The sequence below is a fragment of the Bacillus sp. EB106-02-03-XG38 genome (assembly GCF_058792175.1).
Genome location: NZ_JBYTED010000002.1, coordinates 280,119 through 337,789 on the forward strand (window position 1 = coordinate 280,119; position 57,671 = coordinate 337,789).

Sequence of the window (57,671 nt, forward strand, 5' to 3'; positions counted from 1 at the left end):
ACTGGACCTCAAGGACCAGCGGGTGCTCAAGGTGCTACTGGTGCTCAAGGACCAGCGGGCGCTCAAGGTGCTACTGGTGCTCAAGGGCCAGCGGGTGCTCAAGGTGCTACTGGTGCTCAAGGACCAGCGGGCGCTCAAGGTGCTACTGGTGCTCAAGGACCGGCGGGCGCTCAAGGTGCTACTGGTGCTCAAGGACCAGCGGGTGCTCAAGGTGCTACTGGACCTCAAGGACCAGCGGGTGCTCAAGGTGCTACTGGCGCAACTGGACCAGCGGGTACGCCAATTCCTGTAACGATCGCAGCAATCGGAAACTCCAATGCTCAAACAATATCACCTGGAACGAATATCCAATTTAATCAAGTTTTTGAAATAAATAATATCGATTTCAATGACACTACAGATACTCTAACAGTTTTAGAAACAGGCGTATATGATATTAGTTTCTCAGCATCTACAACTTTCCCAGGATCTTCACCGTTTGGATTCGGTATTTCATTCAACGGCCAACCACCTACTCGTAATTTCTCAACTAACGTTATCGGTAGTGCTGTATCGTTCTCTACAATCGTTACTTTACAAGCTGGTACAACAATTTCTGTACAACCTACAGCAAACACTATTTCTATTCCAAACACGGGCGATACAACTGCAACACTATCTGTATTCCGAATTTACTAATTTTCACTTGAAAAATATATTTATAATAATATGTATCGTTTAAACGTGCATTAAATCTCTCTTTATATAGAAAGGAGCACTTATTTGGGAGGATAAGTGCTCCTTCTTTACGTTTCTTTACCTCAAATTTACTCTATCTTAATCCTCATTTTGTATGATAAATAGTGAAGTCAAAGAGATGAAAGAGGGATGAAAATGAGAGTTATGTCACTAATACGCATTTGGTTTGCTCTTATGGTATGCATTATTTTATGTGTAGGATTTTTTTTAACTCTAAAATATTCCACTATATCAAAAGCAGAGAGAAGAACTGTTCCATACAAACTTTTGTATACGAAACAAAGCAACATCCCTTATTCCAATGCCACAAATAATGAAAAAAAAGTTATAAAAGGAATGCTCATTACGAAAGCTTCTAATCCCGAAACATTACTTCAAATCGCTGAAACGATTAAAGATCAGTATACAAGTAAAGAAATTGATGAAATTATACTCACTATCCATAATGAAAATAATGGTAATTACGAAGAAGAATTACCGTATGAACCTATTAGTAAAGGAAAAATAATCGTCACATATGATTCAAAATCCTTTGGCAGTACGAACATTATACTTAACGAGTAATAACTAGTAAGAGTAGAGGAAAATCTCCACCATTTAAAGTTTCATTTTGTTTTTTATACGAAAAAGAGGCGAATTTCGTTATCCGCCTCTTCCTTTTACCAAAATGAAGGAATCCATTCTTTCACTTTATCAATCCACTCTTGTTGCTCTTTTTTTCTTTGTTGTTCTTCTTCTTGCCTTCTCTTCTCTTCTTCTTTTCTTCGTTTTTCCTCTTCTATTGTATTCAATTGTTTTTTATAATCGGCCTCAGATATGAGCGATAACTGGAATGCTTTTTGAGCTGGATTGGCATTCGCTTTTCTCATAATATCCCGGAACATTGTCGTCGTAATTTGACTCCCGCCTGGAACATAATGATCACTATCTGTTTTATCATATCCTACCCAAATCGCACCTACTAAATCTGGTGTGTATCCAACAAACCATGAATCCTTTGCACCAGTGCTTGGTCCATTTACAATTTGAGTCGTTCCTGTCTTACCAGCTGTATCAACATTATTAACTTTCGCCTTTTCGCCCGTTCCCTTTTCGACAACACCTTTTAATAAATATGTCATCTTTTGAGAAATTTTCTCGCTTGTGACTCGTGTCTCTTTCTTATACCACTTTCCAATCGTTTCACCTTCAGCATTTTGTATCTCTCTAATCGCATGAGCTTCCACTTGAACACCGTCATTTGCAAATGTACTATACGCTTGAGCCATTACAAATGGGGATGTTCCTACATGCATACCGCCTAAAGCGATTGGATACGTACGATCTTCTGGCACTAATGGAATACCAAATCGCTCTAAAGATTTCAATCCTTTATCTAATCCAATCTGTTCCAATAGCCAAACAGCCGAAACATTATACGACTTTGCAACAGCTTCATACATTGTCACATCACCGTGAAAAGTATGATCACTATTTTGTGGTTTATATTCTTTAATATTAAATGGTTCATCTTTCAATATATCGTATACTTCATACCCTTGCTCTAACGCGGGTACATATACAGCTAAAGGCTTTAACGTTGAGCCAGGTTGTCTTTTTAATTGGGTTGCATGATTAAACTGTAAAAACTGATACGGTCCTCTACCTCCAACTAAAGCTGGTACACCACCTGTTTTTGGATTCATAAGAACTACACCCGTTTGCATAAGTTGGTCTGAGCCACTATCTTTGAAATAACTATCATTATTCACAACGTCTTCTACAGCCTGTTGTTTTTTCGGATCAAGCTCTGTATAAATACGATAACCACCCGCTAAAATTTCATTTTGTGTTAATTCGTACTTGTCCATCGCTTCTCTAACAATATAGTCTACATATTGAGAGTATTTCCCCTTGTATTTATCATCCACACCACGTTTTAATACAAGACCGCTCTCTTTTTCTTTATTATACTGTTCGTCAGAAATATACCCTTGCTCTTTCATTAAACTTAATACGACATTACGTCTTTCAATTGACTTATTAAAGTTTTTATAAGGAGAATATGCAGATGGTGCTTTAATTAATCCTGCAATCGTTGCAGCTTCTGAAATTGTTAAATCTTTTACCTCTTTATCAAAATAAGATTTAGCTGCTCTTTTTATCCCCCAAGCACCTTCACCAAAATAAATTTGGTTCATATACATTTCAATAATTTCATCTTTTGTATACGTACGCTCTATTTTTTTTGTTAAAAAATATTCCTTTATTTTTCGAGAGTATGTGCGGTCTTGTGTTAGAAATACATTTTTCGCAAGTTGTTGAGTAATTGTACTTCCCCCTGCTACAACTTCTCCTGCTGTAATATTTTTAAAAACTGCACTTATAATTCCACTATAGTAAATACCGTGATGATTAAAAAATTCCTTATCTTCTACTGCAACAATTGCCTGAACCATAACATCAGGAATATCTTTCCTTTTAACGCCTTCTGTTTTAGAAGAAGCTAATTTAGTCGCAACTTCATTATTTGCATCATAAATTAAGGTCGGTTGCGGAACAGCTTGTTTTAATTCAGATATGTCTTGAATGGAAATTATTATATTTATAGCAATAAATAGAGTAGCAAGTAAACTTCCTAATACAATTAATGAATTACGAAGTTTCTTTCTCTTATTGAACCACTCCTGCATTTTTTTTAAATGAGTGTTCTTCAATTTCATTCGTTCACTTCCTTCGTTTGTTTACACTCTTCTTTTCAAAAGGAAGAATATACCTCCTTTTAAATTTATTATAATAGCGTAGTCTTTCCTGTAGTGTAAAGCTTTTCTTTCACATTCATACTTTTTGCAAGAAAAGGACATTCTACAAGTAAGATATTCAATGTTGATTATTAATATTATTAATACAACAATAAGAGTTATGTTAAGTTTTTGTAAACTTTTCGATAAAATGTTTTAAAAAACGACAGTTTTTTGTTAGAATTGACTAGCCAATATATTTTACATATATTACTTTTGTGGGGGTAACTAATAATGGTCTTTAAATCAAAAAAAGATAAATTTTCTGAAATGTTAATGAATGTTTCCGAAAATTTAAAAGAAGGCGCGCAGTTTTTCGTGGAGTATAAAATTAAAAATGCTAGCGATTTAAAAGAGTTTTCTATGCGCATGAAAGAGTATGAGTCAAAAGGTGACTCATTTATTCACGAAATCATTATGGAGCTAAACAAAGCGTTTATTACTCCTATTGAACGTGAGGACATCCTACAACTTGCAATGAGTATGGATGATGTATTAGACGGATTGGATCATAGTGCTGGTCTATTCGAAATGTATTCTATTACAGAAGCTGATGAATACATGATTAAATTTGTAGAAGCAATTAATCAATGTGCGATTGAAATTGCAAACTCTGTTGAATTAATGTCTAACAAAAAATTAGTCGACATTCGTACAAATGCGATTAAGATTAAGGATTACGAATCACAATGTGATGATATTCGCCGTCATGCGATTAAACACTTATTCTCTCGTGAAAAAGATCCGATTAAAATTATTCAATACAAAGAGATTTACGAAGAGCTTGAAGAAGTAGCGGATAGCTGCCAAAGCGTTGCAAACGTACTAGAAACAATTATTATGAAGAACGCGTAAGGAGTTTGATCATGGATACACTCTTGATACTGACCGTTTTAGTAGTCATTTGCGCTTTAGCTTTTGACTTTATCAATGGATTTCACGATACAGCAAACGCTATTGCAACGGCTGTTTCAACGAAAGCTCTAAAGCCTAGACATGCAATTGTTATGGCAGCTATTATGAACTTTTTAGGTGCAATGACATTTACAGGTGTAGCAAAAACGATTACAAAAGATATTGTTGATCCATTCGCTTTACCAAATGGTTCTCTTGTAATTTTAGCTGCTTTACTTGCGGCAATAGCATGGAATTTGATTACTTGGTACTACGGTATTCCAAGTAGTTCTTCGCATGCAATCATTGGCTCGATCGCAGGTGCAGCTATCGCTGCTGCTGGTTTTAGTTCATTAAACTTTAAAGGTTTCATAAAAATTCTTGAGGCTTTAATCATTTCACCGATTATCGCCTTTGTTATCGGTTATACCGTATACAGTATTTTTAAAGTCGTCTTTAAAAACTTCAATTTAACGAAGACGAACAAAAATTTCCGTATATTCCAGATTTTCACTGCCGCATTACAAGCTTATACACACGGTACAAATGATGCGCAAAAAGCAATGGGAATCATCACGATGGCTCTTATGGCTAATAGCTACCATACTTCTAGCGACATCCCGTTCTGGGTACAATTATCTTGTGCAATTGCAATGGGTCTTGGTACTTCTGTCGGTGGATGGAAAATTATTAAAACTGTCGGTGGACAAATTATGAAAATTCGTCCTGTAAATGGTGTAGCTGCCGATTTATCATCATCACTTGTTATTTTCGGGGCAACATTCATTCATTTACCAGTTAGTACGACGCACGTTATTTCTTCTTCTATTTTAGGGGTTGGTGCTTCTCATCGTGTAAAAGGTGTAAAATGGGGAACTGCAAAACGCATGTTAATTACTTGGGTTATCACACTTCCTATTTCAGCTTCTTTAGCTGCTTTATTTTACTCTTTATTACACTTAATCTTTTAATTAAAAGTCGTCTTCCTTATTTTTCTAGGAAGACGACTTTTTTGTGAACAAAGCTTTTTCTCATGAAAAAGCGTGTATAATAATTGGTGGATAAGTTATATAGAGGAGTTGGCAATTTTGGAATACATCATGTTACTTTTCATCGGGCTAATCGCCGGGACAGTCGGAAGTCTAGTCGGGCTTGGTGGCGGAATTATTATTGTTCCGTTACTAATCGGATTACACAGCCTATCACCACAACTTGCAGTAGGGACTTCAATGGTAACAGTCGTTTTTACAGGACTATCTTCCACCCTTACTTATATGAAGCATAAACGAGTAGATTACAAAAGTGGACTTATTTTATTTATCGGGAGTGGCCCTGGTGGCATCATTGGCTCGTGGGCAAATAAATTTTTAAACCAAGATACATTTTCTTTATATTTTGGGATTTTTCTTATTTTTGTCTCCATTCTTCTTATGTTACGAGACAAATTAACCCCCCTTTCTTTATCAAATATGACGGTAATTAAGCGTTCTTTTACAGATAACGAAGGAAACACTGTACACTATCAATTCCCACCGCTTCTCGCTATCTTTATCGCCTTTATAGTTGGGTTTATATCTGGGTTATTTGGAATTGGTGGCGGTGCCTTACTTGTTCCAGCAATGATGCTACTTTTTGCATTCCCAGCACACATTGCTGTAGCAACTTCGATGTTTATCGTATTTCTATCAGCAATTGTAAGTTCGGCAACTCACATCTCTCTTGGAAATGTCAGCTGGATTTACGCATTAATTCTTATTCCAGGTGCATGGATCGGCGGAAAAATCGGGGCGTATATTAATACAAAATTAAGTGGTAAAGCCGTAATTAATTTATTACGTATCACATTAATTATTCTCGGAACTAGATTAATTATTACTTCTTTTCTATAACGCGTTCTTTTTAGAATGCGTTTTTTCTTATACACATGAATATAAAAATCCTCCTAAGAGAACAAATAAAATGAAACAAACACATAATAGCATGTAATTAGAAATATGTACTTTCTTCACGTTGACCACTCCTATAACTGCGACTGTTATCTTTATGATAGCGAAAAAATAGTTTACTTGCAGTTACAAAGTGCTAACAATGCAAAATCATTTATTACAAATTTTATCCTTATATTTCATTTCTTTGTATATTCTATCGATTTAATAAAAAAAGATGTCATATTGACATCTTTTTTAATGAAGAAGTGACCATCCCATAAAATCCTCATGTACTTGGCACGCCCTCTTATCGTTTCGATCATATAATTCAGCATAACTATCTGTTTCTTCATCATAAGCCATCGTATAAATAATTTGGCCGTCTACTTCAACGGATAACACGACTCCACCCTTCATCTCTTCTACATGAATGATAGCATTCGCCGGAATTCTCATATCCGTCATTTTTATCGCATCTAACAATATACTAAACCCCCTACAGCGTATTCATTGCTAGTACTATTACACACTAAATAGTATACTACTGTAATAGCATATATTTCGTCAATGAAATTGCTGTTTAAAAACATATTGTCTGTATACATATACGCTAAAATAAAAGTAATAGAAATGTTTAAATGGGGGGCTAACATTGATTTTACACAAAGGAGATGTACTATTCCGTCAAGGCGAGGACGGTCCTTTATATTTTATAAAAACAGGTTTATTAAAAGTAGTAAGAATAGAAGAAGATGGAACACCTTTTCTATTCAACATTATCGTTCCAGGAGAAACGATACCTCATCATTCTTTAATTTCACCGAAGGAATATCACGGTACAGCAATCGCTTTAATGAAAACAGAAGTTGAACTTATAAGTAGTAATGAGTGGTACGATCAACTTCAAGCGAATCCTGCATCATATGCAAATATCGCCATGCAATTACAATCAAAATTAAGAATGATGCAGCAGCGTATCGATCAATTGACGACCGTCTCGCCAAAAGAACGTCTTCATCGCTTACAAGAATGGTTCACACTATATTTAGGTGACATTCCTATATATGAAATATTAACGCAAACTGAAATTGGTCAACTCATCGGTATACGCCGTGAAACGGTAAATCGGCTATTACGAGAACAAATAAAAAACGAGGTAAAATAAATACCTCGTTTTTTTGCTTATTCAAACTACATCTATTGTAAGCTTGCTGCCGGACCGAAAAATTCATAATGAATATGCTCTTGTTTCACCCCTAAATTAGTTAGTGCAGCATTTATATGTTTCATAAATGGTACGGGACCACAGAAATAAAATTCTGCTTCTGTTGTCGGAATAATCGTTTGCAACCATTCAGCGTCAATGAAACCTTCTTTATCAAAGTTTTTCATTTCCAAATCTTTTTCAGTCGGTGCCGAATAGCAAGTGTATGCTTTAACTTGTTCGTATTCATTATCTACTGTCTCAACGTGTTCTTTCATTGCATGTGTATTGCTATTTATCGCTGCATGAACAAAACATACATTACGTTTTGAATGTTGTTCAATTAACGTATTTAGCATACTCATCATTGGTGTAATACCTACTCCACCACTAATTAGTACAACTGGTAATGTTGAATCCATATTTAATACGAAATCTCCTGCAGGTGCACTTACTGGTAATATATCGCCTTCTTTTACATGATCATGTAAGTAGTTAGATACTTTACCATCCGGTGTATCTACACCTTTTTCTTTCTTTACACTAATACGATAATATTCTTTTCCAGGGGCATCTGATAAGCTATATTGACGATTATGTGTATATGTTTCACCTTCAATATTTATTTGAACCGTTACATATTGTCCTGGGATGAATGAAGAAACTTTCCCTCCATCTTCAGGTTTCAAATAAAATGATGTAATAACATCGCTTTCCTTCACTTTTTTAACAACTACAAAGTTACGGAAATCCTTCCATCCGCCCTCTTTATGTGCCGCTTCTTCATACATCTCTGCTTCAATGCTAATGAATGCATCAGCGATGACACCGTAAGCTTCTCCCCATGCGTTTAACACTTCATCAGGTGCACCTGCGACCTCTTTAATTGCACGTAGTAAACATGTACCTACAATCGGATAATGCTCTGCTTTAATACCTAAACTTCTATGCTTATGACCAATTTGTTTTACAACCGGAATAATAACTTCTAAATTATCAATATACGTTGCAGCTGCATAAACAGCATTCGCTAACGCTTGTTGTTGTCTTCCCTTTTTCTGATTTGTATGGTTGAAAATATTCAATAACTCCGGATGTTCCGAAAATAAAATTTCATAAAATCTCGTTGTAATTTCAACGCCTTTTTCTTGTAATAATGGTACTGTTGACTTTACGATTTCAATTGTTTTTTCACTTAACATTGTATCCCACTCCTCTATTTCCTTAACTGTTTTTAGTTTAACTGAATTGTATAATACAGATTGTGATTTTAATCACTATTAACACGGTGTTTTTGTGAAAAATATATGAACATTGTACGTACAAAAGAAAATAAGCCAACTAGAATTCTAGCTAGCTTATTATTTAGACTGAATAGCTTGTTCAATTACTCTTATATCTTTCCCACCTCCAAATTCTGTATACCCCCAGATGTTCGTTTCACCCCTATATTTATTTACGATAATATCTAAGTCATGATATACACGATGTGCGTAAACTACATACTCAATATTTTGAAATTCCACACCTTTTTTTGCAATTTCATAGCTTCTATTTACATCTCGTTTTATTTTTTCATTCTTTATTTCTGTATGTATTTTTTTAAAAGACGATTCTTGTTGTTGAAACCATTTTTTTAATTGGCTCCAGTCCCCTTCTGTATAATTTTCTGCTTTACCATAATTTAAGAAATTATTATAGCTTTCATGTGTCATACGAATAAAATCTAGCACTTTTGTCTCTTCTTGCACATCTTCTTCTATTTGAGCTATCGTATTTACCTTAGCAGGCTTATTCGCATAATGTAACAACACTTTCATAAGACTATAGCTCGCAATGATCATTACAATAATAATCCCGAATACACTTAATAATTTCTTCATATACAGAACTCCTTCTCTATTAAAGATATTACAATGTATGACTATACTTGTAACATTCTCTCGTAGAAATCTAATTCCTGTATAAATTCGTCTTATCATTTCGACAATTTTTTTCTATGCATTTCTCGTCGGCAAATGCTCTTGTAAAACAACATATCCTTCATAAGCTGCGTAACCGAGTATAGCCATTAATCCGATATAACAAGCAAATACTGTCCATTTCGTTTTCGTATCCACTTTGTAATAGTTTTCCTGTTGTCTCTTGTCTGCATCCCATTCCTGTAATTTTCTTTCTGACATTTCAAATGCTTCTCTTATATGAATTGTATGTGTTTCTTTTTCATCTTCATATGGGACGTAATCAAGTGGCTCAAACTTTGGTAAAAGATACTCTAACACTTCAAGCTTTTGAAGTTCTCCTGTTTTTAATTCTTTCTCTCGTTCTTTTTGCCTTAATACATTTATTTCATGTTGCATCATATATATATTTCGATGTACTGCACCAGTTTCTTTTAACTCCTCTTCAAGCCTTGCAACATATTCTTTCATTCCATCAATTCTATATCCTAATTCCTTAATTGGCCCATCTCTCTTTATTACTCTATATAATTCCATACAGCCGATAATAACAATAAACCCTCCCAAAATACTTTTAAAGTAAATAGAATAACCGAGTAATACAATAAGGCCCGCTCCCCAAACCTTTGTACTTACAACTGAAATAATTCGCCCACCATCTAATGGAGAAACTGGAATCAAGTTAAAGAAGTTAATCATACTTCCAAGTAAAATAATTAATGCCCAAAATGGCTCTTTCGTTACTATATAAAGTGGAATTGCCGGTAAAAATGACAACAACCCGAAAAGAGGTCCCATAAAGGCGATGTAAGCTTCATCTTTTGCATTTTTCGGCATCTCTTTCATCCCAATAAGAGCACCCATAAATGGAATAAATATTGCTGGCGATGTTGGTATACCTTTTCTTTTCGCAGCCCATAAATGGCCCATTTCATGAATAAATAACAAATAAATGAGCGCTACCCCAAATTTCCAACCATATATAACTGCGTATGCACCAAGTGATAGAAACATACTAAATACCGTTGAAAACTTTGCTAATTTAAAAATTGCAAATACCCACTTTAACTTAGAAAGTAAAAATAGCCCTATTGCAACAATAATTCCCCATAATCCTTTTTTATTATTTTTCATATTCCTCTCCTTTATCTCTCATGAATGAATCATATTATCAAAGCTTGTTCTTTTCTCTATTATGACATATTTTTTTCTATTGTTAGAAATAATGTTTATATAATCCATTTTTAGCCAAAAATATAAATAAAAGGAGGTGCATACAAATGAATTTACAATCACTTATAATAGGCGCTCTATCGTTTTTAGCTTCAACTCTTATTTTTTATACCGTTAGTTACGTATTATTATTAGATTTGTTGCCGAATCACGTATTTATTGCTCTTATCATCCTGTCCGCCCTTATGATTTCTTGTCTTATTACACGAAAATCAATGAATGAGCCATCTGCAAAAGCAAAGTAATAGAGAGGGGATTTTCCCCTCTCTATTATCATTTCCTAGGAAAGGTCATCTAGACTTTACGAATTGACATTCCCCCTGATCCATAAGGGCTAATTGAAGTTTCAATTTATCCCGCTTTAACGGGCAGTAAGACCCCCACCTCAAAATTCAGCGAAAGCAAAGAAGTTAGGTGGGGGGATCAACTGCCCATAAAAGTCCGATTGGTTCAACTAATAATCAGTGGGGGATGAAGACAACCCCCACTGATTAAAGTTTCACTTTATCTTTGTAAATCCATTTTTTCACCATAATCTTTCACAATTTGAATGATATTTTGAAATACACCTATTTTCTCTTTTTTACTATTTAATATTTTCAAATCATAATTTTCATAATATGTTTCTAATGCCTTTAATTGTGATTCTGAAGCACCTTTTACCTGCACAGTAGCATGTAATTCATACTGTTTATACCCTTCCTTTACCTTTTCACCTAAAATTTCTTCACTCTCTTTTGCTCCAATTAATTTTTGAACTTTTTCCGGATAAATGACTTGCAAATAATACTCTCGTTCCTTCTCTAACTTGTTGTATAGTGATTGTGAAATCGTATACCGTACCGTATAATTCACTTTTTGATCTCCTGCTTTAATATGAAACGCGGTAATCTGCAAATCTTTTTTTGTTACTTCCGTTAAAGGACCTACCTGCTTCTCATCTTCTTTTTGTTCTGAAACATTTGGAAATATAGCCAAAAGCTTTTCCGTATCTTTTTTATTCAGCATATACATAGCTTTCTTATGTTGTACCCAACCTCGTCTGTCTTCTCCTCTTAGCCATGCATAATACGTTTCTTTCTTTCCATCTCTATTAATTTGTATTTCATATTCAGGTTCACCAAAGCTCCCTGTTATTTCTTGTTTCTCCGCTTTCTCCATAATGTCTATTACTAACTTCGCTTCTGATTCCTGTAACTTTTTCTCTTTATGTTTTTTTGGTATAACAGTTACCCCTATTGTTTCTTCCACTTCATTCACCGTCTCTTCTACTTTTTCTGTTTCTTTTTTTGGCTCAGTTTGACTACAAGATGCTAGTAACATAGCAAGTACTAACAATACATATTTCCTTTTCAATTTAATCCTCCCTTTACAATAAGAAATCCTTATAATCTTCATACAAAAAACAAAAACGTGACACACTATAAAATACGCTATACTAAGCATTGAAAGGAGGTCTTTTTCATGTCTATTAATTTTCACGATGCAAACAATAAATACACATACGCACAGCGAAACGCCCATATTTCTTGGGGAGAAATGATAAAAAGTATTACAAATATACAAAACAAGCAAATAATTGATATCGGCTGTGGTGGCGGAATTTATACGAAAGAACTTGCTCTTATGGGAGCAAAAAGTGTTGTTGGGCTGGATTTTTCAAAAGAAATATTACAAGCTGCAAAAGAAAATTGTAGCGCTTTTTCAAACATTTCATTCATTCACGGCGATGCACATAGCACCCCTTATCCTAATGATACATTCGACATTGTTATTTCGCGCGCAGTTATTCATCATTTACACGACATTCCTACATTTCTACGTGAAGCTTCTCGTATATTAAAGAAAAACGGTGTACTTATTGTACAAGACCGGACCATTGAAGATTGCATAATTCCTGGAAGCCCTGAACACATCCGTGGATATTTTTTCTCTATCTTTCCAAAACTCATTGATATTGAATCCAAAAGACGTCCAAAAACCAACACGGTACAACAAGAATTACAAAAATATTTTCTTCACGTATTCCCCGCTCAAACACAATGGGAAGTACGAAAAATACATGATTCTGTAGAGGCATTGCTACAAGATTTATCACCTCGAACAGGTCGATCCATTCTATACGAATTAACAGATTATGAACTTTCTCAACTTCTACACCAAGTACAGACTGCCTTACAAAACGTATCTCCTATTATCGAAAGAGATCGATGGACAATTTGGAGCGCCATGAAATTGTAAGGAAGGAAGCCTCACAAAATAATGTGAGGCTTCCTTCTTTCATAATCTAATTTTGCAACACTCTTGATACCCTCCACTTCTGGCCTGTGCACTTCCACACTTCGGACATACTAAATATCTAGACTGATTTGTCAACAAACTACCTTTTTGAAAGAGTAAAACTTCTGCTTGTTTAAACGAACGCGAATAATATAACCACATAAAACCAATTATAGCAATAATGCCAAATAATACTCCCATCGCAAGCATTTCAGTCACCTCTTTTGGTTTGTTCTTTCCAGCAAGTGGATTGTTGTATTATTCTCTGTAAATTCAAATAATACCTTCTTTACTCCTATAAATATCAACTTTCTCCACAAACTTTACAATTCTCTACAAAATTTCACTCCCCTTTTACAATTCACCATTCCTTTTACTACAACAAATATCACATTCGATATTTCTGGATATAAAGATATCTTTCGAAAAAATATTGACTTTCAAAAAAAAACATGTAACAATACTGTCAGAATACTTGAATAAAAATTCATTGACGAGAACGAGTACGTTATAGGACTGTCCCCCAGAGAGTTGGCGATTTGCTGAAAGCCAACGTTCAGTGCGTAGCCGAAAATCATCTCCGAGAAGTAGAACCGAATGTTACAGTAAGTTCTTACCGGCTGTCCCCCGTTACAAGGAACACGTATCATGTTGTACGTTGTAAAGCCGTATACATATAGACTCATTTCTACATGTATAAATTAGGGTGGTATCGCGGGTAAATATAACTCGTCCCTTTCTTTAGGGACGAGTTTTTTGTGTTCTTACAAATGAATTTAAAAAAGGAGGAAAAACAATGAACACTGTATCAAAAAAACATATTTTTTTCACTGGTCTTATGCTATTTTCTTTATTTTTTGGGGCAGGTAATTTAATTTTCCCTCCCATGCTTGGACAAAATGCAGGTGAAAACTTTTGGCCGGCAATGATTGGATTTTTACTAACAGGAGTCGGTTTACCATTATTAACTGTTATTGCAATTTCTTTATCAGGAAATGGTATGCAACAACTTGCAAGTCATGTTCACCCATTATTCGGAATTTTCTTTACTGTAGTTGTATACATCGCAATCGGTCCTTCTATGGGAATTCCGCGCGTTGCTAATGTCGCTTATGAAATGGGTGTTAGTTCTTTCTTACCAGAAACACTTCGCTCTAGTAGCCTAGCACTATTTTTATACACGGTTATTTTCTTCGCTATCGTATTTTGGCTTAGTTTAAATCCATCTAAACTTGTCGATCGCATCGGAAATATTTTAACACCTATTTTATTACTCTCTATTTTCTTATTATTTGTTAAAAGTGTATTTACACCACTCGGGCAATCAGGAATAGCAATGCAAGAGTATCAAACCTCTCCAATCTTCAAAGGGTTTATGGAAGGATACTTAACGATGGATACCATCTCTGCGCTTGCATTTGGAATTATTGTAGTAAATGCCATTCGTTCTAAAGGTGTAAAGGACCGTAAATCTATTGCCATCGCAACAGCGAAAGCAGGACTTATTGCCGCTACCGGTCTCGTACTTGTATATGGTGCACTTGGCTGGCTCGGTGCGACTAGTGTCTCTCTCGGATATGCCAAAAATGGCGGGCAATTACTTACTGTCATCGTACAGCAATTATTCGGTCCATATGGTCTACTTCTATTATCTCTAATCGTTACACTCGCTTGCTTAACAACATGCGTTGGACTTGTATCTGCATGTAGTCAATACTTCTCAACATTATTGACTACATTTTCATATAAAACGTTCGCTAGCATCATTTGTGCATTAGGATTATTAGTTGCCAACTTAGGTTTAACAAAAATTATTGCTATCTCTGTTCCAATTCTACTTGTCGTATATCCAATTGCGATTGTACTCGTTCTACTATCGTTACTTCATAAATATTTCGGTGGATATCGCTCTGTTTATGTAGGTGCTTTAATTGGAGCAGCAGTGGTGAGCGTATTTGATGGATTAAAACAAGGTGGTATTTCTATTTCATTTATTACGCCATATTTTGAATTTATCCCTTTATATAATGAAGGAATTGGCTGGTTAATACCAGCATTAGCCGGAGCCCTTATCGGTCTTATAATCGCTAAGTTAAGCGGTGCGAAAAAAGTTCCTTTACTGACTGAATCTCCTGAAGTAAAAGCATCCTAAAAAAACTCCCTTTCGGGAGTTTTTTTACATTTGAAAAGCAGTATGATTAAAGCTACTTATTTTATAAGCTTTCGTATAATAGTCGATATTTGTATCCACTGTTTCTACTTTGATAACATCGTAGCAATCTTCTTGTTTCACTAAAAATAAATAGTACTCTTCTGTCGCCTCAACAATTGCAATTTTATCTGTTTCCACATTATATTGTTCACAAAGTGCTTGTAATGCGTTCACATAATCCCCTAATTTTTTAGACTTATCCATGCCAAATATAGTTTGAACTAACATATACATTCTCCCCTTTGTATGTACTGTTAACAATTTAATGATAACGTTTACATTTATTAACGTCAATAAAAAGATTTGGCGCAAACTAATAAGCAGTGGGGATAACTCCCCACCGCTTAAAGTTTCACCTTATCATTTCGTCAATTGATGTCTAAACGCATAAATAACCGCCTGTGTCCGGTCACTTACATTTAGCTTATTTAATATATTACTTACATGTGTCTTTACTGTTTTTAGGGCAATAAACAATTCATCTGCAATCTCTTGATTACTTTTTCCTTCTGCAATTAATAACAAAATTTCAGACTCTCTTTCTGTTAACTCCTCATGCAAAGGTTGTTCCTTCTTCTGACGCATACGAGACATCATTTTACCAGTAACTTTTGGCTCTAATACCGTTTCTCCATCATAAGTAGCTCGTACAGCGTCTGCTATGTCACTCGCTCTTGATGTTTTTAATAAATAACTTGTCGCTCCGGCCTCAATTACTGGGTACAATTTTTCGTCATCTAAAAAACTCGTTACAACTACAATTTTCGCTTCTGGCCATTCTTGAATAATAGCTCGTGTTGCTTCAACCCCATCCATCTCGTCCATGACAAGGTCCATCAAAATAATATCCGGTCTTAATTGCAAAGCTAACTCTGAACCTTTTCTTCCATTTTCAGCTTCTCCAACTACTTCAATATCTGGCTGTGTTGATAAATATGCTGATACACCCATTCGAACCATTTCATGATCATCCACTAGTAATACTTTTATCATGATTCTCCCCCTCTCTCAATCATAATCGGTACTTTCACTTCTATTTGCGTACCTTTAGCCGGAAAACTAAGCACTTTTAATGTCCCACCAATTTCATGAACACGCTCTTGCATGGATCTTAAACCATATGAACCAGCTTTATTAACTCCGACTTCAAATCCCACGCCATCATCAATAATTTTCAATATTGCATATTGATCAATTTTTCGAAGACGTACTTCCGTTTTCTTTGCCTTCGCATGTCGTAAAGTATTAGACAACGCCTCTTGTACAATACGGAATAAATGATCTTCTACACCTTTTTTCAATTCTATTGGCTCAATTAACCATTCAATTTTCATATGTTGCTTTCTAGACAACTCTGTTAAAAGCTCCTCTATACCCTCTGTTAGTTTCTTACCTTCTAACTGCACTGGGCGTAAATGAAGAAGCAATGCTCTCATTTCTGACTGTGCATTTACAACCATATTTTCAACGAGCTGCAACTGCTTTTTCGTCGTTTCTGGAAATTCAGCTACTTGTTCATTAATAGCCGACATCATCATCGACATTGCAAAAAGCTGCTGACTTACAGAATCATGCAGCTCCCTCGCCAATCGATGCCTTTCCTGGGAAATCGCTTCTTGTCTCATCTCTTCATTCCAATGAGCTCGTTCATTCGTTACTTTTTGAAAGAGTCCAGCTTGCTCCTCTAATCGACGCGCGAGAACGATTACTTTTCGTTCCACTTCATGAAATTCATCATCTGCAGTAAACGAAACATCGCTCGGAAAATTCCCTCGCTCTACTTCAAATAAAAACGTATTTAATCCTTGTATACGCTGCTCTATATAGTAACCGATTGCATATCCTACAATTCCCCCGATAAGTAAACTTGTAGTCATAATAAACAAGCCAATTGGAACAGAAGCGATGGATTCTTTCCATAATAAATCATACACTTGTTGCTCGCTCTTCCATACATATACAATTGTACAAATGAGTGCGATACTAATAGAGGACAACATAGAATAACGAATATACATCCACGAAATATTTTTTTGTTTCTTCATTATACTTTCCTCACTTCCGTATCGCCTACGACAAGCGAAGAAATAATTTTAATACGACGAGGAGCCTCTTTATACTGCTCTGTTCTAAATGTAACATTGCGGTTAAACCCTGTCTCTTCATGCCCTGGCAAGAGCACCCGTCCAACAATAACAGAATGATTTAAAGACAGTTCAATATCATATGGCACATATAAACGAATATTACCAACGACACCCCGAATAACAATTACCGTTTCTCCTTCTGGAATCATAGCAGTTGTTAAATCTATTTCTACATCACAAGCACCATATTGAACATTAATATCCTCAAGTTCATAAATATGATCCATCATTCGTACATTACCGACAAACATATTTTTCAAATATGGTTCTGTACGATATATTTGCTTTTCTTCGTCTATAATCCCTTTTTCTTTAATTTCAACCTTCATTGCCTTTTGCTTATGTCCTTGTTGAATCAATTGATAACCAATTAAAGCTAAACAAGCGAATACGACAAGAACAAATGCTGCTGATGAGAATAAGAAGAATAAAAATACGATACCACCAACAAATAAAAATACATTTCCCCGCACATAACGATTCTTTTTACGATAATGCCTTCCAAACATAAGCATAATAAATGCAAAAATAAGACCACCCGGTTCAAAATGTCCAAGTATCATATCAAGAAAAAGACCGAATCCAAATATGATGAGGAGCATCCCCATTAACTGTGTTTTTGAAAAATGTTTCTTCATTTCAGCTCCCCCCTCCTTGTCACATATACATAGAAGAAAAGGCATTGCTTTCCAACACCTTTTCTCCTATCACTATATCATAAGCCTGTTTTATAATATACTACTATTATTTTGTTAATTCTTTCGTTAACGATACATCATTCTTTTCCTTCATATCACGCTCAAGCTTTGCAATCTTCATATCAAATGTGTCGCGTTCATGCTCCTCATTCATACGAGTTTCTAAGTCACGAATATGATCCTCAATTTCCTCAAATCGTAAGAATGGATTATTTTCATCCATTTTATGCATCGCAGTATTCATACGACGATTTGCATGTGCCATATTTTCACGTGCCATTAATTCCATACGCTTTGCGTGCATTTCTTTTAATTTATTTTTCATTTCAGAAAGACGACGCTCTAACTCATCAATTTGCTCTACAACACCTGCATACATTTCTTCTAATCGAGTGACTTGCCCTTCATAATAAGCTACTTCCTCTAATGCACGTTCGTGTAACTGTAATTCGCCTGCTTCTTGAGCGATAATAGCCTGTTTTGATCTTTTATTCACGAAATAACGTGCTTGCTCAAGCTCACGAGCGAAATTAGATTTTAATGTTTTATGACGCTGAATTAACTTTTCAATTTTTGTTATTTCACGCTCACTATCGCGTAAATATTGGTTTAACATAGCAATTGGATTTTTTCTTTCTTTCTCATCTAACACATTATGAAAATCTGCTAAAATTGCATCGCGTACACGTCCGAATAAAGATTGTTTCATTATAATCTTCCTCTCTTCTACTTTATAAATTTGATTTATTTTATATTAGTTTTTCATTAACTTGTTCCACTCATCTTCAAAGTTGCTATATGGTTTAGAACTTTCTGGAGCAGAATCAACAACTACATCTTTTTCTTTTTTCCACTCACGGTATCCGTAGTATAGAACTACTAATGCTGCAATACCGATTAATGCTGGGGAATGAGAAAGGGCGATGGACAAGCCGATTAAACCAACAATACCCCAAGCTAACTTTCCAAAAAATGATTGTGCTCGCACAAATGATTTATAGCTCCAGTACACAACTCCTGCTCCAATTGCGAATCCTATAATACCAGCAAGACTGCCAAGAGCAATTAAAGCTAAAATACCAGCCGCGATAAACGCTAGAAATTGTTTCATCTTGTGCTTGCCTCCCTTCGATTTGATACTCTTATCTTAACTATTTTTTCTTTTTTCCATAACGAGCTTAAGAACCGTTTTCTACTCAGACTTAAGACTGAGTTGCATTCAGCCTTTTGTAAAGACATAAGGTAACATCTCATCATTCACTCTTTTAGCACATATAAAAAGCCGTACAGAGGACATTCTCTGTACGGCTTTCGTTTCATTTCATAAACTTCATTTTTCATTATGCTGTTTTATGATACTCTTTCTTTCCCGCTACTTTAGAAAACCTCGGGAAACCAATTAATATAGAAATTATTCCACATACTCCAACTAAGATCGGATAAAACGCATATGGTAACAATTCAATCGGAGATAACGCCGCAAATCCTGCTGCTGTTAACATTTGCGCGCCGTACGGTATTAATCCTTGTACACAGCATGAGAAAAGATCTAATACACTCGCTGATTTACGGGGATCAATTTCATATTGATCTGCAATATTTTTCGCAAGCGGACCTGTAAAGATAATAGAAATCGTATTATTCGCTGTACACATATTCGTCATACCTACTAAACCAGCGATACCAAACTCCGCTCCTTTTTTTGAACGAATGTTACGCGTTAAAATATTCATTAAATATTGAATACCACCATTATATTGAATTAGTTCGACCATACCGCCAATTAAAATAGCAAGTAATACTAACTCCATCATACCGCCCATTCCAGTCGTTACACTTTTAAAGAAACTCTCTAACGTATAACTTCCATCTAAAAGACCAATAACGCCGGATAGTACAGTTCCACCAGTTAATACAATAAGTACATTCCAGCCAAGTAATGCTGTAATCAGTACTCCTGCATACGGTAAAATCTTTATCCAGTCAAAGCTATGTGCTTTAATTTGCGTGTCGCTTCCTAAAGTAATGATTACTAATAGTACAATTGTAATAATCGCTGCTGGTAATACAATTAAAAAGTTCGTTTTAAATTTATCTTTCATTTCTGTTCCTTGTGAGCGTACAGCTGCGATTGTTGTATCTGAAATAAAGGATAAATTATCACCAAACATCGCTCCGCCAACAACAGTAGCCATCGTAAGTGCAATGGAGATATCAGTTTGCCCACTAATACCTACAGCAATTGGTGCTAATGCAGCAATTGTTCCCATTGAGGTTCCCATCGCCAATGAAATAAATGCCCCTATAACAAAAATTCCAGCTACGATAAATCCTTGCGGTAAAATGGATAACGCTAAGTTAACTGTAGAATCAACGCCGCCCATCCCTTTTGCTGTTTCAGAAAATGCTCCTGCCAGGACAAAAATTAGAACCATAATCATAATATCTGGGTTCCCTGCACCTTTAGCAAATCGTTCTACTTTTACATGAAAGCTTTCTTTACGGTTCATTGCTAAAGCGACCCCTACAGCAATTGAAATTGCTACAAGTATCGGCAATTTATAGAAATCACCTGTAATAATTCCAGAACCAATAAATAGCGCCAAAAATATCCCAAGTGGTAATAAAGCCAAGCCATTTCCTCTCGTTTCTTTCAAAGTACCATCTCTCCCTAGTTTCAACCTTTTTCTAATGAATAACAAAAGACCTCTTCCAATGAGAAGAGGTCTTATACATCTATAAGAAACACTCTTCTCATCTTTCAAGCACATGCTTGCTGGATTTGGCACAGCACTCTGAAATCGAGTCCGCTGCCGAGGCATCGTAGGGCCAGTCCCTCCGCCTCTCTTTATAAGAAGGTTTCATATTTATTTTTTAATAATAATTTCTTCCCTAACTTTACTCGCTTACAAAACAAAAGTCAATTATTTTTTGTATAGATTTTTTTGGTAATTATGCAAAAATTTGAATACAACAATCATTTTAACTTTTTGATTTCTTCTTCCAATATTGAAATCCAATAAAATTCACTATTTTTTATTGCATCTATTATCCATTTCGTAGTATACCAAGCTAACTCATACTCTTCTTTTGTAACATCACCACTTTTATAAGCATCCTCTAACTCATCTTCATCCAATATATACATTTTACCGTTCGATAATAATACTACATCTAAATATAAATCATCAAAATACGGCAAACCACGGTCGTCTATTCCATATTCTTTCGCCACATCGATATAATATTGCACTAATTTTTTCTGATCATTTAACATTGCGGTAATCGCAAAGTTTTTCCCGTTTATGAAATATTGAATCCACGTATATTGATTCCCTGCAATACAAAGTTCTTTACCATCATATTCTTTACAACTCGGTTCTCTCACCTTTTTTATTTCCAGTATTCCTAGCATTCCCTCTTCTATTTGCTTAACCGTATAATCTTTCTCTATTAGTCGCTTCCACGAAGAACCGTCACCATATTTACGTTTCATTACGTCCGCTTCCCTTCTATATAGAAAAGCCCCCACATATTATGTGAGAGCTTGTTCAAATTATAATTAAGCTGCTTGCTTATTAGAAATTTCTTTCAAATAGGCCTGCCCTTTTTCAGCGTCATATTGACCTTCCCACTTAGACATAACTACAGCTGCTAAAGAGTTACCTACAACGTTAACTGCTGTACGAGCCATATCTAAAATACGGTCAATACCAGCGATGAAGGCTAAACCTTCAGCAGGAATACCTACTGTACCAAGTGTTGCTAATAATACAACGAATGATACGCCCGGTACACCCGCGATACCTTTTGATGTAACCATTAATACAAGTAATAATGTAATTTGTTGAGAAATAGATAAATCAATACCGTACATTTGTGCCAAGAAAAGAGCTGCAATTGCTTGATATAAAGTTGATCCATCTAAGTTAAATGAATAGCCTGTCGGAATAACGAAAGATGTAATTGCTTTCGGGCAACCGAACTTTTCCATTTTCTCCATAATTTTAGGTAAAACTGTTTCTGAACTTGCTGTTGAATACGCTAAGATCAGCTCGTCTTTTAAAATTTTAAAGAATTGGAAAATGTTAATTCCAAATATTTTCGCTGTAAGTCCTAAGACAACTACAACGAAGAAAATCATTGCCCCGTATACTACAATTAATAATTTCCCTAACGGAATTAATGAAGCTAAACCAAATGTAGATACTGTAACACCAATTAATGCGAATACACCAAATGGTGCAAATTTCATAACTTGGTTCGTTACGTAAAACATTGCATCAGCTACACCTTGGAAAAATTGAAGAACCGGTCTTCCTCTTTCACCAATTGCTGCTACACCTAAACCAAATAATACAGAGAAGAAGATAATAGCAAGCATATCTCCGTCAGCTAATGACTTCATAATGTTCGTTGGAACAATATTTACAAATGTATCTGCAAATGAATGACTTTGTACTTGCTCTGTCGTATGTGTATATTTCGAAATATCTGTCTTTGTTAACTGCTCCATATTTACGCCTTTTCCTGGTTGGAAAATATTCGCAATTAATAGACCGACAATAATTGCAATTGTTGTAATTATTTCAAAGTAAATAATTGTTTTTCCGCCTAGTCGGCCTAATTTTTTAACATCGCCAACACCAGCAACCCCAACAACAATACTTGCTACAACAATCGGTACAACGATCATTTTAATTAATCGGATAAAAATATCACCAATTGGTTGTAAATAACTCACCACTGCCGGATTGCCAAAGAAAATTGCCCCAACTGCAATACCTAGCGCAAGACCAATTAATATTTGCCATGCAAGTCCTATTCTTTTCATATTTGTTGTAACCCCCTCTTCGATGTGTCACTCTATCTCTCATTCTATCTCTATAAAACTCGAAATTAAGAGTATTACATATTATTCGACAATTCACTACATTTTGTCCCTGTTAAAAATCATAAATCAAAATTTAAAATCTGACAACAAAATAACTTTTCCTGAACACAAATAATTTTCTTGACAAAAACAAAACCCATGTCAGAAAACCTCACATGAGAACGATTCCTTATGAGTGTTTTATAGGGTTTTCATTTGATATTTTACTATATAAAACAAATATATTTTTCCTTTATTTTACAAAAAACTAGAAATATGTCCTTGTTACACGAACAAAAATATGCATCCACCATGACAATTACCGTTGAAAAATGATAAATTCCGACAAAACTTAGCAATTTTATAAATTTTTCTTTACATTATGATTACAACGATAGACACTCTCCTTCTTATGATATATAACATTCATAGGGAAAGGAGTTAGACAACCATGAAAAAGAAATTTGCAGCGTTTAGTGTTTTAGCAGCAGGAACAATTTTTGTTTCTCCGTTACTTTCACCCGTCTACGCTGAAACAAATCAAGATAAATTATCTGATATTCAATCCGAATTAGAAGGAAAACAAAATGACTTACAAAATAAATCAGCTGAGAAAGAACAAATAGAAAAAGAAATTCAGGAATTACAAAAGAAAATTGACGATTTAACTACTTCTATTAATAAAAACGAGGCTGAATTAAACGATACAAAAAAAGAAATTAGTAAAACACAACAAGTAATTACCGAAAAAAAGAAACATATCGAACAATTACAAACAAACATAGATACTCGTCAGGAAGTTATTAAGCAACGACTGCAATCTATGCAAGAAAAACCTCGCACAAATATCATTACAGAAGTAATAACAAATTCTGCAAACATTGCTGATCTTGTTGATAATATGTATTCTGTAAGTTTAATTTTAAATAACGATACTGATATCGTGAAAAAACAAACAACTGATCAAAATGCTGTTACGAAAGAAAAAGAATCTGTTGAGAAAAAAGAGCAACAACTACAAGAAGCTGAACAGAAATTAGTTCAAAAACAACAAGAGTTGCAAACGAACCAACAACAGCAACAAACCTTTATTAACGATCTACATACGAAAGTAGCAAAAGTAGATTCAGAGATTGAAGGATTAGAAGAATCTAAAGGTATTTTAGAAAATCAGCGTCAAGCTGTTCAAAAAGCAATTGAAGAAGAAAAACGAGCAGAAGAAGCTCGTAAAGCTGAAGAGGCACGTAAGGCAGAGGAAGCTCGCAAACAAGCTACCACACCAGCTCAGGCCGCTCCGGTACCGCACGATACAAATATCGGCGGATTTATTAAACCAGCAGCAGGATCAAAAACTTCTGGATTTGGCGCACGTTCTTTAGATAACCATAAAGGAATTGATATCGCCGCTTCAGGAACTGTTCCAATTATCGCTGCTGCAGATGGCGTTGTTATTCGCTCAGAATTATCATCTAGTTACGGAAACGTTGTGTACTTATCTCACCGTATAAACGGAAAAACATATACGACAGTATATGCTCATATGAGCAGCCGTTCTGTATCGAATGGACAAACTGTAAAACAAGGCACTCAACTTGGATTTATGGGAAATACTGGCCAATCATACGGACAACATTTACACTTCGAACTTCACCTTGGAGAATGGAATGTCGGTAAGACAAACGCAGTTGATCCATCTCCTTATATCGGATTATAAAAAACTCGGTGCATACCGAGCTTTTTTATTTTCACTTCACACACCATAGGCAATCCACATAGACTACAACTAAATGCCTATATTTTACGGGGTGAATCATATGAATACACAATTACAACAAAAAATAGAAGAAGCTAGAGAAACTTACATTGGCCGGTTATTTACATTTGGCGGCTCAGCGTTATTTTTAATTGGATCATTTATTGCAGTCGTCACAGCCTATAAAGCCTATAACCGCTTATTAAATACACCTACAACATAATAAAAAGACGGAGAAATCTCCGTCTTTTTATTATGCAAACATTTTAAATACACCTATCGCATTTAAAAATACAATGATTACCGTTACTGGAATAACGTAACGAAGTAAGAAGAACCAAATATTAAATAATGTTTTCCCTTTCGTTTCCGTAACTTCTAATTCTTTCATTAACATTTCTTTACTCATTTTATTTGGTACGAATAGCGAAATGGCTAGTACACCAAGCGGCAGCAATACGTTACTTACCGAGAAATCGACTAAATCAAAGAATGTTTTTCCGAATATTTTCACATCACTCATAATTCCAAACGATAGAGCTGACGGTATTCCAACTGCAAAAATAAGAATACCAATTAATAATGATGCTGACGGACGCTTTTTCTCATTATCTTTTGCAACAGATGCTACTACAATTTCAAGCATAGAAATCGCCGATGTTAATGTTGCAAAGAAGAATAAAACTAAAAACATAATAAAGAAAAATTGTCCAAATGGTATTTTCGCAAATACTGCTGGAAGGACGATAAACAGTAGTCCTGGTCCTTCAGTCGGCTTAACGCCTAATGCAAAAATCGCCGGGAAGATTGCTAATCCTGCAAGTACTGTAATAAAAACAGTTAAACTTACAATAGATGTTGCTGATTTAGCTAAATGCTCTTCTTTCTTTAAATATGAACTATACGTTACCATTACTGAGGCTCCAACTGTTAACGAGAAGAACGATTGTCCCATCGCGTATAAAATTGTATCTGCTGTCAGCTTTGAAAAATCTGGTTTTAAGAAGAACTCTACTCCAGCAAAAGCACCATCGAGTGTTAACGCACGAACAATGATCGCAATAAATAAAATAAATAATAGCGGCATCATATACTTACTTGCTTTTTCTATCCCTTTCTCTACACCTTTACTTACAACAAAAATAGTGCAAAGCATAAAGATAAATTGCGCTCCAATTGCGCTTACTGGATTTGAAATCGTTTCACCAAACAATTGTCCATAATCAACAACACCATTCCAGAAGCTTCCTGTGACACTATAATATAAGTACAGTAAAATCCATCCACCTACAACACTATAAAAAGATAGTACACTAAAACAAGTAACAACACCCATACGACCAATCCAAGGATATAACTTGCTATTTGGCACCAATACTTTATACGCTGTAACTGCCTCTTTTTGCGTACTACGTCCAATAACAAATTCAGCTAAAAGAAGTGGCATACCTATAAATAAAGTTAATAGTAAAAATACAAGGAAGAATGCGCCTCCCCCACCATTACCTGCAACATATGGAAATTTCCATATGGCACCAAGACCTACTGCGGCTCCGGCTGCTGCGAGTACAAAGCCTATTTTCGACGTCCATTGCTGTGTTTCTTTCATCATAAATTCTCCTTTTCTGAATATTTAAACTTTTGTTAATTATACACTTTCATTTCATACTCGCACACCTCCTTTAGAAAATAAAAAAGTCCCCTACACGCAAATATGCATGTAGAGGACGATATATGTAATGTAAATACCGTGGTACCACCTCAATTGGATTGATAAATCCCACTTGTTCAAGTACAGGAAAATTCCGATACTCTATCCTTTTAACGGCGGAACCCGGGTTGCCTACTACAATGTTCAACATACCTCTCGCAAGCCCATTCTGTATATTTTATCGTACCGGGCTCACACCTTACCCCAGCTCTCTGAACGTATCAAATATACATACTCTTCTTGCTCATCGATTTCATTTATTGAAGTTACTTGTGATTATAAATTATATTTTTATAGTTGTAAAGTACAATTTATTCATTATCCTATATGAACTCTTCTCTCTAATTCTCGTAAAAACAATTCCCTTTTTTGTTCATTTTGAACATATACTGACTTTAATACTTCTTGCAACAATATATTTCTCTGCTTTTTCTCTATTTGTAATTCTTTCACTTTTATTCTAACTTCGTATAAAAAATCAAGATACGCTTCATACGCCTCATCATATTTATTTGCGATATCATCACGAATTTTTTTTGCCAGTTTCGGACTCGCTCCTCCAGTAGACACAGCCACATTCAGTAATCCACGATGAATCGCCGCTGGAAAATGAACATTCCCACTTTCCGGGTTCGTAATAACATTTACTAATTGATTTTCTGCGCTATCTTCAGCAATTTGTTCATTTAATACGGCATCACCACTCGCTGCAACAACTAAAAAAGCGTCTTTAATATCACTTTTTTCATACTCCCTTTGATACCAACGAATTTGCTTTTCTTCCACTAGTTTTACTAAATTTGCATCCAATTCAGGACTTACCACAACTATATCCGCACCTTGTTTTAGTAAAGGAATAATTTTAAAACCCGCAACTTTCCCTCCACCAATGACAACAACACGTTTCTTCTCAACTCGCACTGTAAGTGGATACATATTGATCTCCCTTCAATAATTTCTTCGTTTTTTGAATTAACATATATTGAAACGCTTCATTCTTTCCTAAATACGGACTTATTTTTATATCACACAACTCATATTGGCCCACTTCTTTTTCAATATGTTTCATAAGTAAACCTGTAAATAACAAGTAAGGTAGCACAACGATGTTCTTTTCTTTTCGTTTTACAACTTCCTTTAACTTCTCCTCAAATTTCGGCTCGGCAGCCGCTAAATAACAAACCTCTACTTTTTTAATTTTCTCTTCCGTTTGAAATAAAGAAGCGATCCAGTTTATATCTTTTAATACTTCAGGGTCGCTACTCCCTCTTGCAACGAGAAGTAGCGTCACTTCATTCTTATCTTCCTGTTCAATTCCACTTCCGCCATATACCGATTTAACAAGTGTTTCTGATACACCAAATGGGTTACCATAGGTCACTTTAACACTTGGAAATTGATTATTTAACTTTTCCAATTCAAACGGGATATCTTTTTTCACATGACCTGCCGCTAATAAAAAAACTGGAATAACAATAATCTCTGTAGCACCACGCTTCACACATGTACGGAACCCTTCATCAATAGTCGGACTCGCTAACTCCAAAAAACAAACTTCTTGAATACTTGCCTCTACACGGTTCATGCATGACGTAATAAACGAAACCGCTTCTTCTTTAGCTGCTTTCAAACGACTTCCATGACATATATATAAGATGGCTTTCATTTTATAACACTCCACTTACTTGATACGTACTTTCTGTCTGTTTCTCAAACCAATGGATTTTTTCTCTAAAACGAACCACTTCTCCAATTACAATCATGCTCGGATTTTGAATTTGTTCTTTTTTGGCAACATCTACAATTGTCCCTAACGTCCCAACAACTGTGCGCTGCATAGATGTCGTTCCTCGCTCAATAATGGCAGCAGGCGTACTTGTATCTTTTCCATGCTTTATCAGTTGTTCACATATGTAGGGTAAATTACTAACCCCCATATATACAGCTAAAGTCTCTACACCTTTCGCTAAATGTTCCCACTTCACTTCTTCTTCAGCATCTTCTTTCCTATGCCCCGTTACAATAGCAAAACTTGCACTTGCATCACGATGTGTCACTGGAATACCAGCATAAGCAGGAGCAGCTATTCCAGCTGAAATACCAGGAACAATTTCAAACGGTACACCTTGCTTTGCTAACGCTTCAGCTTCTTCTCCCCCTCTACCAAATACAAATGGATCGCCGCCCTTAAGCCTCGTTACAACTTTTCCTTTTTTCGCATATTTAATAAGAAACGTGTTAATTGTCTCTTGCTTCATCGTGTGATAATTTGGTAGTTTTCCGCAATAAATTAAATCCGCTTCAGGCTTTGCATAGGAAAGTAACTCCTTATTTACGAGACGGTCGTACAAAATAACATCTGCCTTCTCAATACATTTCAAGCCTTTCACAGTAATTAAATCTGGATCACCAGGACCTGCCCCAACGATATAAACCTTCCCCATCATCTCTCCTCATTTCTACCATTAAAATGAAACTTCCATCCTTATATATGAATGGAAGTTTTCTTTATTTCGTATCATCTGTTCCCTACTCATGAATAACAAAAGCCGCCCCTTTTCGAATCTTCTTTTTTTCAAATAGGGAAATCTCCTTTACTTCTGGCAACGGTAAAAAATGCTTTTCAAGCTCCATCTCCGCGAGCTTAAATGCCTGTTCTTCACTTTGAGCAACGACAACAATCGGAACAATACTATTTATTAACACAGCTTCAAATCGATATAAATCCATATTGTCCCTCCTAAGACGCTATTACTTCTTCTAGCACGTTATCTAACGCGACTTGTAATGTATCTACACCAATACGACCGACAAAATCATAAAACGTTTCAGCTGGTAATTTATTCTCTTTGAAATAACTTATAAATGAAGCAAGTACATCAGGTAGATCCTCGCCATCTATTTTCCCTTTTAACTTTTGATTATAAGCACCACCATCTAACAACGTTCCACCTACATATATTTCAAATGCTTCAACAATTCCTTTTTCCTTCGTTTTCATTTTCACACCTTGTAATCCAATATCAGCAATTTGACGTTGACCACATGAATTCGGGCACCCGACCATATGAATACGAACCGGAACATCAAGCGCAATCTGTGTATCTAAGTATTCGGCAATTTTTCGCAATCTTTCTTTCGTTTCTACTAAAGCAAGGTTGCAATATTCAATACCAGTGCAAGAAACCGCATGACCAATAAACGATTTCGGACTTGCTGATATCGCTTCAAACAATGGCTCATTTAGTAAACCCGTTACATTCCCTGGCGGAACATTCGGAATAATGAAGTTTTGCGAGTTACATGTACGAATCTGTCCATTTCCATACCGCTTAGCGATTCTTGCAATCTCAAACATTTCTTTTGCATGTAGGCGCCCGACCGGCACATTAAAGCCTACATATTTTAGTCCATCTTGCTTTTGATCTTGAACTCCATAAAAGTATCCAGCATTCCAGCCTTTAAAAGCACTTTCTCCTTTACTTTGCAATGGTCCTGTATATTCTAGTAGTTTCTCTTTGAACTTCTCTGCTCCCCAGTCTGCAACAAGAAACTTCAAACGAGCTAAATGACGTTTTTCGCGATATCCAAAATCACGGAATATCGTAGCAATTGCAATCGCTACCGCCTTCACTTCTTCTGGTAAAACGAATACATCTAATTCATCAGCTAAATATGGACGAGCGGATAATCCACCACCTACTTTTATATGAAAACCAACTTTTTTCTCACCATCTATTTCTTTCGTAGCAGGTGTAAATGCAACACAATTAATCTCTGCGTTTGCTGAATTATGAATATTAGAACTAATAGACATTTTAAATTTACGTGGTAAGTTAGAAAACTCTTCATTATGTTGGAAATAGTCATATACCTCTTTTACAATACTAGTTGTATCAAACAGTTCATTTGCATCAATGCCAGCAAGTGGATTTCCTGTAATATTACGCGTTATATCACCACACGCTCCAGCTGAAGATAACCCAACTCTTGCTAATCTTTTGAAAATATCTGGAATTTGATGAATTTCTAACCAATGAAACTGAATCGCCTGTCTTGTCGTGATATCAATTACGTCACGTCCATAATCCTCAGCGATAGAAGCAAGCACTTCTGCCTGTGCGTTCGTAATAATCCCTGAAGGAATATTTACACGCATCATAAAATATCCAGCTTCTTTCGGTCTTTGTAAATACAACCCTGCCCATTTGAATGCGTCCCACTCTTCTTTCGGAATAGATTCGAAGCCATTCTCCGCATAGTAAGGAATATCATTAAAGATTTCCAATCCATCTTTTTTCAATTTATTTTTCTCAGTTTGATTTAATTTTTCATTGTTAGCCCATACTTTTTCATAACTCATTTTTTAATCCCCCTATATAAAGTGAAACTTTAATCAGTGGGGAGTGTTCATCCCCCGCTGATTATTAGTTGAACCAATCGGGCATTTACGGGCAGTTCATCTCCCACCTAACTTCTTTGCCCTAGCCAAATTTTGAGATGGGAGTTTTACTGTCCGTTAATGCGGGATAAAACTACGCTCATGTAAGTACTTCACGATTTGTTCTGCACATTCTTCAATAGAATACTTGTGTGTTTCTACAATTAATTCCGCTTGCTCCGGTTCCTCATACGGTGAATCAATACCTGTAAACTCTTTAATATCACCTTTTCTTGCTTTTTTATAAAGCCCTTTCGGATCACGCTTTTCGCACTCTTCAATTGGACACTTTACAAACACTTCTATAAACTCATCTGCAGCTAATAAATCTCTAACTTGTTTTCTGTCTACTCGAAACGGTGAAATAAACGCCGTAAGAACAACAGTACCTTGATCTACAAATAGCTTCGCCACTTCGCCAATCCTTCTTATATTCTCCATACGATCACTTTCAGAAAAACCTAAGTCTTTATTTAAACCGTGGCGTATATTATCTCCATCTAATACATAGTTTCCAATATTCTTTTCAAATAGTTTACGAGCAACCGCGTTCGCCACTGTAGATTTACCTGAAGCTGATAATCCAGTAAACCAAACTACGAAACTATGATGCCTATTTTTTATTCTTCTCTCATCTTTTGAAACAGATGCTGTATGCCAAGTAATATTTGTGTCCATCTCATTCTCTCCCTATTCTGTTACTACTTCTTTTTTCAAACCTTTAATTAGCACTTCCACTACTTCTTTACGACTGAATGTACTTGGTGGAACCTCACCGTTTCTTAATAATTCTCTTACTTTCGTACCTGATAAAATGACATGATCTTCTTTTCCGTGCGGGCATGTTTTCGTCGAAGCCATCGCTTCACATTTCGCGCAGTAAAAACTATGTTCAAAAAATAGCGGTGTAATCCCTAACTCTTCCACTGTAAAGTTCGTAAAAATTTCTTGCGCTTCATAAGTACCGTAATAATCTCCTACCCCTGCATGATCGCGCCCTACTATAAAGTGTGTACATCCAAAATTCTTTCTAACTAGCGCATGGAATATCGCTTCCCTCGGTCCTGCGTAACGCATTGCCGCAGGAAATACACTTAAAAAGACACGATCTTTCGGATAATAATTTTGAAGTAATACTTCATAACTTTCCATCCTTACATCAGCAGGAATATCGTCCGACTTCGTTTCCCCAACGAGTGGATTCAAAAAGAGGCCATCTACAATTTCAAGAGCAGATTTTTGAATATATTCATGGGCACGATGTACCGGATTTCTCGTTTGGAATCCGACTACTGTTTTCCAACCACGTTTTTTAAATTCTTCTCTCGTTTCAATTGGATCTAAATGATAAGAAGGAAACGGATTACTTTCAAAACGTTTCATAAGAATAATAGCTCCTCCAACGTAAACATTCGGTCTTTCGTATAATTTTTTCACTCCTGGATGAGCCTCATCCGTCGTTTTATACACTAGTAACGCTTCTTTTTCCTTGTCAGGCACAAAAATATCTTCTATTTGAATGACGCCATATACATTTCCAGCGTTAACAAGTTTTACTTTCTCTCCAGCTATTAAACTCTCTGCTACTTCTTCTGCTACTGGTAATGTAATTGGTATACTCCAAACACTCCCGTTAACTAAACGAAACGTTTCTACGACCGAATCATAATCTTTCTTTCCTAAGAAACCAGTAAGCGGGCTATACCCCCCTGTCGCTAATAGCTCTAAATCACTTAACGCAATGTTGTCTAGTTCAATTTCTTTTTCAATTTGTGATACATCATATGTCTCGTCTATAAGATTTACTAATTCATTTCTTGTACTCATTTTCTATACCCTCTCTTAGCTTTATTTTCAATTTCATCTTATTGGTAATGTAGACCGCATTCAGTTTTCACTTTCCCGGCCCATCTACCATCTCTCGAATCGCCACCCTCACCTACAGGTAACGTACATTTCTCACACCCAATACTTGGATATCCAACATCATGTAGCGGGTTATACGGCAAGCTATGTTTGTATACATATCGCCATACCTCTTTCCACGTCCAATGAATGAGCGGACAAACTTTAATAGATTGAAAGCGATGATCTTGATTTATAAACTTTGTATGCTTACGTGTTTCTGATTGTTCCCTCCTTAAGCCCGATATCCACGCTTTTTCCGCTGCTAATGATTTTTCTAACGGTAAAATTTTTCTAATTTTACAACAGAGATTCGGATTACTTTCCCATAATTTCTCACCATGCAACTTCGCTTGTTCATCAAGTGTAAGCTCCGGCTGTTGTTCTATAATATTTAATGAAGGAAATCGGCTCCGCACTTTTTGAATTAATTCATATGTTTCTTGAAAATGAACATTTGTATCTAAAAATACAACTTTAGCAGATGGATTTACTTGGTTTATAAGATGCAGCAATACCATCCCTTCCACTCCGAAGCTACATGCGTATACAATTTCACTTTTATATTCTTTATAAGCCCAACTTAATACAGATAGCGCGCCTTTCGTTTCATCTTCTTCTGAAAATGAAATGTTATTTTCTTCCCACGTTTCATACGTCAACATGTTCTTTCCCCCTGTAAAAGCAAAAAGACGGTTTTAACCTAATGATATAGGTTAAAACCGCCTCTAGTTTTTCTAGTCAGCGCTTTTTACTTTAAACGTACTTTTTCACTTTTCTCTAATTGAATGACTTTTCCATCTTGCACAACAATTGTAATTGAACCATATTTCATATCAGCAAGCATCGCTTGAATCTTCTCAGATACTTCCTCAAAATGTTCCCGTACGCTCACGCGAACAGCCCCCCTTTTTATTCATAAAAAAAATCTTTCCCATTTCGAAAAGACTGTTCGGTAATATATTTTACCTTATCTTTCAAAATGGATTCCATTTTGCTGGATTTAGCACCTTGCTTTCTATTAGCAGGTTGCCGAGCTTCGTCGGGCCAGTTCCCTCCGCTTCTCTTGATAAGCTTTGTATTTGTATTTTATCACAATTCTGATTTTTTTCAATCCTAGTTTTCCGATATACTTTAATTATTTTATTTTATAAAAAAGGAATTGCCCATCCGAACAACTCCTTTTTCCCCATTTAAACCAGTTCTTTAATACGTATGCGATCGTTCCCAATAATATTTTCATATGTTTCGCGCTCTACAACAATTTGTGATGTGCCACCTTTCGCGAAGACGACAGCTGGTCTACGAATCCGGTTATAATTATTCGCCATCGAGTAACCGTATGCCCCTGTACAAGAAATTGCTAATAAATCGGCAGTAGCAACTTTCGGTAGAGTAATATCCCAAATTAACATATCTCCACTCTCACAACATTTCCCTGCAATCGAAACAACTTCCTCGTTCTCATCGTTCCCTCGATTCGCTAACATCGCTTCATAACGAGCGTTATATAAAGCAGGTCTTAAATTATCAGTCATCCCACCATCCACTGATACATATTTCCGAATACCAGGAATGTCTTTCACAGATCCGACTGTATAAAGTGTCGTTCCAGCATCACCTACAATACTACGGCCTGGTTCAACCCATATTTCTGGCAAGGGATAATTACATACTGTAAATTGTTCCCTCACTGCATTTGTTACAGCTCGCACATATGTCTCAAGAGTTAATGGCGTATCTGATTCTGTGTAGCGTATTCCGAATCCTCCGCCCACATTTAGCACTTTTACTACATAATTTGTTCGCTCTCTCACTTCTTCTAAAAATTGACGAAGAACTTCAATTGCTCGCACAAAACCGGCCGTTTCAAATATTTGTGATCCGATATGTGAATGAATTCCTAGCACATTATAATTTGATTTTTGTAAAGCAAGCTCAATTGCTTGCATCGCTTGACCATTTGACACGCCAAATCCAAATTTCGAATCGTCTTGACCTGTTGTAATATATTCATGTGTGTGCGCCTCTACTCCTGGCGTTACACGAATTAATATGTTCACAAATTTCCCATGTTGCACTGCTAAATCATGCAAAATCTCTAATTCTAAGAAATTATCTACGACAAAACAACCAATATTTGCCTGAAGAGCCATCACAATTTCTTCATCTGTTTTATTATTGCCGTGAAAATGAATACGTGATGCCGGAAATCCAGCTTGAAGCGCAGTATATAATTCTCCTCCAGAAACAACATCTAATGACATATTCTCTTCACGAGCCACTCGGCACATCTCCATGCACAAGAACGCCTTGCTTGCATATGCTACTTGGTAAGAGAAACCACTCTCTTTAAAAGCACGATGAAACGCGCGGCACTTTCCTCGAATAGACTCTTCATCGTATACATAAAGTGGTGTTCCGTATTGTTTTGCTAGCTGCGTCGTATCGCACCCTCCAATTTCTAAGTGTCCTTGCCCATTGATTCGGCTTGTGCCGTGTAAATACATTTGAATTCCTCCCTTATTTCCTCTAAAACTCATAACCCCAATCTTCTATTCATTGCAGCACGCTTTTAGATAGACAAAAAACGCGCGGAACAATGTTCACACGCGTTTCTTATTAGGAAAAATATATATTGAAAAAATAAACGAGTTGTTATCTCCTCAAAATAAGAAACCGCATCAACATCTCCAAATAGCTCTCCATAAAACAAATCTTATGACAGTACTACATTTATTCAATGCAGTCCCAATATATGAATAAGATGGTTATTCTTATATTTCGGCAATAGTCCCTTTCAACCTATGATCACAGATTCCATTAAATCTCCCATAGCTTACTCTTTCCTATCGCGGCCTCTACCTTTGAGAGTAGATGAGGTAAGTCTATTTAATTTTCAAACATCTAATTGTTGCTATTAACAATACCAAAGGACCATTTTATTTGTCAAACAATTTTTTATATTGTTTTTTTACACTTTAATTTCGTATCATTTGGTAATCGCTTTACTAAAACCTTTGTTACTTCCCATTCGCCCTCTTCGTTATTAAATGTAATCGTTACCTTCTCAAATGGTGGAACAATTTTCCCACCAACCTGTTCATACTTCGTCACTTCAATACTCGCTTGAAATAAATATGTACCGCTATACACTTTTTTTAAACTGATGATTTTCGGACATTGATAAGGTTTTAAGCTCCCATATTGTTTTTCAATTGCTTTATTTATTTTCGGAAATAAAACAGAATAAAGGGCATCTTCCATAAGAGGTGCATCATATTGGGCTACCGACACACTCGGTGAAGCAAAAAGTATAACACTACTGCATACTATAAAATATAATAATTTTCGCATTATAACCTCCGTATTGTTACACGATTCTTTCTGCGCACGATAATAATCATACATAGAAACTCCGTTATATTGTCTCCTTCTGCCCTTTTTCTACTCAATTATTATAAAAAAGTCCACAACTCTCTTTTATTTTCGTATAATGATACTCATAGTATAATAAACATAATAATAAAGGACTGTTCGTATATATAAAATGAGGCGCTAATCAAACCGGCTCACAAGAACAGTCATGCTTTTTAGGAGAGGAGTATATTATGCTACAACGTCTGTTTCCAAAACTGCGATTTGCACTCGTTGCAGTCGTTTTATTATGGATAAAAACATATATTGTGTACAAGCTAGCATTTGATATTAAAATTGATAATTTCTTTGAAGAATTTATGCTTTTTATTAATCCAATAGCTGCGCTACTTTTATTTTTCGGTTTTGCTTTATTGGCATCTAAACACCGAAACCGAATTATAGTTGGAATTAGTTTTGTACTATCATTCATTTTATTTGGAAATGCAATGTTTTATGGGTTTTATAACGATTTCGTTACGTTCCCAGTATTATTTCAAACAAATAATATGGCTGATTTAGGGACAAGTATAAAAGAACTCTTTACGTATAAAACATTACTGTTATTTGCAGATGCGATTATTTTAATGTTTCTTTCGCGTAAATTCCCGGCATTTTGTGACAAAACGCCGCTTTCTCGCTCTGAGAAGCGAACTTTCTTTAGTGGTGTAACAGCTCTACTAGCATTACAAATTGTTGTTTCAGTTATTTATAAACCACAAATGTTCTCACGCTCATTTGACCGTCAAACTGTCGTGAAAAATTTAGGTTTATACACATATCATCTATTTGATATTACACTTCAATCTAAATCTTCAGCTGAACGTGTATTTGCAAGTGGTGACGGGTTCTCTGAAATTAAAAACTATACAGACTCAAAAGATAAGCAAGTTGATAAAAACTTATTTGGAGCTGCAAAAGGTAAAAATGTCATTTTGATTTCAATGGAATCGACACAAAGTTTTGTTATTAATAAAAAAATAAATGGAAAAGAAATCACTCCATTTTTAAACGAATTTATTAAAGATAGTTTTTATTTCGATAACTTCTATCATCAAACAGGACAAGGCAAAACATCTGATGCAGAATTTATCGTTGAAAATTCACTTTATCCGTTAGACCGCGGTTCTGTATTCTTTACTCACGCAACAAATGAATACACAGCTACACCAGAACAGTTAAAGAAATACGGATATACTTCTGCTGTCTTCCATTCAAACGATAAAGCGTTTTGGAATCGTGATGTAATGTATCCTGCACTTGGATATGATCGTTACTTTAATTTAAATGATTACGTAGGCACAGAACAAATGTCCGTCGGTTGGGGATTAAAAGATAAAGAGTTCTTTGAACAATCTATTCCAAAGCTAAAATCTTTACCACAACCGTTCTATACAAAATTCATTACTTTAACAAACCATTTTCCGTTTCTTCTAAATCCAGAAGACCAATATGTCGATGAGTTCAATTCAGAAAGTGGTGTTGTAAACCGTTACTTCCCAACTGTTCGTTACACGGATGAAGCTCTTAAACGATTTATTAAACAATTAAAAGAAGAAGGGCTATATGATAATTCCGTTATTATCATTTACGGAGACCATTACGGTATTTCTGAAAACCATAACGCTGCTATGGCTCAGTTCCTTGGGAAAGACGCTATTACACCGTTTGATTCTATGCAATTACAACGCGTCCCTCTCATTATTCATGTGCCTGGTCAAGAAGGAAAAGTCATTTCTAAAGTATCTGGTCAAATTGATATTAAACCAACTCTACTTCATTTACTTGGTATTAAAACAAATCAATCGATTGAATTTGGAACTGACTTATTTATTAAAGAAGAAGACCCACTTATGGTAATGCGTGATGGTAGCTTCGTTTCGGAAGATTATGTGTATACAAAAAACATGTGTTATAAACGAAATACGGGTGAAGAAGCGGACATTACATTATGTCAACCGAATATTGAAAAAGCAAAAAATGAATTAAAACTCTCGGATAAACTCATTTATGGAGATTTATTACGTTTCGATCCTAACAATCGGTATAAAACTGGAACAATGACAACGAAATTTGAATAATACACGAAGCAACTTTATAAAAGTTGCTTCTTTTTTTACTTATTTTTCAAATCATTCTTCTATTAAATCTTTCACAAATTGGGAATTTTTTTCGTATGAGGAAGAAATTTATGGTATGATAAAATAAGTAAACTTTCATACACTAATTAAGAATTTATTACAGAAAGCAAGGGATCAGATTTTGTATAGAGCAGCTATTCCAAACTTATTTACGCTCGGAAATTTATATAGTGGATTCTTGTCAATCGGCTATGCATCTTTAGGATATTATAAATCAGCTGCTATTTTAGTACTTATCGGGATGATGTTAGATAGTCTTGATGGGCGTGTTGCTCGTTTATTACGTGTTGATTCACAAATGGGAAAAGAACTTGACTCACTTGCAGATGTCGTAACATTTGGTGCCGCACCTGCTGTTCTTATGTATTACACATCTTTCTCCAATTATGGAATCATCGGACTATACATAGCGGGACTATTCCCTCTTTTCGGAGCATATCGTTTAGCACGATTTAATGTAACACCATCTTCTACTTCAATGAAATATTTCACTGGGGTACCGATTACAGCAGCGGGAGGGCTTGTTGCTTTCCTAACATTATTTTCACATACCATTCCAAAAATCGTTCTTATTACAGTATTTGTAACGTTCGCATTTTTAATGGTGAGCCGCATTCGTATCCCAAGTTTAAAAGATGTACCAATTCCACGATATAGCATCATCATTACACTATTTTTAGTTGGAATCATTATCACAATGTACCAAACAGGGTTCGGTAATTTTTCTGTTTTCTTATTCATTGCTATTCCACTATATATTTTGTATATGCTATCTCAATTTCTTAGACAAAGACCATCTAAAAGAGCAAATAAAGACAAATAAAAAACCTTCCGATTCTGGAAGGTTTCTTTTTATTTTGTAACGAATACTTTTTGATTTACAGGTGTTACAGGCTCTTCACCGTTTAATACGGATAAAATATTTCTTACTGCCATTTCAGCCATCGCATCACGCGTTTCGAATGTTGCATTTCCTACATGAGGAGCGAGTACTACATTCTTTAAACCTTTTAGCTCTTCCGTAATTTTCGGTTCAAATTCAAACACGTCAAGAGCTGCCCCTTCAATTTCATTCGTTTTTAATGCATGAGCAAGTGCCGCTTCATGCATAATTGGTCCACGTGAAGCATTTATAATATACGCTGTTTTCTTCATCATTTTGAACTGTTCTTCATCAATCATATGATGTAATTTCGGATTATACGCACAGTTAATTGTAATAAAGTCTGCCGTTTGTAATAATTCTTCCAAGGTTACATATGTTGCTTCCAATTCACTTTCAGCTTCAGGCTTTCGATTTGGTCCCGTATATAAAACATTCATCCCAAACGCTTTCGCACGCTTTGCAACTGCCTTACCGATTTCTCCAAGGCCAATAATTCCAATTGTTTTACCATGTACTTCGCGGCCTAAGAAAAATAACGGTGCCCATCCATTAAATCCAGTTGTACGACATAACGTATCACCCTCAGGAATTCTACGTGCAGCTGCTAAAAGAAGTGCAAATGTTAATTCAGCTGTCGCTTCCGTTGATACTTTCGGTGTATTCGTTACCGAAATCCCTTTTTCTCCAGCATACGTGTAATCAATATTATCGTAACCAGCACCATAGTTTGCAACAATCTTTAAATTAGGTGCCGCATCAATCACTTCTTTTGTCACCTTTGTAGAAAGTAGGCTTAACAATGCATCTTTGTCTTTCACACGCTCTGTTAATTCATCTAAAGAAATTAACGCCTCTTTATCGTACATTTCTACATCATGATCCTTTAATAGTTCTAATCCGATTGCTGGAATTTTTCCTGCTACTAATATTTTTGCCACTACTAACACCTCTTCTATAGAAAATAAGATAGCTCTTATCTTTCATTGTAAGAAATCCACATATAAAAACCAAGGAATTTGATTATAGTTTTGAAAATCGACACTTTTCCATGAAAAAAGAGGAGATGCAAGTCTCCCCTCTTCTTATGCTTTCTCTTGCGATTCTTTTCCAAGCTTCACATCGATCGTTCCTTCTGCAACTGTATCACTAATTTGTTCCTCAATAACGGATTGAGATGTAGCATTCGTTTCAGAAGTATACGCTTGTTGCTGTGCACCTTGTACATTTTGTTTATTTTGTTGTTTCGCCATTTCTTTACCCTCCTTTTTATTCTTTCTTATTTTGAACAAAAAGATGGGTTTTCATCAAAAAATCATGATCATTTTAAAATTGTAACTTCTTCTTCAAACAATCTCATCGTTCTTACTCGTTTCGTAAATGTAGCTACATGCGAAATACCATGATTGCGTAACGTCTTTATATTCTCTTCCAGATATTTTCCTAAATGATTCGGATAATGAGCATCTGAAGAGAGTGTAATCGGGACCCCGTGCTTAGCTAATACTTGTAAATATAGTGGACTCGGGCACATCTCGCGCACAGGATAGCGATAGTACAATCCCGCATTTATTTCCGTTGCTGTATTTGTTTCTACTAACGCACGTGCAATTCCCTTATAATAAGAAAGTTGTTCATTCTCATCTAGCCGGTAATTAAATACTTTTATGTTATCAAGATGAGCTATTATATCAAATAACTCAGAACGAACTGCACACTCCACTGTTTTGAAAAACGTATCATATAAAGCATATAAGTCATGTTCCTTAAAATATTCTTTCGTATCTGGATTATCAAATCCCCATCCATTTAAAAAATGAACAGAACCAATTACATAATCAAAATCTCCTAATGCGAGTAAAGATTGTAATTTTCGTTCACCACCAATAAAATAATCCGCTTCAATTCCAAGTTTAAGCGTAACACCTCTTTTACTCCAACGTTCTTTTGCCTCTTCAATTGCCTTTATAAAATCATGTAGTGACGCTACCCTTACTTGGTCTAACCATTCCTTCTGTAAACGACCAAGCCTCGAATCACTAATATCGACATATCTTTCATAGTATTCTTTCGCTTCATAAAAACGGTATAAATGATCGACAATCCCAACTTCTTTTATCCCTTTTCGCAAAGCTTCTTCTAAATATAAATCAATCCATTTCGTTGTAAATGGCCCTTCTTTCACACGTCTTTGCAGGCGTTCTTGTGTTTTCACAAGCCATTCCATAGAATGTTTTTCTTCTTTAAGCGGTTCATAATGTTGCAGTGCTTCATTTATTTTAGCTAGCCATCCTATTGAATACGGCCCTTCTTCTAAATGAATGTGATAATCCACTTTCATACATATTCCCCCTTATAATGTATCTATTTCTCTTCTGCCCCCTATTCTCGAAAGCTTCCCATTTCTTTCTCTTACTTCCTCCACAATATCTTCTAATGATATATTTTTTTCGGCTAATAAAACGAAGCAGTGATACAGTACATCAACCATTTCTTTCACTAACTCTTCTTTATCATTATTTTTAGATGCGATAATTACTTCCGTACATTCCTCACCAATTTTCTTTAAAATTTTATCTTCTCCTTTTGAAAATAAGTAATTTGTATATGATTCAGGAAGTGGATTTCTCTTTCGTTCTTCAATTGTTTCAAATAGTAATGTAAAGGCGTTTTCCATATGTATCCCCCTATATAATTTTGTAGTGAAAACATGTCTTCTCTCCCGTATGACAAGCAGGTCCCACTTGCTTTACGACGACAACAATTGAATCTTGATCACAATCTAAATAAAGAGATTGCACAGATTGGATATGTCCTGATGTTTCTCCTTTATTCCATAACGACCTTCTTGAACGAGAATAAAACCATGTTCTTTTCGTCTCTAGCGTTTTTTCATATGCTTCTTCATTCATATAAGCTAACATTAAAACTTCTTTTGTACCTTCTTCAATTACGACTGCTGGTAGTAGTCCTTTTGAAAAGTTAGGTTTCATAACCGCACCTCAACATTTGCATTTCTTAATTTTCTCTTTACGTCCTGCACTGTCGCCTCACCATAATGAAAGATGGATGCCGCTAAAGCTGCATCAACTGTTGTCTTTTGAAAAACTTCTATAATGTGATCAGCATGACCACATCCGCCTGACGCAATGACTGGTACGGAAACACTTCTTGAAATTTCTTCTGTTAAGCGGAGGTCATATCCGTTTTTCGTTCCATCTGCATCCATACTCGTTAATAAAATTTCGCCTGCTCCTAGCTCGGTAACACGCTTTGCCCAACAGATTGCATCCATTCCCGTATCAACTCTTCCGCCGTTCACATATACATTCCACTTACCTTCGGCTACTTTTCTAGCATCAATTGCGACGACGATACATTGTGAGCCAAAGTGTTCTGCCCCTTCTTTGATTAGCTTCGGATTTCTCACTGCCGCTGAGTTAATTGAAACTTTATCTGCTCCAGCTCTTAGTAAATTGTACATATCTTTAACACTTGAAATCCCCCCGCCAACTGTAAGGGGAATAAATACTTTTGAAGCTGTTTTTTCTACAACATCTATAATCGTTTTTCGTCCTTCATACGTTGCCGTAATATCTAAAAATACTATTTCATCTGCTCCCGCCTCGTTATATAAAGCGGCTATTTCAACAGGATCACCGACGTCTTGTAACCCTATAAAATTTACACCTTTTACGACTCGCCCTTCTTTCACATCTAGACAAGGAATAATTCGTTTCGCTAACATAACTTTGTTACCTCTAGTACTTCTTCTAAATCAATCGTTTTCTCGTAAAGAGCCTTACCAATTATGACACCGTATATATTCATATCATTTAACTTTTTCACATCTTGCATAGTTGCCACTCCTCCAGAAGCAATAAGACGAATAGAAACGCTTTTTTGTAGTAACTCCAATTGCTCTATATTCGGCCCTGCAAGCGTCCCGTCTTTCGAAATGTCTGTAAATACAATCGTTTGAACCCCTACATTCTCCATTTGCTTCGCTAAATCAATGTAAGAAATTTCAGACACATCAAGCCAACCTCTCGTTGCTACGAAACCATTTTTCGCATCAATGCCTACAATGATTTTTTCTTTATATAGAAGAACTGCTTCTTCTAAAAATGCCTTATCATAAAGAGCGGCTGTTCCTAAAATCACTTTGTCTACCCCTGCTGACAATAGCTTCTCTACCGCTATAAGTGATCGAATTCCTCCTCCAACTTGTACTGGAATTCGTACCGCCTTACAAATTCTTTCAATGATGGACAAGTTTAACGACTCACCAGCAACTGCACCATCTAAATCAACAATGTGCAACCTTTTTGCTCCAAACTTTTCAAATATAATCGCTTGCGCAACCGGGTCTTCATTCATTACTGTTTCTTTACTAAACTCTCCTTGATACAGTCTAACGCAGCGGCCCTCTTTTAAATCGATAGCTGGGAAGATTTCCATGCTTCTACCACTCCTTTGAAATTTTTCAACATTTGCATTCCTATATCACCACTTTTTTCAGGATGAAACTGTGCGCCATATATACTTCCTTTTGCTACAAAACCAGGTACGTTCACTCCATATTCACTTATTCCATACACAATTTCATTTGGACAATCTGCGTAATAAGAGTGGACATAATATACGAAAGAACCATCCTCCACTCTATTCCAAAGTGCCATTTCTCCCTCTTTCTTTAACTCATTCCATCCCATATGTGGAATCTTATAAGGAACCTTTAGCTGTCGAATAACACCTGGCAATAAACTTAATCCGTTACAGTCTTGTAGTTCCTCACTTTTTTCAAATAAAAGCTGCATTCCTAAGCAAATGCCTAGAAGTGGTTTTCCTGAACGGCCGACTTCTTGTAACACACGCACTAAATCTTTTTCTTCCAATTCATCCATTGCTTTTGGAAATGCACCTACTCCTGGTAAAATCACTCCATCACTTCTAAAAATCTCTTCCTTCTCACTCGTTACGATGTAATCTGCTCCAACATACTTTAAGGCTTGTTCTACACTACGAATATTTCCCATTCCATAATCTATAATGGCAATCAATTACAACATCCCTTTCGTTGAATTTACACCAGTAATGTTGGCATTTCTTTCGATTGCTTCTCTAAGCGCTCTACCAAACGCTTTAAATAATGCTTCAATTTTGTGATGTGTATTGCTTCCGTATAAGATACGAGCATGTAATGTAATATTGGCAGCATGAGCAACTGCTCTAAAAAACTCTTCCGTTAATTCGGTATCAAAATCCCCAAGCTTCGGATTCGTTAATTCTCCTTGAAATACAATATACGAGCGTCCGCTTATATCAATTGCAACAAAACCTAAAGACTCATCCATCGGTACATATGCGGAGCCGTATCTATTAATCCCCTCTTTATTTTGCAATGCTTCTTTCAAACAATTTCCGAGTACAATTCCAACATCTTCAACTGTATGATGCGCATCAACGAAAACATCGCCTTCTGCCTCCACTTGCAAACCGAATCTTCCATGCCTTGCAAATAAAGTTAGCATATGATCAAAAAATCCAACTCCCGTTTGTATAGAAACATCCTTTCCTTCATCAAGCTGTAAACTTAATTTTATTTTTGTTTCTGTCGTCTCACGTATTTGACTAGCCTCTCGCATCATTCTTCCTCCTCAAATCTTATTTGAATTGCTCTCGCATGCGCATGTAACCCTTCTTTATTGGCAAGTTCTACAATATGATGTTGTACATCTCTTAACGCCTCCTCTGTATAAGACAAGAAGCTTGATTTTTTCACGAAATCATCGACTGATAACGGTGAGAAAAATCTTGCTGTTCCACTTGTCGGTAACACATGATTCGGCCCTGCTAAATAATCACCGAGCGGTTCTGGTGCATATGGCCCAAGAAAGATTGATCCTGCATGTTTCACATAAGCTAGTGCATTCATCGGTTCTTTTATATGTAACTCTAAATGTTCCGGGGCGATTTCATTCGATAATTGCAGTGCCTCATCTAAAGAAGGAACGATAAAAACAGCTCCATTTCTATTTATTGATTCACGTGCAATTTCGCTTCTTGGTAATGTTTCTAACTGTCTTTCTATCTCTTTTTCTACCTCTTTTGCTAACTCTATATTCGTTGTAATACAAATTGCTGTTGCTCTCTCGTCATGTTCTGCTTGTGATAATAAATCAGCAGCAATATATTTTGCATTTCCTGTTTCATCAGCGATAACTACAATTTCTGACGGTCCGGCAATCATATCAATATTCACTACTCCGTATACTTCTCGTTTCGCCAGAGCAACGTACAAATTTCCCGGTCCAACTATTTTATCCACTTTCGGAATCGATTCCGTCCCGTATGCTAATGCAGCAATTGCCTGCGCGCCACCTATCGTATAAATTTCATCTATTCCTGCAAGGCTTGCAGCAACTAAAATATGCGGATCAATTCCTCCTTCTCTCGGCGGTGTTACCATTACAATCTTTTTCACACCAGCGAGTTTTGCTGGCAATACATTCATTAATACTGACGAAGGATATGAAGCAGTTCCGCCTGGCACGTATACTCCTACATTCTCTAACGGCCGAATGATTTGTCCTCTAATGATGCCTTCACTCTCGCAATCGAATATAGATTGCCTTTTTTGCTTTTCATGATACGAAATAATATTTTTTTTCGCCTCTTGTAACGCTTCTAAAAATGAATTTTCGACAAACATACTGGCTTGTTTTATTTCTTCTTCACTTACGCGAAATTCTTTAACCTTTACACCATCAAACTTTTTTGTATAAAAAGATAGGGCCTCATCCTTACTCTCCCTTACATTTTGAACGATTTCACTTACACTTCTTTGAACAGTTTCTTCTATTATATTAGCGTTTTCTCTTAGCAATTTTATTTTTGATAACGCCTCTTTGAAATCTTCATAAACGATTTCCATGTTAATCCCCCTATTTTCCTGATAAAATTTCTTGTTCCATCATATTTATAATACTGAATATTTCGTCTTTTTTAGTTTTTAATGCAGCCTTGTTTACAATCATTCGAGCGGATATAGAATACATTTCTTCAAATACAATGAGCCCGTTTTCTTGTAATGTTTTTCCTGTTTCAACAATATCAACAATCGCATCTGCCAATCCAAGAATAGGCGCAATTTCTACGGAACCTTCTATTTTTATAATTTCTACATCTTCTCCTTTATCATGAAAATAGTTAGAAGTAATATGTGGATATTTCGTCGCAATACGTTTCTTCCGGTAGCTCTTCGCATTATAAGTAGGAATAGAAGCAACACAAAACTTACACACACCTACTCCTAAATCTAACATTTCATAAATATCTTTCTCGTTTTCCATTAAAACATCTTTTCCAACAACTCCAATATCAGCTACTCCATGTTCCACATAAGTAGCAACATCTACTGCTTTCACTAAAATAAATGAGATATCTGTATTTTTACTTTGAAAGACAAGCTTTCGTCCTTTATTTTTGAGTTCTGAACAATCAATTCCAATTTGCTCAAAGAGCGGAATCACATGTTTTTCTAATCTTCCTTTCGTTAACGCAATTTGAATGTTACGCATGAGGTTTCTCCTTCTTTCTGGACTACCCATTTTTCTTTCCACACATATTCTACTAATGATTCGTTCTTTGCCTCAATGACCGTTCCGATTTGATTTTTTCTTGCAAATTGAAAGGTGTCATTTACATTAGAGAATAAAGATAGCTCTACTTTTTTTCCGTCCTTTTGAAGTAAACTACGTAATCGTTCCGCTTCTGCTAATCTATTTAACTCATAATGGATTATCATATCTATTCTTTTCCGTTCATATGGCTCTTGTTGCTCTTGTAGCGCCTTCACAATTTGATTGACTTGCACCGCGAGTCCGACAGCCGGCCGCATTTCTCCAAAATTTCCAATTAACTCATCATATCTTCCGCCACTAACGATTTCTTCTCCAATTTCATATATATACCCTTTGAAAATAACACCTGTATAATAATCCAAATGTTGAATCATCCCTAAATCAATTGATATGTAAGATCCATAGCCTAGTTTTTCAATCGCTTCATATATTTCTTTCACTCTTGCAATAGCCATTTTCATTTCATTACTTGATGCGAGTTTTTCTGCTTCCTCAATTACTTCTAAATTCCCAAAAAGCCTTGGTAATTTCTCCAGCAATCTGACTGTTTCATCACATCGATCTAATTTCTTTTCTCTCATAAAATTTGATAGAGCAGCATAATTTTTACTTTCAATATACGTTCTAAGTACTCTCTCTTCTTCCTCATGAATAGAGAGCTTTTTTACAATACATTTATATAACTGCACTTGCCCAATCTCTATTGTAAAAGATTGTACTTTCAACTTTTGAAGTGATTGAATGACGCTTATGACACATTCAATTTCTGCTCTTACATTATCAATCCCAATAATTTCAATACCACTTTGTACAATCTCATTATATTTTCCAGCAAGAGACTCATTTGCTCGAAATACATTCCCGCTATACGTTACTTTAAGTGACGTATCACATCTCTGCGTTCCAATCACTCTCGCTAAAGGAATTGTCATATCTGGACGCAAGACGATAATCCGTCCCTTTTCATCAAAAAATTTATACATCTTTTCTTCATCTATCGGTCTATTTTGAAAGGCAAACACATCATAAAATTCTATTGTTGGTGTCCTTATTTCTTCATAACCCCTCTCTAAAAAAGTACGCCTTAATTTTTGTTCCACTTCTTCAATTAACGTACATTCTTCGAATAAATAATCTCTCGTTCCATTTGGGTTTGCACGTTTCCATTTTGTCATCTAAATTCTCACACCTTTCTTTTTCTAATGTATGCCTATTTCGTGCTCTTAAACCGAAAATAAAAAGAGCCTTGTAGGTAAAATATACCTACAAGGCTCTTTATTAGAGTGTAGGTACAACGGGAATAACCCTTGCACCTACACGTTTTCACGCTAGGTTCAAGGGCTTTATGTATGATGATGTAGTTGTGTAAGCATTTTAATAGATTGCATTGTTTTCATAATACTTACTCCCTTTCTCCTCTAATTTTTACATAGTATATAATACTTAATTCTGAATGTAAATACATTTTAAATATTCCGTTATCTCTTAATATACTGCTACCCTTCTTTCATACTCTTTTATTTCTTGTTCATACTGCATTGTAATACTAATTTCATCTAAACCATTTAATAATTTTTCTTTCCACATTTTTTCGATTGTAAAATGAAACCTGTGCGTACTCGTTGTAATGACTTCATTCTCTAAATCTACTTCTATTTCTTCTTTTGCATCCGTTTTCGCAAGTTTCTCTCGCATTTCTTTATCCATTACAATTGGTAACATACCATTCTTCATACAATTCATATAAAAAATATCTGCAAACCCTCCGGCAATAATTACGCGGAAACCATAATCAGCAAGTGCCCAAGGTGCATGTTCTCTTGAAGAACCGCAACCAAAATTATCACCTGTAATTAATATACTTGCCCCTTTTCTTTCGTGTGCATTAAGCGGGAAATTAGGGTTTTCTTGTCGTTCATTATCATATCGCCACTCATCAAATAAATATTTTCCAAATCCCGTCCTTTCAATTCTCTTTAAATATTGCTTCGGAATAATTTGATCTGTATCAATGTTATCATTCATAAGTACTGCGGCAGTACCTTTATGAATACGAAATGGCTCCATCATAACTCTCCTTTCTAGTATCAACAAAATGCCCATATAACGCAGCTGCTGCCGCCATTGCTGGGCTAACTAAATGTGTTCGTGCCCCTTTTCCTTGTCTTCCTTCAAAATTTCGATTTGAAGTGGAAGCACAATGTTCTCCTTCAGGTACTTGATCTGGATTCATTCCAAGACACATGGAACATCCAGGTTCTCTCCATTCAAATCCTGCTTCTTCAAATATGCGGTGCAGTCCTTTTTGCATCGCTGCTTCCCTTACTCTTTTCGATCCAGGCACAACAAGGGCTCGCACACCTTCTTTTACCTTTTTCCCTTTCACAACAGATGCAGCAATTTCTAAATCAGAGAGCCTGGAATTTGTACAAGATCCAATAAAAACATGCTGAACTGGAATGTCATACGTGCTTTGTCCAGGACTTAATCCCATATAAGAAAATGCTCTTTCGTCATTTACATCATGCTTTTCTGGCAATTTTTCATCAATACGAACACCCATACTCGGATTTGTTCCCCACGTAACGTACGGTGCTAAATTCGTAACGTCAATTGAAATATGTAAATCATACATTGCATCTGCATCTGTATAAAGTTCAGACCATTTTTTCTCGAAAGTTTCATAGTCTTTCGGTGCATATTTACGCCTTTTTACGTAAGCAAATGTTTTTTCATCTGGCGCGATAATACCTGCTTTTGCTCCTCCTTCAATTGCCATATTACAAAGCGTCATTCTCTCTTCCATCTCCATAGCTTGAATCGTCTCTCCGTAAAATTCCATTACGTATCCAGTTCCAACTGCTACACCATACTTTGAAAGGAGATGCAAAATAATATCTTTTGCGTAAACACCTTTCTGTAATTTCCCTTTTAACTCAATGCCCATCGCTTTCGGTTTTCTTTGCCACAGCGTTTGCGTTGCCAATACATGTTCCACTTCACTCGTACCAATGCCGAATGCTAGCGCACCAAACGCACCGTGCGTTGCCGTATGACTATCACCACAAACAATTGTTTTGCCTGGCTGCGTAAGCCCAAGTTCTGGTCCGATAACATGAACGATCCCTTGCTCTTCATCTCCGATATCCGCTAATGGCACCTGAAATTGTTTACAATTTTCCCGAAGTGTATCTAGTTGCTGCTTCGCAATGCGATCGGTAATATTCCAAACATCTTTCGTTGGGATATTATGATCCATCGTTGCGAATGTTAAATCTGGTCTACGGACTGTGCGATTTGTAAGCCGCAAGCCTTCAAAGGCTTGCGGTGACGTTACTTCGTGAACAAGGTGCAGATCGATATATAATAAATCCAATCCATTTTCGTTTGTCGTAACTACGTGTCTTTCCCAAAGTTTATCTAGCAACCTTTTCCCCATTATCTCCCTCTCCCTACTAACGCTTGCTCTTCCATTTCTTGCATAACTGCCTTCGTAAATGAAGTTGTCGTTTCAGTCCCGCCGATATCGGCTGTACATTTTCCAGATTTAAGGACCGCTGAAATGGCTTCTTCAATTGCACACCCTTCTCTCGTTAATCCGAACGATTGCCCAAGCATCATCGCAACAGAGCGCATCATGGCAATTGGATTCGCCTTATTTTTTCCGGCAATATCTGGCGCTGACCCGTGAATAGGCTCGTATAATGAAGGTCCCTTTTCCGCGTGACTTGCTGATGGAAGCATTCCTAATGATCCAGCTAATACTGAGGCTTCGTCGCTCAAAATATCTCCAAATAAATTTTCCGTTACAATTACATCAAACCGTCCTGGATTCCGAATTAACTCCATCGCAGCGGCATCTACTAAAATATGTTCTAGTTCAACGTCTGGATAACGAAGTGCTACTTCTTCTGTCACATTTCTCCATAATTTACTAGACTCTAAAACATTCGCCTTATCAATCGATGTTACTTTGTTCTTCCGCTTACTTGCTAGTTGAAAAGCATACGAAACGATACGTTCAATTTCATGGCGATGATACGTAAGTGTATCTGTTGCTACTTCGTCCGTTCGTTCTTTCGGATAAGAAAAATAAATCCCACCTGTTAACTCACGAACGACAACGAAATCAATGTCATCAGCCTTCTTTAATGGCGATAAATGCGCCGTTGTGCTTTCTACTGTTACAGGGCGAACGTTCGCAAATACACCAAGCCCTTTTCTTAAAGCTAATAATCCTTTCTCTGGTCTTTCTTTCGCACCATCCCACCTTGGTCCACCAACTGCTCCTAGTAATACCGCATCACTTGCTAAACAGGCGGCAAGCGTCCGTTGTGGTAATGGTTGCCCATTTAAATCGATAGCACTCCCGCCAAAGTACTCATCTTGCAAATGAAAATGATGCCCATATAGCCTCTCTACCATATGCAATACTTCCTTCGCACTTTCCATAACTTCCGGGCCAACACCATCACCAGCTAAACACACGATACGTTTTTCCAATTTCAACACTCCTTTTAACTGAATTTTCAGATCTTTAATTAGATAGATGAGAAATGCTTCTCTCACCTATCTAAAACTTATTTCACAAGCTGGATAAAAGATTTCAATTTCCCCGCTGCATGGACATATGCTCTCGCCGACGCTTCCAACACGTCTTGCGCAACACCAAAACCTGATACTTGATGTGTCCCTTCTTTTAATTCAACATGTACATGAGCCAGTGCATCTTGACCTTGTGTAATAGATTGTATGCGATAGTCTGCCAATTCACATTCTAATCCTAAAATTCTTTGGATTGCATTGTAAATCGCTTCAATGCTACCAGAACCAGTAGCTGCATCTTCGTATACATTTCCTTCCTCATCTTTTAGTACAACTGTCGCGCATTGTGTACTATTTGATACGAAATGTACTTGCAGTTGCGTAATGTTATATTGCTGAGCCGCAAATGCTGCTTCCCCAAGCATAAGCGCACGTAAATCTTCCTCCGTAATTTCCTTCTTACGATCAGCTAATTTTTTAAACGCTTCAAACACCGCATCTCGTTCTTCCGCTGTAAATTCATAGCCAAGCTCTTTCATTTTTTCTGTAAACGCGTGACGGCCAGAATGTTTCCCAAGTACAAATAAGTTTTGAGATTCGCCTACTAGCTCCGGTTCAATAATTTCATACGTTGTCACTTCCTTTAGAACACCGTCTTGATGAATTCCTGACTCATGAGCGAACGCATTTGCTCCAACGATCGCTTTATTTTTCGGTACAACCATACCTGTTAATCTACTTACTAATGTACTCGTCGCTTTAATTTCTTTTAGCGTCATAGAAGACTCTGCTTTATAGACATCTTTTCTAATATGAAGAGCAACTGCTACTTCTTCTAGCGCTGCATTCCCTGCTCTTTCTCCAATTCCATTAATTGTTCCTTCTACTTGCAACGCTCCCCCTTCAACCGCAGCTAATGAATTGGCTACAGCCATCCCAAGATCATCGTGACAATGACAAGAGAAAATTGCTTTTTCATATGAAGGAACGGATTCTTGTAAGTATTTAAAAAGAGAATAATATTCTTCTGGATTCGTATATCCAACTGTATCTGGAATATTAATTACATTCGCTCCTGCACGAATCGCAACTTCTACTGCTTCAGCTAAAAAATCTCTTGTTGTTCTTGTCGCATCTTCTGCAGAAAATTGTACTGTCGGAAATAATGATTTCCCGAGTGTAACCGAGCGGTGAATACTATCTAATACATCTTCTTTAGACATACAAAGTTTATATTTCATATGAATATCACTCGTAGCTAAAAATACGTGTAGACGGGGAGATACAGCTCCTTTCACCGCTTCATATGCTCTTCGAATATCACTTTCTTTCGCTCTAGCTAAACTCATAACTGTAGCATTTTGAATCGTATTTGCGATGCGTTTTACCGATTGAAAATCACCTTCGGAAGCTGCTGCAAAGCCAGCTTCCATGACATTAATCCCTAGTCTCTCTAATTGCCTTGCGATTTGCAATTTCTCTTGTTCATTTAAATTCACTCCTGGTGATTGTTCGCCATCACGTAGCGTCGTATCCATGAACAAAATCTGCTTCATATTATTTGACCCCTGCCTTTACTCGTGGCTGTACGAAAGGCATCATTTCACGTAATTTACGCCCTACTACTTCGATTTCATGCTCATTTTCTTTCTCATTTGTCGCATGGAAATTTGGTTTTCCTGCCTTATGCTCTGCAATCCAGCCTCTTGCAAATGTACCATCTTGAATTTCTGCTAGCACTGCCCCCATCGCTTTCTTCGTATCTTCCGTTACAACTCGTGGTCCTGATACGAAGTCACCCCACTGCGCTGTATCTGAAACTGAGTATCTCATATTTTCAAGTCCACCTTCATACATAAGGTCAACGATTAGTTTTAGTTCATGTAAACATTCAAAATATGCAAGTTCCGGCTGATATCCGGCATCAACTAACGTTTCAAATCCAGCTTTTACTAGCGCAGTTACTCCTCCGCAAAGTACAGCTTGCTCTCCAAATAAATCTGTTTCCGTTTCTTCTTTAAATGTCGTTTCTAGTACACCAGCTCTCGTCGCTCCAATTCCATCAGCATAAGAAAGTGCCTTCTCAGTCGCAACTCCTGTTGCATCTTGATATACTGCAAATAATGCAGGAACAGCTCCGCCTTCCGCAAATGTACGGCGCACAAGATGACCTGGACCTTTTGGTGCTACTAGAAATACATCTACATTCGCTGGCGGTTTCACTTGATCAAAGTGAACGTTAAATCCGTGTGCAAAAACGAGAGAATTTCCGGCCTTTAAATTTGGCTCAATTTCCGCTTCATATACTTCTGGCTGCAGTTCATCCGGTAGTAAAATCATTACTACATCAGCCTGCTTTGCTGCTTCTGCTACTGTATATACAGAAAATCCATCTTCTTTCGCTTTATCCCAAGACTTCCCTTTTCTTAAACCTACTACTACATCAAATCCGTTATCACGCAAATTTTGCGCATGCGCATGACCTTGTGAGCCGTATCCGATGATTGCTACTTTCTTTTCTTTTAATACATTTACCGTTACATCTTTCTCATAATAAACCTTTGCCATTTTCATTTCCCCCTATATTTAAATGATTATTGAATTAACATCACTTGCTTATCTTGCTTCTTCATACTGCGTGTAAATGCTGTTACACCTGTTCTAGCGATTTCTTTCAAACCGTATGGACGAAGTAATTCAATTAATGCCTCTACTTTCTCCTGCGTACCTGTTACTTGCACAACTATGGAATCCTTTCCAACATCTATTACAGTGGCTCGAAACGGCTCAATTAAACTATATAATTCTGCTCTTGCTACTGATGTTGCTACTTTAATAAGTGCGAGTTCTCTTGCAATCATCGCTTCTTCTGTAATATCTGATACTTTCAGAACATCAATTTGCTTATGAAGTTGTTTAATTAACTGCTCCACTTGCTGTTCATTTTCAACGTGTACAACAATCGTCATCCGCGATATGTCCGATGATTCCGTATGGCCTACTGAAATGCTTTCAATATTAAAATGTCTTCGCGTCATAACACCTGTAATTCGGTTTAACACACCGCTTTGATTTCGAACTGTCGCTGTAACAATTCTCTTCACCTTTTTTCCACTCCCTCCATTTGGTGAACACCTTTCCCTGGCGCAACCATCGGCATTACCTTTTCTGATTGAAGGACACGACAATCAATTACGACCGGCTCTTGTAATTCAATCGCCTGCTGTATTTGCTTCTTTGCAAGAAGTGGATCATCTATACGAACTCCTTTTATGCCATATGCATTCGCAAGAGCAACGAAATCTGGTTGACACGATAGTAAAGAGTGCGAATATCTTTTGTTATAAAATTCATCTTGCCATTGTCTTACCATTCCTAAAGCTTCATTATTTAAAATGAATACTTTAACAGGTAAAGAGTGTTCTTTTAATACACTTAATTCTTGCAGCGTCATTTGAAATCCAGCGTCACCGACAATTGCAATAACTAGTTCTTCAGGCTTTGCAATTTGCGCACCAATTGCTGCTGGAAATCCAAATCCCATCGTCCCTAATCCTCCTGAAGTTACCCATTTGTCTGGGTTTTTCAGCGGATAATATTGTGCTGCCCACATTTGATGTTGCCCAACATCTGTTGTTACAATCGCTTCTCCTTTCGTAATTTCATATAACATATCAATTGCGTATTGAGGCTTAATACTTTCAGCGTTTCGTTTATACGAGAATGGATATTGTTCTTTTCTACTCTTTAATAAAGAGATCCATTCATCATGATTTTCTTTCCTTCCTTCTGGTTGAAGTAATACTTCCAATGCCCGTTTAGCACTTGCCACAATAGGAATTTCAGTCGGGACATTTTTTCCGATTTCTGCTGGGTCGATATCGATATGTGCGACAGTCGCTCCTTTAGCAAAATAAGCTAAATTTCCAGTAAGCCGATCATCAAATCTCGCGCCTACATTAATGAGTAAGTCGCATTCATATAACGCCATATTGGCTGTATAAGAACCGTGCATTCCTCCCATCCCTAGAAAAAGTTCATCATCTGGCGGAAAGCCACCAAGACCAAGTAATGTATGCACAACAGGAATTTCATATTTACGCGCAAAACTTGTTAATTCTTTTGATGCTTTCGCATGCAATACACCTGCTCCAGCTAAAATTAACGGCTTATTTGCAGCACGAATTGCTTGTAATAATTTGTTTATTTGGAGTAAATTCGGTTCATAATTTGGGTTGTATCCTGGTAAATCCATTTGTACATCATTACATCGTTCTCCTTTCTCTACTACCATATCTTTCGGAAGATCGATCACGACTGGGCCTGGTCTTCCTGTTCTAGCAATATGAAATGCTTCTTTAATAATTCGAGGTAAATCTGAAGCCTTTCGCACTTGATAGTTATGTTTTGTCACTGGCATCGTAAGCCCCATAATATCAGCTTCTTGGAAAGCATCACTTCCAATTAACGTTGTTGCTACTTGCCCTGTAAATACAACAAGCGGTAACGAATCAATCATGGCATCTGCAAGACCCGTAATTACATTTGTAGCACCTGGTCCACTCGTTGCAATGACAACCCCTGGATTTCCAGTAATTCTGGCATATCCTTCAGCAGCGTGAATCGCTCCTTGCTCATGCCTTGTTAAAATATGCGGAATTTCACAGTCATAGAGTGCGTCATAAAGAGGTAAAACAGCACCACCAGGATAACCGAAAATTACTTCTACTCGTTCCTTTTCTAGCGCTTCTAACAATAGCTGTGCACCAGTCTCCAGTTTCTCTTCCGTTTTTGAAGACATTGTTCTTATAAGCCCCCTTTTTGAAAACATTTATCAATAAAAAAAATCCTACGTCCACACTCCAGCTATGTGCTGAAGGGACGAAAGATTTCGCGGTACCACCCTTCTTTGCAAGAATACTCTTGCCTCAGTGACCCATAAATGAGTCTAGCTAATAACGGAGCTACCGTCTAAGCCTAGACAAATGCTTCAGCTTAGCACTCAAGGGCGATGTTCGTCGACGTGAACCATCGGTTTTCAGCAACCACCGACTCTCTGTGAGGCTTCACAATCAACTACTCCTCCCTCTCAACGCTTTCTTATGTTATAAAAAGTTGTTATCCAACTTTATTTTCTTCGTAAATCTTCTCTCCATCAGTTATAACTAACTTTCGGAATTCTTCTAATAAACGATTCGTATGTGGACCCGTTTGCCCTAAACCAATCGTTCTACCATCTACTGTTGTAACAGCAATTACTTCAGCTGCTGTTCCTGTTAAAAATACTTCATCAGCTACATATACATCATGTCTTGTAAATAACTCTTCTCTAACGTCATATCCAAGTTTTTCACCAATTTCTAAAATAGCGTTTCGTGTAATACCTTCTAATGCTCCAGCAGAACTTGGTGGTGTAATTAATTTATTTCCTTTTACAATAAATACGTTATCCCCTGAGCCTTCAGCTACATATCCTTGATCATTTAACATAAGCGCTTCTTGTACTCCAGCCAATTTCGCTTCGATGCGAACTAAAATATTGTTTAAGTAATTTAAAGATTTTACTTGAGGCGACAATACATCTGGACGGTTTCGGCGCGTTGCAACTGTTACAACTGGAATCCCTTTTTCATAATATTCTTGCGGGAATAAAGATAGTTGCTCTGCAATTACTACTACATTCGGTTTCTTACAAGAATCAGGATCTAATCCAAGATTTCCTGCTCCTCTCGATACAACTAGGCGAATGTATCCATTAGATAATTTATTTTGTCGAATCGTCTCAACAACAATATTCGTTACTTCATCTAAAGAATATGGAATTTCTAACATGATGGATTTTGCTGATTCATATAACCGGACAAGATGCTCTCTCAAACGGAAAACATTACCGCTATAAACTCGAATCCCTTCAAATACTCCATCTCCATATAAATAACCATGATCATATACTGAAACTTTTGCCTCGTCTTTTGGAACAAATTCTCCATTTAAGAAAATCCATTGCTCGTTCACTGGAAAGCGCCTCCTATGTTCTATGAATTTTTTATTGTTTCCTAGTTTACTCTCCTTTCTAAATAAATCAAGTTAATTTTTAGAAAATTTATAATTTTTAATCGTACGTACATCTTTGATTATATTGATTTAATAACGTTGTTAACGTTTACAACAAGTCAAAAATTTTTTTTCGCCAATTTTCACTAAAAAAATATTTGTTTAAAAGAAGGATTTTCATCAATTGATACGAATCTATTGTATTCAATAAACGGACGTCCGTTTTT

61 protein-coding genes, 3 riboswitches and 3 other annotated features are annotated in these 57,671 nt (G+C 36.3%); of the genes, 13 read left to right on the plus strand and 48 right to left on the minus strand.

The features are described from left to right. A partial coding sequence (locus AC3WTI_RS10705; protein ID WP_492304363.1) for a Gly-Xaa-Xaa repeat protein occupies nucleotides 1–678 on the plus strand: 678 nt, incomplete at its 5' end. 195 nt (nucleotides 679–873) lie between these two features. Then, nucleotides 874–1,302 (plus strand): hypothetical protein, encoded by a 429-nt coding sequence (locus AC3WTI_RS10710; protein ID WP_087958092.1) that lies wholly within the window; start codon nucleotides 874–876, stop codon nucleotides 1,300–1,302. A 95-nt stretch (nucleotides 1,303–1,397) separates the two neighbouring features. Here the strand turns inward: AC3WTI_RS10710 and AC3WTI_RS10715 are convergent, their stop codons facing one another. Continuing rightward, nucleotides 1,398–3,440, minus strand: a complete 2,043-nt coding sequence (locus AC3WTI_RS10715) for a transglycosylase domain-containing protein (RefSeq protein ID WP_087958091.1) — start codon at nucleotides 3,438–3,440, stop codon at nucleotides 1,398–1,400. A 312-nt stretch (nucleotides 3,441–3,752) separates the two neighbouring features. Between AC3WTI_RS10715 and AC3WTI_RS10720 the strand changes: the two genes are divergently transcribed. From AC3WTI_RS10720 to AC3WTI_RS10730, 3 genes are all read left to right on the plus strand, one after another. Further along, the gene (locus tag AC3WTI_RS10720) at nucleotides 3,753–4,373 is read left to right on the plus strand and encodes a DUF47 domain-containing protein (RefSeq protein WP_000231448.1); all 621 of its coding nucleotides are present in this window, start codon (nucleotides 3,753–3,755) and stop codon (nucleotides 4,371–4,373) included. Nucleotides 4,374–4,384: 11 nt separating this feature from the next. Beyond that, a complete protein-coding gene (locus AC3WTI_RS10725; protein WP_087958090.1) occupies nucleotides 4,385–5,383 on the plus strand; it encodes an inorganic phosphate transporter in 999 nt (332 codons plus the stop codon). Nucleotides 5,384–5,500: 117 nt separating this feature from the next. Then, complete coding sequence (locus tag AC3WTI_RS10730) at nucleotides 5,501–6,301, plus strand: sulfite exporter TauE/SafE family protein (RefSeq protein WP_087958089.1); 801 nt, start codon at nucleotides 5,501–5,503, stop codon at nucleotides 6,299–6,301. A gap of 294 nt (nucleotides 6,302–6,595) precedes the next feature. On the opposite strand, the gene AC3WTI_RS10735 is transcribed toward AC3WTI_RS10730, so the two are convergent. Beyond that, entirely contained in the window at nucleotides 6,596–6,823 is a 228-nt protein-coding gene (locus tag AC3WTI_RS10735) for a hypothetical protein (protein WP_000882907.1), read from the minus strand. 169 nt (nucleotides 6,824–6,992) lie between these two features. On the opposite strand from AC3WTI_RS10735, the gene AC3WTI_RS10740 reads away from it, so the two are divergent. Next, nucleotides 6,993–7,505: a Crp/Fnr family transcriptional regulator gene (locus AC3WTI_RS10740; protein ID WP_000600573.1), complete on the plus strand. Its 513-nt coding sequence runs from the start codon at nucleotides 6,993–6,995 to the stop codon at nucleotides 7,503–7,505. A 32-nt stretch (nucleotides 7,506–7,537) separates the two neighbouring features. Here the strand turns inward: AC3WTI_RS10740 and hmpA are convergent, their stop codons facing one another. The 3 genes from hmpA to AC3WTI_RS10755 form a co-directional block, all read right to left on the minus strand. After that, nucleotides 7,538–8,746 carry an NO-inducible flavohemoprotein gene (gene hmpA / locus AC3WTI_RS10745; protein WP_087958088.1) on the minus strand — a complete coding sequence of 403 codons (1,209 nt, stop codon included), beginning with the start codon at nucleotides 8,744–8,746 and terminating at the stop codon, nucleotides 7,538–7,540. Nucleotides 8,747–8,905: 159 nt separating this feature from the next. Beyond that, the gene (locus AC3WTI_RS10750; RefSeq protein WP_087958087.1) at nucleotides 8,906–9,427 is read right to left on the minus strand and encodes a hypothetical protein; all 522 of its coding nucleotides are present in this window, start codon (nucleotides 9,425–9,427) and stop codon (nucleotides 8,906–8,908) included. Nucleotides 9,428–9,541: 114 nt separating this feature from the next. Continuing rightward, the gene (locus tag AC3WTI_RS10755; protein WP_087958086.1) at nucleotides 9,542–10,639 is read right to left on the minus strand and encodes a site-2 protease family protein; all 1,098 of its coding nucleotides are present in this window, start codon (nucleotides 10,637–10,639) and stop codon (nucleotides 9,542–9,544) included. Between the two features lie 146 nt (nucleotides 10,640–10,785). On the opposite strand from AC3WTI_RS10755, the gene AC3WTI_RS10760 reads away from it, so the two are divergent. Beyond that, nucleotides 10,786–10,983 (plus strand): hypothetical protein, encoded by a 198-nt coding sequence (locus AC3WTI_RS10760; protein ID WP_087958085.1) that lies wholly within the window; start codon nucleotides 10,786–10,788, stop codon nucleotides 10,981–10,983. A gap of 259 nt (nucleotides 10,984–11,242) precedes the next feature. Here the strand turns inward: AC3WTI_RS10760 and AC3WTI_RS10765 are convergent, their stop codons facing one another. Next, the gene (locus AC3WTI_RS10765; RefSeq protein WP_142286630.1) at nucleotides 11,243–12,094 is read right to left on the minus strand and encodes a YhfM domain-containing protein; all 852 of its coding nucleotides are present in this window, start codon (nucleotides 12,092–12,094) and stop codon (nucleotides 11,243–11,245) included. Between the two features lie 108 nt (nucleotides 12,095–12,202). Between AC3WTI_RS10765 and AC3WTI_RS10770 the strand changes: the two genes are divergently transcribed. Continuing rightward, on the plus strand, nucleotides 12,203–12,979 hold the full coding sequence (locus tag AC3WTI_RS10770; RefSeq protein WP_087958084.1) for a class I SAM-dependent methyltransferase: 777 nt from the start codon (nucleotides 12,203–12,205) through the stop codon (nucleotides 12,977–12,979). Between the two features lie 39 nt (nucleotides 12,980–13,018). On the opposite strand, the gene AC3WTI_RS10775 is transcribed toward AC3WTI_RS10770, so the two are convergent. Continuing rightward, nucleotides 13,019–13,228, minus strand: a complete 210-nt coding sequence (locus tag AC3WTI_RS10775) for a hypothetical protein (protein ID WP_000880630.1) — start codon at nucleotides 13,226–13,228, stop codon at nucleotides 13,019–13,021. Between the two features lie 271 nt (nucleotides 13,229–13,499). Continuing rightward, nucleotides 13,500–13,758 (plus strand) — a binding site (T-box leader). Between the two features lie 56 nt (nucleotides 13,759–13,814). On the opposite strand from AC3WTI_RS10775, the gene brnQ3 reads away from it, so the two are divergent. Further along, the gene (gene brnQ3, locus AC3WTI_RS10780; protein WP_087958083.1) at nucleotides 13,815–15,170 is read left to right on the plus strand and encodes a branched-chain amino acid transport system II carrier protein BrnQ3; all 1,356 of its coding nucleotides are present in this window, start codon (nucleotides 13,815–13,817) and stop codon (nucleotides 15,168–15,170) included. A 24-nt stretch (nucleotides 15,171–15,194) separates the two neighbouring features. Here the strand turns inward: brnQ3 and AC3WTI_RS10785 are convergent, their stop codons facing one another. The 9 genes from AC3WTI_RS10785 to gltP form a co-directional block, all read right to left on the minus strand. Then, on the minus strand, nucleotides 15,195–15,533 hold the full coding sequence (locus tag AC3WTI_RS10785; RefSeq protein ID WP_142305889.1) for a DUF3922 domain-containing protein: 339 nt from the start codon (nucleotides 15,531–15,533) through the stop codon (nucleotides 15,195–15,197). A gap of 57 nt (nucleotides 15,534–15,590) precedes the next feature. Then, complete coding sequence (locus AC3WTI_RS10790) at nucleotides 15,591–16,223, minus strand: response regulator (RefSeq protein ID WP_000598709.1); 633 nt, start codon at nucleotides 16,221–16,223, stop codon at nucleotides 15,591–15,593. Next, nucleotides 16,220–17,275 carry a sensor histidine kinase gene (locus AC3WTI_RS10795; RefSeq protein WP_087958081.1) on the minus strand — a complete coding sequence of 352 codons (1,056 nt, stop codon included), beginning with the start codon at nucleotides 17,273–17,275 and terminating at the stop codon, nucleotides 16,220–16,222. Before AC3WTI_RS10795 ends, AC3WTI_RS10790 begins: the two co-directional genes overlap by 4 nt. Then, a complete protein-coding gene (gene liaF / locus AC3WTI_RS10800; RefSeq protein ID WP_000716089.1) occupies nucleotides 17,275–18,015 on the minus strand; it encodes a cell wall-active antibiotics response protein LiaF in 741 nt (246 codons plus the stop codon). Before liaF ends, AC3WTI_RS10795 begins: the two co-directional genes overlap by 1 nt. A 106-nt stretch (nucleotides 18,016–18,121) precedes the next feature. Then, nucleotides 18,122–18,784 carry a PspA/IM30 family protein gene (locus tag AC3WTI_RS10805; RefSeq protein ID WP_073542089.1) on the minus strand — a complete coding sequence of 221 codons (663 nt, stop codon included), beginning with the start codon at nucleotides 18,782–18,784 and terminating at the stop codon, nucleotides 18,122–18,124. Between the two features lie 45 nt (nucleotides 18,785–18,829). Beyond that, the gene (locus AC3WTI_RS10810) at nucleotides 18,830–19,186 is read right to left on the minus strand and encodes a lmo0954 family membrane protein (RefSeq protein ID WP_000808632.1); all 357 of its coding nucleotides are present in this window, start codon (nucleotides 19,184–19,186) and stop codon (nucleotides 18,830–18,832) included. A 229-nt stretch (nucleotides 19,187–19,415) separates the two neighbouring features. Then, nucleotides 19,416–20,732 carry a Na+/H+ antiporter NhaC family protein gene (locus AC3WTI_RS10815; protein ID WP_087958080.1) on the minus strand — a complete coding sequence of 439 codons (1,317 nt, stop codon included), beginning with the start codon at nucleotides 20,730–20,732 and terminating at the stop codon, nucleotides 19,416–19,418. Between the two features lie 94 nt (nucleotides 20,733–20,826). Continuing rightward, a riboswitch (SAM riboswitch) is annotated at nucleotides 20,827–20,932 on the minus strand. A gap of 120 nt (nucleotides 20,933–21,052) precedes the next feature. Continuing rightward, the gene (locus tag AC3WTI_RS10820) at nucleotides 21,053–21,571 is read right to left on the minus strand and encodes a ribonuclease FAU-1 family protein (protein ID WP_087958079.1); all 519 of its coding nucleotides are present in this window, start codon (nucleotides 21,569–21,571) and stop codon (nucleotides 21,053–21,055) included. A 66-nt stretch (nucleotides 21,572–21,637) separates the two neighbouring features. Next, a complete protein-coding gene (gltP, locus tag AC3WTI_RS10825; RefSeq protein ID WP_087958078.1) occupies nucleotides 21,638–22,909 on the minus strand; it encodes a glutamate/aspartate:proton symporter GltP in 1,272 nt (423 codons plus the stop codon). A 490-nt stretch (nucleotides 22,910–23,399) separates the two neighbouring features. On the opposite strand from gltP, the gene AC3WTI_RS10830 reads away from it, so the two are divergent. Both AC3WTI_RS10830 and AC3WTI_RS10835 read left to right on the plus strand, forming a co-directional pair. Further along, on the plus strand, nucleotides 23,400–24,662 hold the full coding sequence (locus tag AC3WTI_RS10830) for a murein hydrolase activator EnvC family protein (protein ID WP_087958077.1): 1,263 nt from the start codon (nucleotides 23,400–23,402) through the stop codon (nucleotides 24,660–24,662). A 100-nt stretch (nucleotides 24,663–24,762) separates the two neighbouring features. After that, nucleotides 24,763–24,924: a hypothetical protein gene (locus AC3WTI_RS10835; protein ID WP_001096003.1), complete on the plus strand. Its 162-nt coding sequence runs from the start codon at nucleotides 24,763–24,765 to the stop codon at nucleotides 24,922–24,924. Between the two features lie 30 nt (nucleotides 24,925–24,954). Here AC3WTI_RS10835 and AC3WTI_RS10840 read toward each other — a convergent pair whose 3' ends face one another. The 12 genes from AC3WTI_RS10840 to AC3WTI_RS10895 all read right to left on the minus strand — a co-directional run bounded on the left by AC3WTI_RS10840 (nucleotide 24,955) and on the right by AC3WTI_RS10895 (nucleotide 36,115). After that, the gene (locus tag AC3WTI_RS10840) at nucleotides 24,955–26,310 is read right to left on the minus strand and encodes a sodium-dependent transporter (RefSeq protein WP_142286629.1); all 1,356 of its coding nucleotides are present in this window, start codon (nucleotides 26,308–26,310) and stop codon (nucleotides 24,955–24,957) included. A 111-nt stretch (nucleotides 26,311–26,421) separates the two neighbouring features. Continuing rightward, nucleotides 26,422–26,669: a binding site (T-box leader), on the minus strand. A gap of 61 nt (nucleotides 26,670–26,730) precedes the next feature. Beyond that, complete coding sequence (locus tag AC3WTI_RS10845; protein WP_087958075.1) at nucleotides 26,731–27,348, minus strand: NAD(P)-binding protein; 618 nt, start codon at nucleotides 27,346–27,348, stop codon at nucleotides 26,731–26,733. Beyond that, the gene (locus tag AC3WTI_RS10850; RefSeq protein ID WP_097841534.1) at nucleotides 27,323–28,078 is read right to left on the minus strand and encodes a sirohydrochlorin chelatase; all 756 of its coding nucleotides are present in this window, start codon (nucleotides 28,076–28,078) and stop codon (nucleotides 27,323–27,325) included. Before AC3WTI_RS10850 ends, AC3WTI_RS10845 begins: the two co-directional genes overlap by 26 nt. Nucleotide 28,079: 1 nt before the next feature. Continuing rightward, nucleotides 28,080–28,856, minus strand: a complete 777-nt coding sequence (cobA, locus tag AC3WTI_RS10855; protein WP_087958073.1) for a uroporphyrinogen-III C-methyltransferase — start codon at nucleotides 28,854–28,856, stop codon at nucleotides 28,080–28,082. Nucleotides 28,857–28,941: 85 nt separating this feature from the next. Continuing rightward, a complete protein-coding gene (locus AC3WTI_RS10860) occupies nucleotides 28,942–29,142 on the minus strand; it encodes a DUF3906 family protein (protein WP_071757530.1) in 201 nt (66 codons plus the stop codon). A gap of 10 nt (nucleotides 29,143–29,152) precedes the next feature. Further along, complete coding sequence (locus tag AC3WTI_RS10865; RefSeq protein ID WP_097841535.1) at nucleotides 29,153–30,775, minus strand: nitrite/sulfite reductase; 1,623 nt, start codon at nucleotides 30,773–30,775, stop codon at nucleotides 29,153–29,155. Nucleotides 30,776–30,931: 156 nt separating this feature from the next. After that, the gene (gene cysC / locus AC3WTI_RS10870) at nucleotides 30,932–31,531 is read right to left on the minus strand and encodes an adenylyl-sulfate kinase (RefSeq protein WP_087958071.1); all 600 of its coding nucleotides are present in this window, start codon (nucleotides 31,529–31,531) and stop codon (nucleotides 30,932–30,934) included. Nucleotides 31,532–31,543: 12 nt separating this feature from the next. Next, entirely contained in the window at nucleotides 31,544–32,680 is a 1,137-nt protein-coding gene (gene sat / locus AC3WTI_RS10875) for a sulfate adenylyltransferase (RefSeq protein WP_097841536.1), read from the minus strand. Between the two features lie 38 nt (nucleotides 32,681–32,718). Beyond that, nucleotides 32,719–33,423 carry a phosphoadenylyl-sulfate reductase gene (locus AC3WTI_RS10880; protein ID WP_087958069.1) on the minus strand — a complete coding sequence of 235 codons (705 nt, stop codon included), beginning with the start codon at nucleotides 33,421–33,423 and terminating at the stop codon, nucleotides 32,719–32,721. Nucleotides 33,424–33,509: 86 nt separating this feature from the next. Beyond that, on the minus strand, nucleotides 33,510–33,653 hold the full coding sequence (locus AC3WTI_RS10885; protein WP_000116163.1) for a YezD family protein: 144 nt from the start codon (nucleotides 33,651–33,653) through the stop codon (nucleotides 33,510–33,512). 72 nt (nucleotides 33,654–33,725) lie between these two features. Continuing rightward, nucleotides 33,726–33,834, minus strand: a riboswitch (SAM riboswitch). A gap of 117 nt (nucleotides 33,835–33,951) precedes the next feature. Further along, nucleotides 33,952–35,268, minus strand: coding sequence for a diaminopimelate decarboxylase (gene lysA / locus AC3WTI_RS10890; RefSeq protein ID WP_087958068.1), 1,317 nt, complete (start codon nucleotides 35,266–35,268; stop codon nucleotides 33,952–33,954). A 180-nt stretch (nucleotides 35,269–35,448) separates the two neighbouring features. Then, a riboswitch (Lysine riboswitch) is annotated at nucleotides 35,449–35,630 on the minus strand. An 89-nt stretch (nucleotides 35,631–35,719) separates the two neighbouring features. Then, a complete protein-coding gene (locus AC3WTI_RS10895; protein WP_179192037.1) occupies nucleotides 35,720–36,115 on the minus strand; it encodes a DUF3888 domain-containing protein in 396 nt (131 codons plus the stop codon). 254 nt (nucleotides 36,116–36,369) lie between these two features. On the opposite strand from AC3WTI_RS10895, the gene AC3WTI_RS10900 reads away from it, so the two are divergent. Further along, nucleotides 36,370–38,256, plus strand: coding sequence for an LTA synthase family protein (locus tag AC3WTI_RS10900; RefSeq protein ID WP_097841537.1), 1,887 nt, complete (start codon nucleotides 36,370–36,372; stop codon nucleotides 38,254–38,256). A gap of 181 nt (nucleotides 38,257–38,437) precedes the next feature. Then, nucleotides 38,438–39,139, plus strand: a complete 702-nt coding sequence (pssA, locus tag AC3WTI_RS10905) for a CDP-diacylglycerol--serine O-phosphatidyltransferase (RefSeq protein ID WP_000285421.1) — start codon at nucleotides 38,438–38,440, stop codon at nucleotides 39,137–39,139. 29 nt (nucleotides 39,140–39,168) lie between these two features. Here the strand turns inward: pssA and AC3WTI_RS10910 are convergent, their stop codons facing one another. The 20 genes from AC3WTI_RS10910 to ilvE all read right to left on the minus strand — a co-directional run bounded on the left by AC3WTI_RS10910 (nucleotide 39,169) and on the right by ilvE (nucleotide 57,405). Beyond that, entirely contained in the window at nucleotides 39,169–40,140 is a 972-nt protein-coding gene (locus AC3WTI_RS10910; RefSeq protein ID WP_087958064.1) for a 2-hydroxyacid dehydrogenase family protein, read from the minus strand. 144 nt (nucleotides 40,141–40,284) lie between these two features. Continuing rightward, nucleotides 40,285–40,452 carry a YozQ family protein gene (locus AC3WTI_RS10915; protein WP_001118881.1) on the minus strand — a complete coding sequence of 56 codons (168 nt, stop codon included), beginning with the start codon at nucleotides 40,450–40,452 and terminating at the stop codon, nucleotides 40,285–40,287. Between the two features lie 68 nt (nucleotides 40,453–40,520). Further along, a complete protein-coding gene (locus AC3WTI_RS10920) occupies nucleotides 40,521–41,540 on the minus strand; it encodes a histidinol phosphate phosphatase domain-containing protein (RefSeq protein ID WP_087958062.1) in 1,020 nt (339 codons plus the stop codon). A gap of 12 nt (nucleotides 41,541–41,552) precedes the next feature. Beyond that, nucleotides 41,553–41,876 carry a phosphoribosyl-ATP diphosphatase gene (hisE, locus tag AC3WTI_RS10925; RefSeq protein WP_087958060.1) on the minus strand — a complete coding sequence of 108 codons (324 nt, stop codon included), beginning with the start codon at nucleotides 41,874–41,876 and terminating at the stop codon, nucleotides 41,553–41,555. Between the two features lie 10 nt (nucleotides 41,877–41,886). Then, nucleotides 41,887–42,192 (minus strand): phosphoribosyl-AMP cyclohydrolase, encoded by a 306-nt coding sequence (gene hisI / locus AC3WTI_RS10930; RefSeq protein ID WP_087958058.1) that lies wholly within the window; start codon nucleotides 42,190–42,192, stop codon nucleotides 41,887–41,889. Beyond that, complete coding sequence (gene hisF / locus AC3WTI_RS10935) at nucleotides 42,189–42,947, minus strand: imidazoleglycerol phosphate synthase cyclase subunit (protein WP_087958057.1); 759 nt, start codon at nucleotides 42,945–42,947, stop codon at nucleotides 42,189–42,191. Before hisF ends, hisI begins: the two co-directional genes overlap by 4 nt. Continuing rightward, nucleotides 42,941–43,660 carry a 1-(5-phosphoribosyl)-5-[(5-phosphoribosylamino)methylideneamino]imidazole-4-carboxamide isomerase gene (gene hisA, locus AC3WTI_RS10940; RefSeq protein ID WP_087958055.1) on the minus strand — a complete coding sequence of 240 codons (720 nt, stop codon included), beginning with the start codon at nucleotides 43,658–43,660 and terminating at the stop codon, nucleotides 42,941–42,943. Before hisA ends, hisF begins: the two co-directional genes overlap by 7 nt. Continuing rightward, nucleotides 43,633–44,262, minus strand: coding sequence for an imidazole glycerol phosphate synthase subunit HisH (hisH, locus tag AC3WTI_RS10945; RefSeq protein WP_087958053.1), 630 nt, complete (start codon nucleotides 44,260–44,262; stop codon nucleotides 43,633–43,635). The genes hisA and hisH overlap by 28 nt, the downstream gene beginning before the upstream one ends. Next, on the minus strand, nucleotides 44,263–44,847 hold the full coding sequence (hisB, locus tag AC3WTI_RS10950; RefSeq protein WP_087958051.1) for an imidazoleglycerol-phosphate dehydratase HisB: 585 nt from the start codon (nucleotides 44,845–44,847) through the stop codon (nucleotides 44,263–44,265). It abuts the gene before it with no gap. After that, nucleotides 44,847–46,136 (minus strand): histidinol dehydrogenase, encoded by a 1,290-nt coding sequence (gene hisD, locus AC3WTI_RS10955; RefSeq protein ID WP_087958050.1) that lies wholly within the window; start codon nucleotides 46,134–46,136, stop codon nucleotides 44,847–44,849. Before hisD ends, hisB begins: the two co-directional genes overlap by 1 nt. A 10-nt stretch (nucleotides 46,137–46,146) precedes the next feature. Continuing rightward, complete coding sequence (hisG, locus tag AC3WTI_RS10960; protein WP_087958048.1) at nucleotides 46,147–46,782, minus strand: ATP phosphoribosyltransferase; 636 nt, start codon at nucleotides 46,780–46,782, stop codon at nucleotides 46,147–46,149. Further along, nucleotides 46,758–48,020: an ATP phosphoribosyltransferase regulatory subunit gene (hisZ, locus tag AC3WTI_RS10965; RefSeq protein ID WP_087958046.1), complete on the minus strand. Its 1,263-nt coding sequence runs from the start codon at nucleotides 48,018–48,020 to the stop codon at nucleotides 46,758–46,760. Before hisZ ends, hisG begins: the two co-directional genes overlap by 25 nt. A gap of 310 nt (nucleotides 48,021–48,330) precedes the next feature. Beyond that, a complete protein-coding gene (leuD, locus tag AC3WTI_RS10970; RefSeq protein ID WP_087958044.1) occupies nucleotides 48,331–48,912 on the minus strand; it encodes a 3-isopropylmalate dehydratase small subunit in 582 nt (193 codons plus the stop codon). Then, entirely contained in the window at nucleotides 48,890–50,284 is a 1,395-nt protein-coding gene (gene leuC, locus AC3WTI_RS10975; protein WP_087958041.1) for a 3-isopropylmalate dehydratase large subunit, read from the minus strand. The genes leuD and leuC overlap by 23 nt, the downstream gene beginning before the upstream one ends. Beyond that, entirely contained in the window at nucleotides 50,284–51,348 is a 1,065-nt protein-coding gene (gene leuB, locus AC3WTI_RS10980) for a 3-isopropylmalate dehydrogenase (RefSeq protein WP_087958040.1), read from the minus strand. The genes leuC and leuB overlap by 1 nt, the downstream gene beginning before the upstream one ends. A gap of 77 nt (nucleotides 51,349–51,425) precedes the next feature. Next, the gene (gene leuA, locus AC3WTI_RS10985; RefSeq protein WP_087958038.1) at nucleotides 51,426–52,946 is read right to left on the minus strand and encodes a 2-isopropylmalate synthase; all 1,521 of its coding nucleotides are present in this window, start codon (nucleotides 52,944–52,946) and stop codon (nucleotides 51,426–51,428) included. Nucleotide 52,947: 1 nt separating this feature from the next. Continuing rightward, on the minus strand, nucleotides 52,948–53,958 hold the full coding sequence (ilvC, locus tag AC3WTI_RS10990; RefSeq protein ID WP_087958036.1) for a ketol-acid reductoisomerase: 1,011 nt from the start codon (nucleotides 53,956–53,958) through the stop codon (nucleotides 52,948–52,950). A 26-nt stretch (nucleotides 53,959–53,984) separates the two neighbouring features. Further along, entirely contained in the window at nucleotides 53,985–54,494 is a 510-nt protein-coding gene (ilvN, locus tag AC3WTI_RS10995) for an acetolactate synthase small subunit (protein WP_000822949.1), read from the minus strand. Beyond that, nucleotides 54,491–56,191 carry an acetolactate synthase large subunit gene (gene ilvB, locus AC3WTI_RS11000; protein WP_098903690.1) on the minus strand — a complete coding sequence of 567 codons (1,701 nt, stop codon included), beginning with the start codon at nucleotides 56,189–56,191 and terminating at the stop codon, nucleotides 54,491–54,493. The genes ilvN and ilvB overlap by 4 nt, the downstream gene beginning before the upstream one ends. A 73-nt stretch (nucleotides 56,192–56,264) precedes the next feature. After that, nucleotides 56,265–56,492, minus strand: a binding site (T-box leader). A gap of 16 nt (nucleotides 56,493–56,508) precedes the next feature. Continuing rightward, entirely contained in the window at nucleotides 56,509–57,405 is an 897-nt protein-coding gene (gene ilvE, locus AC3WTI_RS11005; protein WP_087958032.1) for a branched-chain-amino-acid transaminase, read from the minus strand. Nucleotides 57,406–57,671: the final 266 nt, after the last annotated feature.

Coding starts and splice junctions, on each gene's coding strand:
- AC3WTI_RS10880 (WP_087958069.1), bottom strand. CDS start 33,423: ATGTTGACGTATGAAACGTGGGAAGAAAATAACATTTCATTTTCAGAA.
- leuA (WP_087958038.1), bottom strand. CDS start 52,946: ATGAAGCAGATTTTGTTCATGGATACGACGCTACGTGATGGCGAACAA.
- AC3WTI_RS10760 (WP_087958085.1), top strand. CDS start 10,786: ATGAATTTACAATCACTTATAATAGGCGCTCTATCGTTTTTAGCTTCA.
- hisZ (WP_087958046.1), bottom strand. CDS start 48,020: ATGACAAAATGGAAACGTGCAAACCCAAATGGAACGAGAGATTATTTA.
- hisA (WP_087958055.1), bottom strand. CDS start 43,660: ATGGAAATCTTCCCAGCTATCGATTTAAAAGAGGGCCGCTGCGTTAGA.
- AC3WTI_RS10860 (WP_071757530.1), bottom strand. CDS start 29,142: ATGGATTTATATCGATTTGAAGCTGTGTTAATAAATAGTATTGTTCCG.
- hisB (WP_087958051.1), bottom strand. CDS start 44,847: ATGCGAGAGGCTAGTCAAATACGTGAGACGACAGAAACAAAAATAAAA.
- AC3WTI_RS10790 (WP_000598709.1), bottom strand. CDS start 16,223: ATGATAAAAGTATTACTAGTGGATGATCATGAAATGGTTCGAATGGGT.
- hisE (WP_087958060.1), bottom strand. CDS start 41,876: ATGGAAAACGCCTTTACATTACTATTTGAAACAATTGAAGAACGAAAG.
- cobA (WP_087958073.1), bottom strand. CDS start 28,856: ATGGGGAAGGTTTATATCGTTGGGGCAGGTCCTGGTGATCCAGATTTA.
- cysC (WP_087958071.1), bottom strand. CDS start 31,531: ATGGACACAAATATTACTTGGCATACAGCATCTGTTTCAAAAGATGAG.
- AC3WTI_RS10720 (WP_000231448.1), top strand. CDS start 3,753: ATGGTCTTTAAATCAAAAAAAGATAAATTTTCTGAAATGTTAATGAAT.
- ilvC (WP_087958036.1), bottom strand. CDS start 53,958: ATGGCAAAGGTTTATTATGAGAAAGATGTAACGGTAAATGTATTAAAA.
- sat (WP_097841536.1), bottom strand. CDS start 32,680: ATGAGTACAAGAAATGAATTAGTAAATCTTATAGACGAGACATATGAT.
- AC3WTI_RS10715 (WP_087958091.1), bottom strand. CDS start 3,440: ATGAAATTGAAGAACACTCATTTAAAAAAAATGCAGGAGTGGTTCAAT.
- AC3WTI_RS10920 (WP_087958062.1), bottom strand. CDS start 41,540: ATGAAAGTGGATTATCACATTCATTTAGAAGAAGGGCCGTATTCAATA.
- AC3WTI_RS10830 (WP_087958077.1), top strand. CDS start 23,400: ATGAAAAAGAAATTTGCAGCGTTTAGTGTTTTAGCAGCAGGAACAATT.
- AC3WTI_RS10805 (WP_073542089.1), bottom strand. CDS start 18,784: ATGAAACAATCTTTATTCGGACGTGTACGCGATGCAATTTTAGCAGAT.
- AC3WTI_RS10895 (WP_179192037.1), bottom strand. CDS start 36,115: ATGCGAAAATTATTATATTTTATAGTATGCAGTAGTGTTATACTTTTT.
- AC3WTI_RS10750 (WP_087958087.1), bottom strand. CDS start 9,427: ATGAAGAAATTATTAAGTGTATTCGGGATTATTATTGTAATGATCATT.
- AC3WTI_RS10900 (WP_097841537.1), top strand. CDS start 36,370: ATGCTACAACGTCTGTTTCCAAAACTGCGATTTGCACTCGTTGCAGTC.
- AC3WTI_RS10845 (WP_087958075.1), bottom strand. CDS start 27,348: ATGTATCCACTTACAGTGCGAGTTGAGAAGAAACGTGTTGTTGTCATT.
- AC3WTI_RS10775 (WP_000880630.1), bottom strand. CDS start 13,228: ATGCTTGCGATGGGAGTATTATTTGGCATTATTGCTATAATTGGTTTT.
- AC3WTI_RS10810 (WP_000808632.1), bottom strand. CDS start 19,186: ATGAAACAATTTCTAGCGTTTATCGCGGCTGGTATTTTAGCTTTAATT.
- gltP (WP_087958078.1), bottom strand. CDS start 22,909: ATGAAAAGAATAGGACTTGCATGGCAAATATTAATTGGTCTTGCGCTA.
- AC3WTI_RS10770 (WP_087958084.1), top strand. CDS start 12,203: ATGTCTATTAATTTTCACGATGCAAACAATAAATACACATACGCACAG.
- hmpA (WP_087958088.1), bottom strand. CDS start 8,746: ATGTTAAGTGAAAAAACAATTGAAATCGTAAAGTCAACAGTACCATTA.
- hisI (WP_087958058.1), bottom strand. CDS start 42,192: ATGAAACCTAACTTTTCAAAAGGACTACTACCAGCAGTCGTAATTGAA.
- AC3WTI_RS10850 (WP_097841534.1), bottom strand. CDS start 28,078: ATGAAAGCCATCTTATATATATGTCATGGAAGTCGTTTGAAAGCAGCT.
- ilvB (WP_098903690.1), bottom strand. CDS start 56,191: ATGTCTTCAAAAACGGAAGAGAAACTGGAGACTGGTGCACAGCTATTG.
- AC3WTI_RS10820 (WP_087958079.1), bottom strand. CDS start 21,571: ATGAAACGTAAATATGGTGACGGTTCTTCGTGGAAGCGACTAATAGAG.
- AC3WTI_RS10865 (WP_097841535.1), bottom strand. CDS start 30,775: ATGAGTTATGAAAAAGTATGGGCTAACAATGAAAAATTAAATCAAACT.
- AC3WTI_RS10710 (WP_087958092.1), top strand. CDS start 874: ATGAGAGTTATGTCACTAATACGCATTTGGTTTGCTCTTATGGTATGC.
- leuC (WP_087958041.1), bottom strand. CDS start 50,284: ATGGGGAAAAGGTTGCTAGATAAACTTTGGGAAAGACACGTAGTTACG.
- AC3WTI_RS10915 (WP_001118881.1), bottom strand. CDS start 40,452: ATGGCGAAACAACAAAATAAACAAAATGTACAAGGTGCACAGCAACAA.
- liaF (WP_000716089.1), bottom strand. CDS start 18,015: ATGAAGAAACATTTTTCAAAAACACAGTTAATGGGGATGCTCCTCATC.
- lysA (WP_087958068.1), bottom strand. CDS start 35,268: ATGTATTTACACGGCACAAGCCGAATCAATGGGCAAGGACACTTAGAA.
- AC3WTI_RS10795 (WP_087958081.1), bottom strand. CDS start 17,275: ATGAAGAAACAAAAAAATATTTCGTGGATGTATATTCGTTATTCTATG.
- hisD (WP_087958050.1), bottom strand. CDS start 46,136: ATGGAAATCGTTTATGAAGATTTCAAAGAGGCGTTATCAAAAATAAAA.
- AC3WTI_RS10755 (WP_087958086.1), bottom strand. CDS start 10,639: ATGAAAAATAATAAAAAAGGATTATGGGGAATTATTGTTGCAATAGGG.
- AC3WTI_RS10725 (WP_087958090.1), top strand. CDS start 4,385: ATGGATACACTCTTGATACTGACCGTTTTAGTAGTCATTTGCGCTTTA.
- hisF (WP_087958057.1), bottom strand. CDS start 42,947: ATGTTAGCGAAACGAATTATTCCTTGTCTAGATGTGAAAGAAGGGCGA.
- brnQ3 (WP_087958083.1), top strand. CDS start 13,815: ATGAACACTGTATCAAAAAAACATATTTTTTTCACTGGTCTTATGCTA.
- hisG (WP_087958048.1), bottom strand. CDS start 46,782: ATGCGTAACATTCAAATTGCGTTAACGAAAGGAAGATTAGAAAAACAT.
- AC3WTI_RS10840 (WP_142286629.1), bottom strand. CDS start 26,310: ATGAAAGAAACACAGCAATGGACGTCGAAAATAGGCTTTGTACTCGCA.
- leuD (WP_087958044.1), bottom strand. CDS start 48,912: ATGGAGCCATTTCGTATTCATAAAGGTACTGCCGCAGTACTTATGAAT.
- AC3WTI_RS10835 (WP_001096003.1), top strand. CDS start 24,763: ATGAATACACAATTACAACAAAAAATAGAAGAAGCTAGAGAAACTTAC.